At 67.5% G+C, this 57,671-nt stretch carries 50 protein-coding genes and 1 tRNA gene (1 of these 51 running past the window's edge); 26 read left to right on the top strand and 25 right to left on the bottom strand.

The genetic code is table 11. The features are described from left to right. Positions 1–156: 156 nt before the first annotated feature. Positions 157–1,800 (bottom strand): fatty acyl-AMP ligase, encoded by a 1,644-nt coding sequence (locus tag ACFWPX_RS04815; protein ID WP_378919578.1) that lies wholly within the window; start codon positions 1,798–1,800, stop codon positions 157–159. Between the two features lie 121 nt (positions 1,801–1,921). Next, on the bottom strand, positions 1,922–2,578 hold the full coding sequence (locus ACFWPX_RS04820) for a lysophospholipid acyltransferase family protein (RefSeq protein WP_378926203.1): 657 nt from the start codon (positions 2,576–2,578) through the stop codon (positions 1,922–1,924). A gap of 98 nt (positions 2,579–2,676) precedes the next feature. Here ACFWPX_RS04820 and ACFWPX_RS04825 point away from each other — a divergent pair, with 98 nt between their 5' ends. Further along, positions 2,677–3,237: a TetR/AcrR family transcriptional regulator gene (locus ACFWPX_RS04825; protein WP_378926205.1), complete on the top strand. Its 561-nt coding sequence runs from the start codon at positions 2,677–2,679 to the stop codon at positions 3,235–3,237. Here the strand turns inward: ACFWPX_RS04825 and ACFWPX_RS04830 are convergent. Then, entirely contained in the window at positions 3,227–4,405 is a 1,179-nt protein-coding gene (locus ACFWPX_RS04830) for an aminotransferase class V-fold PLP-dependent enzyme (protein ID WP_378926207.1), read from the bottom strand. The two genes, ACFWPX_RS04825 and ACFWPX_RS04830, sit on opposite strands and share 11 nt — an antisense overlap. Before the next feature lie 122 nt (positions 4,406–4,527). Between ACFWPX_RS04830 and egtA the strand changes: the two genes are divergently transcribed. The 4 genes from egtA (at position 4,528) to egtD (ending at position 9,092) form a co-directional block, all read left to right on the top strand. Then, positions 4,528–5,811 carry an ergothioneine biosynthesis glutamate--cysteine ligase EgtA gene (egtA, locus tag ACFWPX_RS04835; protein WP_378926209.1) on the top strand — a complete coding sequence of 428 codons (1,284 nt, stop codon included), beginning with the start codon at positions 4,528–4,530 and terminating at the stop codon, positions 5,809–5,811. 82 nt (positions 5,812–5,893) lie between these two features. Continuing rightward, complete coding sequence (egtB, locus tag ACFWPX_RS04840; RefSeq protein WP_378926211.1) at positions 5,894–7,228, top strand: ergothioneine biosynthesis protein EgtB; 1,335 nt, start codon at positions 5,894–5,896, stop codon at positions 7,226–7,228. Continuing rightward, entirely contained in the window at positions 7,228–8,124 is an 897-nt protein-coding gene (locus tag ACFWPX_RS04845) for a class II glutamine amidotransferase (protein ID WP_378926214.1), read from the top strand. The genes egtB and ACFWPX_RS04845 overlap by 1 nt, the downstream gene beginning before the upstream one ends. Further along, entirely contained in the window at positions 8,121–9,092 is a 972-nt protein-coding gene (egtD, locus tag ACFWPX_RS04850; protein ID WP_378926216.1) for an L-histidine N(alpha)-methyltransferase, read from the top strand. Before ACFWPX_RS04845 ends, egtD begins: the two co-directional genes overlap by 4 nt. Before the next feature lie 38 nt (positions 9,093–9,130). On the opposite strand, the gene ACFWPX_RS04855 is transcribed toward egtD, so the two are convergent. The 6 genes from ACFWPX_RS04855 to ACFWPX_RS04880 form a co-directional block, all read right to left on the bottom strand. Beyond that, a complete protein-coding gene (locus ACFWPX_RS04855) occupies positions 9,131–9,505 on the bottom strand; it encodes a hypothetical protein (RefSeq protein WP_378926218.1) in 375 nt (124 codons plus the stop codon). Between the two features lie 65 nt (positions 9,506–9,570). After that, positions 9,571–10,236: a DUF2461 domain-containing protein gene (locus ACFWPX_RS04860; RefSeq protein WP_378926220.1), complete on the bottom strand. Its 666-nt coding sequence runs from the start codon at positions 10,234–10,236 to the stop codon at positions 9,571–9,573. A 65-nt stretch (positions 10,237–10,301) separates the two neighbouring features. Next, a complete protein-coding gene (locus ACFWPX_RS04865; RefSeq protein WP_378926222.1) occupies positions 10,302–10,859 on the bottom strand; it encodes a hypothetical protein in 558 nt (185 codons plus the stop codon). A 102-nt stretch (positions 10,860–10,961) separates the two neighbouring features. After that, positions 10,962–11,942, bottom strand: coding sequence for a ribose-phosphate diphosphokinase (locus ACFWPX_RS04870; RefSeq protein ID WP_378919556.1), 981 nt, complete (start codon positions 11,940–11,942; stop codon positions 10,962–10,964). Continuing rightward, entirely contained in the window at positions 11,939–13,429 is a 1,491-nt protein-coding gene (glmU, locus tag ACFWPX_RS04875; RefSeq protein ID WP_378919554.1) for a bifunctional UDP-N-acetylglucosamine diphosphorylase/glucosamine-1-phosphate N-acetyltransferase GlmU, read from the bottom strand. The genes ACFWPX_RS04870 and glmU overlap by 4 nt, the downstream gene beginning before the upstream one ends. A 93-nt stretch (positions 13,430–13,522) precedes the next feature. Further along, positions 13,523–13,593 (bottom strand) — tRNA-Gln (locus ACFWPX_RS04880). A 228-nt stretch (positions 13,594–13,821) separates the two neighbouring features. Between ACFWPX_RS04880 and ACFWPX_RS04885 the strand changes: the two genes are divergently transcribed. Both ACFWPX_RS04885 and ACFWPX_RS04890 read left to right on the top strand, forming a co-directional pair. After that, positions 13,822–14,460, top strand: a complete 639-nt coding sequence (locus ACFWPX_RS04885) for a TetR/AcrR family transcriptional regulator (RefSeq protein ID WP_378919552.1) — start codon at positions 13,822–13,824, stop codon at positions 14,458–14,460. Positions 14,461–14,620: 160 nt separating this feature from the next. Continuing rightward, entirely contained in the window at positions 14,621–15,268 is a 648-nt protein-coding gene (locus ACFWPX_RS04890) for a TetR family transcriptional regulator (protein ID WP_378919550.1), read from the top strand. Between the two features lies 1 nt (position 15,269). On the opposite strand, the gene ACFWPX_RS04895 is transcribed toward ACFWPX_RS04890, so the two are convergent. Next, positions 15,270–15,893 (bottom strand): TIGR03085 family metal-binding protein, encoded by a 624-nt coding sequence (locus tag ACFWPX_RS04895; protein WP_378926224.1) that lies wholly within the window; start codon positions 15,891–15,893, stop codon positions 15,270–15,272. A 117-nt stretch (positions 15,894–16,010) separates the two neighbouring features. Between ACFWPX_RS04895 and mfd the strand changes: the two genes are divergently transcribed. The 4 genes from mfd (at position 16,011) to ACFWPX_RS04915 (ending at position 21,652) form a co-directional block, all read left to right on the top strand. Beyond that, on the top strand, positions 16,011–19,625 hold the full coding sequence (gene mfd / locus ACFWPX_RS04900) for a transcription-repair coupling factor (protein WP_378926226.1): 3,615 nt from the start codon (positions 16,011–16,013) through the stop codon (positions 19,623–19,625). Next, a complete protein-coding gene (locus ACFWPX_RS04905; protein ID WP_378919544.1) occupies positions 19,622–20,329 on the top strand; it encodes a MazG family protein in 708 nt (235 codons plus the stop codon). Before mfd ends, ACFWPX_RS04905 begins: the two co-directional genes overlap by 4 nt. A gap of 223 nt (positions 20,330–20,552) precedes the next feature. Next, positions 20,553–21,038 carry a hypothetical protein gene (locus tag ACFWPX_RS04910; RefSeq protein WP_378919542.1) on the top strand — a complete coding sequence of 162 codons (486 nt, stop codon included), beginning with the start codon at positions 20,553–20,555 and terminating at the stop codon, positions 21,036–21,038. Positions 21,039–21,076: 38 nt separating this feature from the next. Continuing rightward, complete coding sequence (locus ACFWPX_RS04915; protein ID WP_378919540.1) at positions 21,077–21,652, top strand: TerD family protein; 576 nt, start codon at positions 21,077–21,079, stop codon at positions 21,650–21,652. A gap of 57 nt (positions 21,653–21,709) precedes the next feature. On the opposite strand, the gene ACFWPX_RS04920 is transcribed toward ACFWPX_RS04915, so the two are convergent. The 5 genes from ACFWPX_RS04920 to ACFWPX_RS04940 all read right to left on the bottom strand — a co-directional run bounded on the left by ACFWPX_RS04920 (position 21,710) and on the right by ACFWPX_RS04940 (position 27,720). Further along, a complete protein-coding gene (locus tag ACFWPX_RS04920; RefSeq protein ID WP_378926228.1) occupies positions 21,710–23,101 on the bottom strand; it encodes an MATE family efflux transporter in 1,392 nt (463 codons plus the stop codon). A gap of 41 nt (positions 23,102–23,142) precedes the next feature. Continuing rightward, positions 23,143–24,174: a PLP-dependent cysteine synthase family protein gene (locus ACFWPX_RS04925; protein WP_378919536.1), complete on the bottom strand. Its 1,032-nt coding sequence runs from the start codon at positions 24,172–24,174 to the stop codon at positions 23,143–23,145. A 36-nt stretch (positions 24,175–24,210) separates the two neighbouring features. Next, the gene (locus ACFWPX_RS04930) at positions 24,211–25,500 is read right to left on the bottom strand and encodes a Y4yA family PLP-dependent enzyme (RefSeq protein WP_378926550.1); all 1,290 of its coding nucleotides are present in this window, start codon (positions 25,498–25,500) and stop codon (positions 24,211–24,213) included. 137 nt (positions 25,501–25,637) lie between these two features. Next, complete coding sequence (locus ACFWPX_RS04935; protein WP_378926230.1) at positions 25,638–26,648, bottom strand: ornithine cyclodeaminase family protein; 1,011 nt, start codon at positions 26,646–26,648, stop codon at positions 25,638–25,640. Then, positions 26,620–27,720 carry a TauD/TfdA family dioxygenase gene (locus ACFWPX_RS04940; protein WP_378926231.1) on the bottom strand — a complete coding sequence of 367 codons (1,101 nt, stop codon included), beginning with the start codon at positions 27,718–27,720 and terminating at the stop codon, positions 26,620–26,622. The genes ACFWPX_RS04935 and ACFWPX_RS04940 overlap by 29 nt, the downstream gene beginning before the upstream one ends. Positions 27,721–28,023: 303 nt before the next feature. On the opposite strand from ACFWPX_RS04940, the gene ACFWPX_RS04945 reads away from it, so the two are divergent. From ACFWPX_RS04945 to ACFWPX_RS04985, 9 genes are all read left to right on the top strand, one after another. Further along, positions 28,024–29,529, top strand: coding sequence for an ABC transporter substrate-binding protein (locus tag ACFWPX_RS04945; RefSeq protein WP_378926233.1), 1,506 nt, complete (start codon positions 28,024–28,026; stop codon positions 29,527–29,529). After that, positions 29,526–30,479, top strand: a complete 954-nt coding sequence (locus tag ACFWPX_RS04950) for an ABC transporter permease (RefSeq protein WP_378926235.1) — start codon at positions 29,526–29,528, stop codon at positions 30,477–30,479. The genes ACFWPX_RS04945 and ACFWPX_RS04950 overlap by 4 nt, the downstream gene beginning before the upstream one ends. A 35-nt stretch (positions 30,480–30,514) precedes the next feature. After that, entirely contained in the window at positions 30,515–33,040 is a 2,526-nt protein-coding gene (locus ACFWPX_RS04955) for an ATP-binding cassette domain-containing protein (protein ID WP_378926237.1), read from the top strand. A gap of 126 nt (positions 33,041–33,166) precedes the next feature. Further along, positions 33,167–34,279: a hypothetical protein gene (locus ACFWPX_RS04960; RefSeq protein WP_378926240.1), complete on the top strand. Its 1,113-nt coding sequence runs from the start codon at positions 33,167–33,169 to the stop codon at positions 34,277–34,279. 52 nt (positions 34,280–34,331) lie between these two features. Then, a complete protein-coding gene (locus ACFWPX_RS04965) occupies positions 34,332–35,048 on the top strand; it encodes a lytic transglycosylase domain-containing protein (protein ID WP_378926242.1) in 717 nt (238 codons plus the stop codon). Between the two features lie 114 nt (positions 35,049–35,162). Beyond that, positions 35,163–36,449, top strand: coding sequence for a phosphopyruvate hydratase (gene eno / locus ACFWPX_RS04970; RefSeq protein ID WP_056813794.1), 1,287 nt, complete (start codon positions 35,163–35,165; stop codon positions 36,447–36,449). Positions 36,450–36,472: 23 nt separating this feature from the next. Then, a complete protein-coding gene (locus tag ACFWPX_RS04975; protein WP_378919518.1) occupies positions 36,473–37,048 on the top strand; it encodes a septum formation initiator family protein in 576 nt (191 codons plus the stop codon). Continuing rightward, positions 37,045–37,560, top strand: a complete 516-nt coding sequence (locus tag ACFWPX_RS04980) for a DUF501 domain-containing protein (protein ID WP_378919516.1) — start codon at positions 37,045–37,047, stop codon at positions 37,558–37,560. Before ACFWPX_RS04975 ends, ACFWPX_RS04980 begins: the two co-directional genes overlap by 4 nt. A 45-nt stretch (positions 37,561–37,605) precedes the next feature. Next, positions 37,606–38,565 carry an exopolyphosphatase gene (locus tag ACFWPX_RS04985; protein WP_378926245.1) on the top strand — a complete coding sequence of 320 codons (960 nt, stop codon included), beginning with the start codon at positions 37,606–37,608 and terminating at the stop codon, positions 38,563–38,565. A gap of 36 nt (positions 38,566–38,601) precedes the next feature. On the opposite strand, the gene ACFWPX_RS04990 is transcribed toward ACFWPX_RS04985, so the two are convergent. The 4 genes from ACFWPX_RS04990 to ACFWPX_RS05005 form a co-directional block, all read right to left on the bottom strand. Further along, on the bottom strand, positions 38,602–39,549 hold the full coding sequence (locus ACFWPX_RS04990; RefSeq protein ID WP_378926248.1) for a TfoX/Sxy family DNA transformation protein: 948 nt from the start codon (positions 39,547–39,549) through the stop codon (positions 38,602–38,604). A 244-nt stretch (positions 39,550–39,793) separates the two neighbouring features. After that, positions 39,794–40,060 carry a YdeI/OmpD-associated family protein gene (locus ACFWPX_RS04995; RefSeq protein WP_378926250.1) on the bottom strand — a complete coding sequence of 89 codons (267 nt, stop codon included), beginning with the start codon at positions 40,058–40,060 and terminating at the stop codon, positions 39,794–39,796. Further along, entirely contained in the window at positions 40,057–40,596 is a 540-nt protein-coding gene (locus ACFWPX_RS05000) for a carboxymuconolactone decarboxylase family protein (RefSeq protein WP_378926252.1), read from the bottom strand. The genes ACFWPX_RS04995 and ACFWPX_RS05000 overlap by 4 nt, the downstream gene beginning before the upstream one ends. Before the next feature lie 100 nt (positions 40,597–40,696). Then, positions 40,697–42,088 (bottom strand): O-antigen ligase family protein, encoded by a 1,392-nt coding sequence (locus ACFWPX_RS05005; RefSeq protein WP_378926255.1) that lies wholly within the window; start codon positions 42,086–42,088, stop codon positions 40,697–40,699. Between the two features lie 179 nt (positions 42,089–42,267). Here ACFWPX_RS05005 and ACFWPX_RS05010 point away from each other — a divergent pair, with 179 nt between their 5' ends. The 5 genes from ACFWPX_RS05010 (at position 42,268) to ACFWPX_RS05030 (ending at position 47,239) form a co-directional block, all read left to right on the top strand. Further along, positions 42,268–43,509, top strand: a complete 1,242-nt coding sequence (locus tag ACFWPX_RS05010; protein ID WP_378926258.1) for a cytochrome P450 — start codon at positions 42,268–42,270, stop codon at positions 43,507–43,509. After that, positions 43,506–44,075 carry a TetR/AcrR family transcriptional regulator gene (locus ACFWPX_RS05015; protein ID WP_378926260.1) on the top strand — a complete coding sequence of 190 codons (570 nt, stop codon included), beginning with the start codon at positions 43,506–43,508 and terminating at the stop codon, positions 44,073–44,075. Before ACFWPX_RS05010 ends, ACFWPX_RS05015 begins: the two co-directional genes overlap by 4 nt. 115 nt (positions 44,076–44,190) lie before the next feature. Continuing rightward, positions 44,191–45,489: an amidohydrolase family protein gene (locus tag ACFWPX_RS05020; RefSeq protein ID WP_378926262.1), complete on the top strand. Its 1,299-nt coding sequence runs from the start codon at positions 44,191–44,193 to the stop codon at positions 45,487–45,489. 53 nt (positions 45,490–45,542) lie between these two features. Further along, positions 45,543–46,769: an acyl-CoA dehydrogenase family protein gene (locus tag ACFWPX_RS05025; RefSeq protein WP_378926264.1), complete on the top strand. Its 1,227-nt coding sequence runs from the start codon at positions 45,543–45,545 to the stop codon at positions 46,767–46,769. A gap of 20 nt (positions 46,770–46,789) precedes the next feature. Next, entirely contained in the window at positions 46,790–47,239 is a 450-nt protein-coding gene (locus ACFWPX_RS05030) for a cupin domain-containing protein (protein WP_378926267.1), read from the top strand. Here the strand turns inward: ACFWPX_RS05030 and ACFWPX_RS05035 are convergent, their stop codons facing one another. The 6 genes from ACFWPX_RS05035 to ACFWPX_RS05060 form a co-directional block, all read right to left on the bottom strand. Next, entirely contained in the window at positions 47,240–48,436 is a 1,197-nt protein-coding gene (locus ACFWPX_RS05035) for a hypothetical protein (protein WP_378926551.1), read from the bottom strand. It abuts the gene before it with no gap. Between the two features lie 285 nt (positions 48,437–48,721). Continuing rightward, positions 48,722–52,327, bottom strand: a complete 3,606-nt coding sequence (locus tag ACFWPX_RS05040; protein ID WP_378926269.1) for a hypothetical protein — start codon at positions 52,325–52,327, stop codon at positions 48,722–48,724. Next, positions 52,324–53,694 (bottom strand): toll/interleukin-1 receptor domain-containing protein, encoded by a 1,371-nt coding sequence (locus tag ACFWPX_RS05045; RefSeq protein WP_378926274.1) that lies wholly within the window; start codon positions 53,692–53,694, stop codon positions 52,324–52,326. The genes ACFWPX_RS05040 and ACFWPX_RS05045 overlap by 4 nt, the downstream gene beginning before the upstream one ends. A gap of 161 nt (positions 53,695–53,855) precedes the next feature. After that, on the bottom strand, positions 53,856–54,833 hold the full coding sequence (locus ACFWPX_RS05050) for a sterol desaturase family protein (protein WP_378926275.1): 978 nt from the start codon (positions 54,831–54,833) through the stop codon (positions 53,856–53,858). Positions 54,834–55,187: 354 nt separating this feature from the next. Then, positions 55,188–55,358, bottom strand: coding sequence for a hypothetical protein (locus ACFWPX_RS05055; RefSeq protein ID WP_378926276.1), 171 nt, complete (start codon positions 55,356–55,358; stop codon positions 55,188–55,190). A 254-nt stretch (positions 55,359–55,612) separates the two neighbouring features. Then, positions 55,613–56,911 (bottom strand): lipase family protein, encoded by a 1,299-nt coding sequence (locus ACFWPX_RS05060; protein WP_378926277.1) that lies wholly within the window; start codon positions 56,909–56,911, stop codon positions 55,613–55,615. A 273-nt stretch (positions 56,912–57,184) separates the two neighbouring features. Between ACFWPX_RS05060 and merB the strand changes: the two genes are divergently transcribed. After that, on the top strand, positions 57,185–57,671 hold the 5' portion of the coding sequence (gene merB, locus ACFWPX_RS05065) for an organomercurial lyase (protein WP_378926278.1). Its footprint extends 191 nt past the window's final position; the window shows 487 of its 678 coding nt (coding positions 1–487); it begins with the start codon at positions 57,185–57,187; the stop codon falls past the right edge of the window.

Genomic DNA, 57,671 nt, shown 5'->3' on the forward strand with positions numbered 1-57,671 from the left:
CCCGCGCGCGGGGGGGCCCCGTGCACCCGGCCCCCCGCCGCCGGGCGCGGCCCGCCCCCGGCCACTTCGTGGCCGTCCCTCCCTAGGGGTCGGGAGTGCGGTGGTTGGGTTGGGCGGGTTGTGGATGACGGGGACAGTCTGGGTGAACGGGGTGGGTTACCGCAGGTGCACCGCGGTCGCGGCGCGGCGGAGTTTGCCAGAGGAGGTCTTCGGGAGGGCTCCCGGTCCGAGGACGGCCACCGTGCGGGGGCGGGCGCCTACTTCGGTGAACACCTCGTGGACGATCTCCCGCTCGATGCGCTTCACCTCGTCGGAGTCCTGGTAGTCGTTGGATTCGACGACCACCGCGAAGCTCTCGCGTTTCTCGCCCGAGTCGAGGCGCACCGCCACCGCGTTGCCGGGGCGGACTCCCGGTACGCGCAGCGCGGCTCGTTCGATGTCGGTGGGGTAGATATTGCGGCCGCCCATGATGATGACGTCCTTCATGCGCCCGCAGACCACCATCAGGCCCGCTTCGGTGAAGTAGCCGATGTCACCGGTGTCGAGCCAGCCCTCGGCATCCTGGGCAGGGCGGAAACCGTCGACGGTGACATAGCCCGAAGTGACCGCGGGACCACGCAATTCGATGACTCCGACGGACCGAACCGGCAGCGGCTGACGTTCGGCGTCGACGACGCGGCCTTCCAGGTCGTCGACGAGGTGCCCCAGCGTCGGCAGCCTGCGTGGGGTGCCGTGGTGGCCGTCCTCGGCGATCGGCACCGCCTTGCCGACGACCTCGAGCAGATCGGCGTCGATCACGTCGAGCACCTGCCCGTGGCCGGCGTCGGGGATCGACACGGCCAGGGTTGTCTCGGCCATGCCGTAGACCGGTGTGAGCGCCATCGGGTTGAGCCCGAACTGTTTTCCCGCCGCCGCGAGGGCGATCATGGTGTCGGGGTCGACCGGTTCGGCGCCGTTCCACATGTAGCGCACGCTCGACAGATCCATGGTGCCCGGCTCGGCCTGGCGCAGCCGCCGCGCCAGCAGGGAGTACGCGAAATTGGGTGCGGCGGTGACCGTTCCTCGGTACTTGTCGATCAGCTCGGCCCACAGCAGTGGGCGTGCCAGGAAGTCCAGCGGCGTTACGCACACCACCTCGGCGCCGAATTGCATAGGTACGCTAAGGAATCCGACCATGCCCATGTCGTGGAACAGTGGCAGCCAGCTGATCATCACGTCGTCGTCGAGCTGGAATTTGACGCGATTGAACATCGCGTACGCGTTGACGTAGAAGTTACCGTGGGTTATCCGCACCGCCTTGGGTGATCCGGTCGACCCAGAGGTCAACTGCTGCAACGCGATATCGTCCTCTGTGGTCGGCACCGGATCGGTATCGGTGCCGCTGTGCAGGTCCTCGATCCGCACCACAGTGATCCCGCGTTCCCGTAGCACCGGTTCGGCGGGCGCGAACGGCGCGCCGAGGACGACGGCTTTCGCGTCGATCATGCGCAGCACCGTTTCGGTGTCGCGCACCCAGACCTCGAGGTCGGTCCGCGGCGTCGGCTGATGCAACATCGTGATCGAAGCGCCACGCATCCAGATGCCCTGGCAGGCGGGCGCGATATCGACGGGCAGACCCGCCAGTACGCCGACAGCGTCTCCGTGCCCGATTCCGGCGGCCGCGAGAGCACCCGCCATCCGCCTCGCCTGAGTGTGAATCTCCCCCCAGGTCTGCCGCAGCGGTGCCTCCGGCTCTCCGGTGACCAGCCCCTTCGAGCTGGTCAACGCTGTGCCAAACATTTCGTCGGTGAACCTGCTCAACGTCGGTCTCCCTTTACGCCAACGATCGGTTACGGCCGTGCTCTGCACTCCCAACAAAGAAATCCCGCCCCGCCCCGCGCGTGTTAACCCGGGCTGACACCAGCACCCCTGCTGTTGCGCCCTAGACAGCGAAGGTGGCTGCGTAGCGGTCTACGTATGGTCTACCCGATAGCAGGGCAATTTCCCGCATCAGCAGGTCCGTTGCCGCTCTGACCTGGGCGTGATGAACAGCGGTGGGATAGTGCCTAGCCGGGTGGACGGTGACGCGTACCTTGGTGAAACGCAACAGTTTCCGACCGCGAGGATTCATGCGATCGGTACCGTCCAGGACCACGGGCACCACCGGTGCCCCGGTGGCCATGGCAACGCGCAGCGCCCCGGTGCGACCACGATAGACCCTGCCATCCCGTGACCGTGTGCCCTCCGGGTGAATTGCCCAGGCGCCGCCGCCGTCGAGGATTCCGGTGGCCGCCGCGAGCGCGTCTGCTGCCGCGTCGCCACCGGTGCGGTCCACCGGCACCTGGCCCGCGGCGGTGAAGAACCAGCGCTTGCATCGCCCGCGGATTCCCGTCCCCGTGAAGTACTCCTGTTTCGCCAGGAAGGTGAGTGGCCGCGGGATCACCAGGGCCAGGTAGAGCGAGTCGATGAAAGCCAGATGATTGGCCGCGATGATCACCGGGCCGGTGCGTGGAATGTGCTCCAGCCCCTCGACGTGCGGGCGCCCGAGCAGGCGAAGCGCCGGGCCGATGAGAACGTATTTGCACAACAGATACCACATGGGCGGCCCTTCCGTAGATAGTGTCTACAGCACCCTAGTAGACACTGTCTACGCAGGCGACGGCGAATGCCGCCGACCCGGTGTGCAGAATTGCCGGTATGCCTGAGTCGTTGCGCGAGCGCCTGATCGACGCCGGTGTCGATCTGCTCGAAACCGAGGGCTTGGGCGCACTCGGGCTGCGTGCGATCGCACGGGCCGCCGGTGTCTCACACGGAGCGCCGCGGCGATGGTTTCCCACGCACGCGGCGCTGCTCGCGGCGATCGCGGCGCGCGGATTCGGGGAGCTGATCGCGCGGTTCGCCGACCTCGCCACGATCGAGGACCCGCGCGAACGGTTGCGCCGGATGGCGGTCGACTATGTGGATTTCGCGGTGTCGCGGCCCGAGATGTTCACGCTGATGTTTCGCCACGATCTGCTGGCCGGTTCCGGCGAGAACCTGCGAGCCACCACGCGGCCGCTGTACGGCCAGGTGGTCGAGCTGGTCGCGGCGGTGGCGCCGGAGTCGGCGCCGCAGCGCGCGCTGGCCCTGTGGACCAATGTGCACGGTCTGGCGACGATCGCCGTCAACCGGACGCTGGAAATCGTTGCCCCCGATCAGGACCCGCGAGTGCTCGCGGACCGGATCGTCGGTGAGCACCTCGCAGGGCTCAGCGGCTGAGCTCGGCCAGCGTCGTGACGAAGCGGTCGAGATCGTCCTGGCTGACGAAGTAGTGCGGGGACGCCCGCAGGACGGCGGGCAGGGTGCGTTCGGACATGTCGAGCAGGGTGGAGCCCGCGTGGCTGACGGTGACGGTGATCGCGTGCTCGGCGAGCCGGTCGCGCAGCTGTTCGGGGTCGTGGCCCTCGACGGTGAACGAGACGATGCCGCTGTGCTCGGTGCCGAGGTCGCGCACGGTCACGCCGGGCAGTTCCGGCAGCGTCTTGCGCAGGTACCCGGCGCGGGTGGCGACGGCGGCGTACACCTCGTCGGCGCCCTGTTCGAGCAGGTAGTCGACGGCGGCGCCGAGGCCGAGGCGGGCGGCGACACCGCACTCCCAGAACTCGAAACGGGACGCGTCGTCGGCGAGGCGGTATTCGCCGGGGCTCACCCACGCGGCACTGTGCAGGTCGAGGCGGGCCGGCTCCATCGTCTGCGCCAATTCGGCACGGACGTAGAGGAATCCGGTGCCTCTGGGTCCGCGCAACCATTTGCGGCCGGTGGTCGACATGGCGTCGACCCCGAGTTCGGTGACGTCGATGGGCAGCTGCCCGGTCGACTGGCAGGCGTCGAGCAGCACCAGCGCACCGGCTTCGTGGGCGATCCTGGTGGCCTCGCCGACCGGGTTCACGAGGCCGCCGTTGGTCGGTGCGTGTTGCAGCGATACCAGCCGAACGCGCTCGTCGAGCATGTCGGCGAGCGCGTCGGTGTCGAGGCGTCCGGTGTCGTCGCTGGGAATGCGCTCGACCACGGCTCCGGTGTGCTTCGCGCGCTGTAGCGCGGCGATCGCGTTGCTGGCGTAGTCGGCGCCGGAGATCAGGATCCGGTCGCCGGGATTCAGCGGCACCGAGTAGGCGAAATCAGCCCATGACCGGGACGCACTGTCGCTGAGCGCGATGGTGTCGGCAGTGGCGCCGATGAGGGTGGCGATCGAGGTCTTCACCTGGGCGAGGTCGGCGAGGCGTTCGTTAGCCGCGCGGTAGCCACCGATCTCGGCTTCGCGGTGTAGGTGGGCGATCATCGTGTCGACGACGACCTTCGGCGGCAGTGACGATCCGGCGCTGTCGAGGAAGACCTGACCGTTGGCAAGTCCTGAGGTGGCGGCTCTGATCGCGGCGAGGTCAAGCATGGTGACGACGATAGCGCCCCGAGCCGTTCCCCTTTTCGTCACTTTTTCTGTCGGTGGTCCTCGCTACTCTGGAATGAGCGAAACGCAGGTTCCCCGGCAGCACGCAGCACGTGGAGGTTGGTATGGCGGTCACCCTGGAACGTTCGTCGTGGCCCGATTATGCCCCCGACCAGGGCGAACTGTCGTCCAGGGCGGCCGCGGAGGCTTATGTCGGCGGCGTCTGTTTCAAGCTCGGTCCACCTGCGCTGATCGGCGCCGAACTGGAGTGGCTCACCGCCGGACCCACCGGTTCGCGCCCCTCGCTCGACCAGCTGGCCGTGGCCCTCGGGCCGCACGCACCGACCTCCATCGCTCCCGCTTCAGCCGCGGTTCCCCTGCCCGGCGGGAGCCTGGTCACCGTCGAACCCGGTGGTCAGATAGAACTTTCCAGCGCACCGTTCGCCGATCCGGCCGCGCTGACGCAGCATCTGCGCGCTGATGCGGCCCGTTTGCGGGACCTGCTCGCCGCCCGGGAGATCAGCATCTTCGCCGCCGCCGCCGATGCGGGCCGTCCCGCCGAGCGCCTGCTCCGGCTGCCGCGCTATACGGCGATGGAACGCCGTTTCGACAGCGTCGGCCCCTTCGGCACCCTGATGATGTGCAATACCGCCGCCACGCAGGTCAGCGTGGACGCGGGCGCCGATCCCGCCGAGATACGGGCGCGCTGGACCGCCCTCTACGCTCTCGGCCCCACCCTGATCGCGGCCTTCGCCTGCTCACCGCGCCTGCACGGCGTGCCACCCGGCGACTGGGCGTCTCAGCGCATGCGCACCTGGTTGCGCCTGGACCACTCCCGCGCCAGACCCCCGGTGGCCGACTGGGCCGACCCGATCGCCTCCTACGCGCACTGGGCGCTGGACGTGCCCCTGCTGTGCGTGCGCTGCACCGACGCGGACCCCGACTGGTCCCCACCCCCCGGCGCCACCTTCGCCGACTGGCTGTCCGGCGCCCTCGACGACGAAGTCGGCCGCCGCCCCACCCGTGCCGACCTGGACTACCACCTCACCACGCTGTTCCCCCCGGTCCGTCCGTCCGGTCACCTCGAGGTCCGCTACCTCGACACCCAGCCAGGCCAATCGTGGACCACCCCGATCCACCTGTTCGACGCCCTGCTGTCGACCCCGGCGGTAGTCGCCGAGGCAACCGCCATCGCCGCGCCCACCGCGGGGGAGTGGTTGACGTCCGCCCGTTGCGGATTACTCGACCCGCAATTGCGCCGCGCGGCCGTGGATGTGCTCGACCTGGCCACCGACCGTGCGCGAACACCCGCTGCGGCTGCGGAATTGGCCGCCGCGGCCCGCCGATGTAGGTCTGGTCGCAGCCCACTCGCTGAGGTCGACTCCGCACGCAGCGGCTCGTCGCGATGATCACGCCGCCGACCGTCCATCGCCGGCAAGCCAACACCTGTCGGTCCGAAGTCATTGTCGACCAGTCTGTTTCGGAGCTCTCGTGACCCTTTCCGCCCCCGCCGACCACAGCGACCGCGACCGGACACGCGCCCGGATCGCCGAGGTTCTCGCGCGTGCTCGCCGCCGCACCGCACTGCTCACCGACGGCGTGGACGAGGCCGATCTCGTCGCGCAGCATTCGCCGCTGATGTCGCCGCTGGTCTGGGATCTGGCGCATATCGGGAACCAGGAAGAGCTGTGGCTGGTGCGCGATGTCGGTGGCCGTGATGCGGTGCGTGCCGATATCGACGAGCTCTACGACGCGTTCAAGCACGCCAGGTCGAACCGGCCCGCGCTGCCGCTGCTCGATCCGGGGCAGGCGCGCGGCTACCTCGGATCGGTGCGCGAAAAGGTCCTCGACGTCCTTGATTCCAGCGATCTGGCCGGTACTCCGCTGGTGGACAACGGTTTTGCCTTCGGCATGATCGCCCAGCACGAACAGCAGCACGACGAGACCATGCTGGCCACCCATCAATTGCGGATCGGCGCGCCGGTGCTCTCGGCCCCGCCCGCCCCTGTCGCGCAGGTTCCGGTCGGCGGCGAAATCGTCCTTCCCGCAGGCGAGTTCCTGATGGGTACCTCGGCCGATCCGTGGGCGCTGGACAACGAACGCCCCGCCCATCCGGTGCACGTCGACGGTTTCGCGATCGATGTCGCGCCGGTGACCAACGGGCAGTTCCTGGCCTTCCTCGACGACGGCGGCTACGACCGGCCCGAGCTGTGGTCGGAGCGCGGCTGGGCGCACCGCAAGGAGGCGGGTTTGGTCGCGCCGCAGTTCTGGCAGCGCGACGCTGACGGGTGGACGCGCACGGCATTCGGCGTCCGCGCCCCGCTGCGGCTCGATCAGCCGGTAGTGCACGTGTGCTGGTTCGAGGCCGAGGCCTTCGCGCGCTGGGCCGGAAAGCGATTGCCGACCGAGGCCGAATGGGAGAAGGCGGCCCGATTCGACCCGAGAACCGGTGCGTCGCGGCGCTATCCGTGGGGCGAGGACCAACCGGACGCACACCTGGCCAATCTCGGCCAGCAGCACCTGGAGCCCGCCGAGGTCGGCGCCTACCCGGCAGGCGCGTCGGCCACCGGCGTGCACCAGCTCATCGGCGATGTCTGGGAATGGTGCTCTTCGGGTTTCGAGGCCTACCCCGGCTTCCGCGCGTTCCCCTACCGCGAGTACTCGGAGGTCTTCTTCGGCGGCGACTACCGCATCCTGCGCGGTGGCTCCTTCGGCACCGACGAGGTCGCCTGCCGCGCCACCTTCCGCAACTGGGACCACCCGATCCGCAGGCAGATCTTCGCCGGCTTCCGCCTCGCCAGGGACCTGCGCGAGGACGAACGCTGATGTGCAGACACCTCGGGTACGTCGGCCCACCGGTAGGGGTCGGCGAGCTGGTGATGCGCGGCCCGCACTCGCTCTACGCCCAGTCCTGGGCGCCTGCCGACATGCGCGCGGGCGGCACGATCAACGCCGACGGCTTCGGCGTCGCCTGGTGGCGGCGAGCCGATATCGGCGTCGACGCTCCCCGCGACACGGTCACCCGCTACCGCAACCAGGCCCCGATCTGGACCGACCCCGCTGTCGCCGAAGTCCTCGGTCAGCTCGAATCCCGCTCGGTGATCGCCGCCGTCCGCTCGGCCACTGTCGGCATGCCGTTGGAGCGGTCCGCCTGCGCCCCCTTCACCGACGAACACTGGGCCTTCAGCCACAACGGCGTCATCCCGAACTGGCGGACGACCCTCGTTTCCGTCCTCGCCGACCTGAACGAAATATTCGCCGCCGCACCGCAGGACGTGGATCCGGCCGCTGTCGCGGCGGCGGAATCCTCTTCACCCGCATCACTGTTCAGCTCGCCCGCGGTGCTGTTGCAGGCTGAGGCACTCACCGACTCCGCCGCACTGTGGGTGTTGTTGCGAGGCCTGCTCCGTGCCATCACTCCCGCGGGTCCGATCACGTCTCCGGCTGATGCCGTCCAACTGCTGGTCGGGCTCGTCCTGCGCCATCAGCCGAACGCACGGCTGAACCTATTGCTCGGCAACGGAGTTCAGCTGTGGGCCACCACCTGCTGGCACGCGCTGTCGGTGCTCGTGGCGGACGACTACACAGTGCTGTCCTCCGAACCCTACGACGCCGACCCACGCTGGCAACCCGTCGGCGACCGCCAGGTGGTCGCCGCTGTACCCGGCCACTGCACCATCACCGATCTCGAACTCCCCGCCACCGAAAGGGTCCGTTCATGACCGCGCCGCTGCTGGACATCCACCTCACCGACGACGATCTCACCGCGGCCTTGCGCACCGACGCCCGCACAGGTCTCACCGCCGAGCCGAAGTCCTTGCCGCCCAAGTGGTTCTACGACGCGCGCGGCAGCGAGCTCTTCGAGCAGATCACCGAACTCCCCGAGTACTACCCGACCCGCACCGAGCGAGCCCTGCTCGAGCGGGTCGTCGGCGAGATCGCCGCGGCGGCCCACGCCGAGGTGCTGGTGGAGCTCGGCTCGGGCTCGGCCGCGAAGACCCGGCTCCTGCTGGACGCCCTCACCGCCGAAGGCTCGCTGAAAACCTATGTTCCGCAGGATGTCTCGGCATCGGCACTGCGCGGTGCGGCCGACGAGATCGCGGCCGAGTACCCGAACCTGTCCGTGCACGGAGTGGTCAGCGACTTCACCGACACCCTGCACAACCTGCCCCGCGGCGGCCGGCGCATGATCGCCTTCCTCGGCGGCACCATCGGCAACCTGGTTCCCGACGAGCGCGCCGAATTCCTGGCAGGGATCAACGAGGTCCTCGAACCCGGCGAACTGCTCCTGCTCGGCGCGGGCCTGGTGATCGACCCCGCGATCCTGGTCCCCGCCTACGACGACGCCGCGGGCGTCACCGCGGAATTCAACCGCAACGTCCTGCACGTCCTCAACAACCGGCTCGACGCCGATTTCGCCCCCGAGAAATTCGAACACGTCGCCATCTGGGACGCCGACAACGAATGGATCGAAATGCGCCTGCGCGCCACGGAAGCGATGACGGCCACCGTCGCCGGGCTGGACCTGACCGTCGACTTCGCGGCGGGCGAGGAAATGCGCACCGAGATCTCCGCCAAATTCCGCCCCGAATCCCTCGCCGCCGAACTCGACGCAGCGGGCTTCACCCCCGCCCACACCTGGACCGACCCCGACAACCGCTTCATCCTGGCCCTGGCCGAACGCCGCTGATCAGGTGATTCGTCGGCGACGGCGTTGCGCGGCGGGGGCTAGAGGTCGAGTTCGTCGGCGAGGTATTCGCCGCTGGTGAGGTTCTCGTCGCCCTCGAGGTCCTTTTCGAGGCCCTCTTCGCCGTTGACGGCGTCGTCGTCGAAGAGGGCGCCGTCGAGATCGTCCTCGCCGCGTACTCGCACCGCGGCCTCCTCGGCGGGGCGTTCGTCTTCTTCGGCCGCCTCGCGGCGGGCGCCGCCCTCGGTGTTCTCCTCGGAGACTTCCTCGGTGATGCCGAGGAAGCCGTCGGCGTCGGCCTCGTGGTTGCGGATCACGTAGTCCGCGGGTGGGTCCTCCACATAGCGCTCGTATTCGACGATATCGTCGGCTTGATCGTCGTCGCCCATGTCCATGTCCAACGGTTCACGGCTCATGGTTTCCAGTATCGGCCTCCGAGGGCCGTGACGTCACGAGCCACGCGCGGGCCGTCGGTTACCGCCTACGGGCGCCTGCCGCTCGTATCCTCCGAGACGCCCTCGAGGACAGCCGCGAACCATTCGACGAGCGGCCGCAGGTCGTTCCAGGCGCGGCGGATCTCGGTGGCCGCGGCCGGGGTGGTGAGCCAGTCCGGGGCGCCGAACTCGCGGTGCACGGTCAGCGACTTGTGGCGCAGCAGGTCGATGCGTGGATGGTCGGCGGCATAGCCTCGCGGCTTGGTTTTGAGCTTGTCGCCGCCGAGGGTGAAACCGGCCGCGGTCGTCGCGGCCAGGATCTTCTCGAGTTCCGCGCCGCGCACCTCGTCGTCGATCGTGGCGCGCAAGACGGCCAAGGCCGTGGGCGAGGGCTGGAAGCAGCCACCCGCGATGAACAACCCCGCCGCCCCGATCTGCACATACCAGCCGACGCCGGGCGACACCCCCGCCACCGCACCCTGGTGCGTCTTGTAGGGCAGCTTGTCGGCCGAGAATCGGACGTCACGGTAGGGCCGAAAGATCTTGGCCTGTCCGAATTCGGCCGCTAGTTCGCCGGCGAGCGCGGTCATCGGAGCCCGCACGGCTTCGTCGTAGATGTGTTTGTGCGCGTTCCAGAAGGCCTTCGAGTTGTCGGCCTCCAGATCTTCGTAGAAGTCGAGGCCGGTGAGCGGGAATCCGGTGAAAGCATCCATCGGTGCTGCGCTTCTCCGTTCTGTTCGGCGGTCGGGCTACCGCTACCAGTATCGCGCGTCGCGGCTCAGAGGCCGCCGAGCAGCGCCACGAACACGATGACCAGCAATGCGGCCAGCGCCGCTATCGCACCGTTGACGATCGCCGCCCACTTGCCCATTTCCTCGCCCTTGGCATGCCCGACCAGCCCGAGCACGATCCCCGTCGGCGCGGTGATCAGCACCGGCAGCCCACACAGCGCCAACCCGCCGAACACCGAAGCGGCGGCACAGCAGAAACTGAAGATCGACCACAGCGGCGTGTTGTCCTGGTACCCATAACCCGGCTGGGGCGGAAACGGCTGATACGGCGCAGCGCCGTACGGTGCCCGGACCGGCGCGGGATAGCCCGGCAACGGATTGCCGGAAACGGGATATCCAGCGGCGGGATAACCAGGAGCGGGATAACCCGGCGCAGGCGGCGGCGGTGGTGGTGGATACGGCGGCATCTCGACAGCCGGACCCGGATTCGCGATCCCACCCCATGGCTCCCCGCCCGACGGATCAGACACCTCCGGCGCGTCCTGCACCCGCGGCACAACCTGATCCTTACCGAGTTCGACCCGTCGCTCCGGCTCAGTCCCCATGCCGCCCCCTCACATCGATCTGCCCCATGCCTACCACGCAATTCCCCCACGCACCACAAACGGCCCCCGGCGAATGCCAGAGGGCCGTAGGTGAACTCGAAACTACGCGTTGCCGTTGAACAGGCCGGTTACGGAGCCGTTCTCGAAGACCTCGCGAATGGTGCGGGCCAGCAGCGGGGCGATCGACAGCACGGTCAGCGTCGGGAACTTCTTCTCCTCGCTGATCGGCAGGGTGTTGGTGATGACGACTTCCCTGGCACCACAGCTGGCGAGGCGCTCGGCGGCCGGATCACTGAGCACACCGTGGGTGGCCGCGATGATGACGTCGCCCGCGCCCGCTTCCTTGAGCACCTTCACCGCACCGGCGATGGTGCCACCGGTGTCGATCATGTCGTCGATCAGCACGCAGGTGCGGCCTTCGACGTCACCGACGACGCGGTTGGACTTCACCTGGTTGGGCACCAGCGGGTCGCGGGTCTTGTGGATGAACGCCAGCGGCGTGCCACCGAGCGCGTCGGCCCACTTCTCGGCGACCTTCACGCGGCCCGCGTCGGGGGAGACGACCGCGAGGTTGTCCGACGGGTAGTTGGTGCGGATGTAGTCCGACAGCTGCACCAGCGCGTGCATGTGATCGACGGGGCCGTCGAAGAAGCCCTGGATCTGGTCGGTGTGTAGGTCGACGCTGATGATGCGGTCGGCGCCCGCGGTCTTGAGCAGGTCGGCGACCAGACGGGCCGAGATCGGCTCGCGGCCGCGGTGCTTCTTGTCCTGGCGCGCGTACGGGTAGAACGGCAGTACCGCGGTGATCCGCTTGGCCGAACCGCGCTTGAGCGCGTCGATCATGATGAGCTGTTCCATCAGCCACTGGTTCAGCGGGGCGGGGAAGCTCTGCAGCACGAAGGCGTCGGAACCGCGGACCGACTCCTCGAAGCGGACGAAGATCTCACCGTTGGCGAAGTCGCGCGCGGTCTGCGGGGTGATGTCGACGTCGAGTTCCTTGGCGACCTGCTCGGCCAGCTCAGGATGTGACCGGCCGGCGAAGAGCATCAAGTTCTTCTGGTTGTCGATCGAGAACGCGGTCACTGCTGGTTGCCATCCTTTTGCTCGATTGTCTTCGAAGACGTCTCGTCTGCCGCGATGGCTTCCGCCGCCGCGCGCGCCGCAGCGGTTCCTGGACGGTAGCGCTGCACCCAGTTTTCAATAGTGCGCTGTGGCCCACCCGACACAGCAAGTGCACCCGGTGGAACGCTTCTGCGCAGTACAGTACCCGCACCCGTATAGGCCCCGTCACCCACCGTTACCGGTGCGATAAACATGGTGTCGCTCCCTGTTCGCACATGGGAACCAACCACGGTGTGGTGCTTGTTCACTCCGTCATAGTTCACAAAAACACTGGAAGCGCCGATGTTGCTGTACTCGCCGATCGTCGCGTCGCCGACGTAGGTCAGGTGCGGCACCTTCGAGTGCGCGCCGATCGAGGCGTTCTTGGTCTCGACGAACGCGCCGAGCTTGCCTTCCTCGCCGACGACCGTGCCCGGCCGCAGATAACTGAACGGCCCGATGGACGCGCCGTCGCCGATCTGGGCGTGTGTCCCGTGCGTTCGGACCACACTCGCGCCGACCCCGACGAGCACGTCGGTGAGCGTGGTGTCGGGTCCGATCTCGGCGTCCTCGCCGATGTCGGTGCTGCCGAAGAGCTGGGTGCCCGGCCGCAGCACGGCGTCGCGGCCGATGCGCACGCTCGCGTCGATCCACGTCGTCGCGGGGTCGATGATGGTGACGCCCGCGCGCATGTGGCGCTCGAGAATGTAGCGATTGAGGGTGGCGCCCGCCTGGGACAGCTGTACCCGGTCGTTCACGCCGGTGACCTTGTTCGAGTCGATCAGCCGCGCGCCGTGCACGGGATGACCGGCCTCGCGGGCCAGCCGCAGCACATCGGTGAGGTAGAGCTCGTGCTGGGCGTTGGCGGTGGACAGCCGCCCGATCATGGTGCGCAGCACGGACGCGTCGAACGCGTAGACGCCGGAGTTGACCTCTTTGATCTTGGCCTGCGTCGGCGTGGCGTCGGCGTGCTCCACGATCTCGGCGACCTGACCGTCGTCGTCGCGCACGATCCGGCCGTAGCCGTTGGCGTCGTCGGGCACGAAGGTCAGGACCGTCACGGCGGGCCGCTCGGCGTAGCTGCGGTGCTCGTCGAGCAGCGCGGAGAGAGTGTGCCCGTCGAGCAGCGGCACATCGGCCGAAGTGACGAGAAGGTCGCCGTCGAAGTCCGCCGGGATCGAACCCAGTGCGCACTGCACCGCGTGACCGGTTCCGAGTTGCTGCTCCTGCACGGCGCACACGATCTCGCGGCCGAGTTCCTTACCCACGTCCGCGACGGCGGCTCCGACCTTCTCGCGGTCGTGTCCGACAACGGTGATCAGGTGGGTCGGATCGATCTCGACGGCGGCGTGCAGCGCGTGCGAGAGCATCGATCGGCCCGCCAACGGGTGCAGCACTTTCGGAGTCTTCGACCGCATTCGCGTCCCAGCACCTGCTGCGAGAACGACGACGGCGGTCTGCGGTGGCATGGATCTCCCTCGGCTGCCTGTCAGCGAGTGTGCTGTGGCGGGTTCGGTCGGTAGATGGTGCGGGCCGACGATACGTCACTGTGTGTCCGTGTGCTCCGCCGCCAGGACTCGAACCTGAACTATCTGAACCAAAATCAGAGGTGCTGCCATTACACTACGGCGGATCGCCACACCAGTGGGCCGTGCGGGCCCACCACTGTGCTACGGCACGGCATGATCCTCGCACACGATCCCGTCCTCGAGCGAATCTTGTCCACGCCTGTCGTGCCCGAGGTCGGATGGCGTTGTTAGCCTTCTGGAACGCACGTACTGATTTCTCGTGAGTCGAAAAACGCGGAGAGGCGGGGGCACGCATGTCTTCCAGTGAGCCGGGTCGCACCAGCAGGCCGAGGATGACCGGTACGCAGCGCAGGCAGCAGTTGATCGAGATCGGTCGCGCGTTGTTCGCGGAGCGGGGGTACGACGCGACATCGATCGAGGAGATCGCGCAGCGCGCGCAGGTGTCCAAGCCGGTCGTCTACGAGCACTTCGGCGGCAAGGAAGGCCTCTACGCGGTGGTCGTCGATCGCGAGATGTCGATGCTGCTGGAGATGGTCACCTCCTCGCTCACCCGCAATCGCTCGCGGGTGCGATTAGAGCAGGTCGCGCTGGCCTTGCTCACCTACATCGAGGAACGGACCGACGGATTCCGGATCCTGGTCCGCGACCAGCCTGCGGCCAGCTCCGACGGTCGCTACTCGAGCCTGCTCAACGAGGCCGTCAACCAGGTCGCGCATCTGCTCGCCGGTGATTTCGGCCGTCGTGATCTCGATACCAGCCTCGCCCCGCTCTACGCCCAAGCCCTGGTCGGCATGGTGTCGACCACCGCCACCTGGTGGCTCGACGAGCGCACTCCGCCCAAAGAGGTGGTGGCCGCGCACCTGGTCAACCTGTGCTGGAACGGTTTGAGTCATTTGGAAGCCGAACCGGGGCTCAGCTCCGAATGGAATACGGGGACTACGCCGACAATCGGTGGGGTAACCGGACGTTAGCGCACGCAGGGTGGACCGAATCCATGATTCGGCTGCCACTTTGCCGCCTGGTGGTACGGTTCACCCATCCTTTTGGGTGCTGCCGGGCGGTATGTCGATCAAATTTCGGGATGTCGGTCTACTTCAGGATGGCTGGATTATTGGATGACAGGCGGATCTGATGGCTAGGCAAGCACGCGCGGAGATCACCCGCGACTCCGTCCTTGCTGGCGCTGCCGATGTCTTTCTCCGTTTGGGCTACGCCAACGCGAGCCTCAGCGAAATCATCGCGCAGTCCAATGTGACCAAGGGCGCCTTGTACTTTCACTTCGGCTCCAAGGAGGAGCTGGCCAGGGCGGTGGTCGATCAGGGCAACGAGCGCCTGATCGGATCCTGCCAGGGCTTCTTCGATTCCCGGGTGCCCGCATTGGAAGCCGGCATCGGGATCACCTACGTGGTGGCCGATCTATCGATGAACGATCCGATGGTGGGGGCGATGCTCAAGCTCACCCATCAGATCGGTGACTATCGCGGCGCGCAGGGTGACAACATCGCCAAGACCTGGGGTGAGACCTACCGGCTGCTGTCGGAGCGGGCCATCGCCCAGGGTGATCTGATCGCTGATCTCGATCCCGATGTGGTCGGCGTGCTGCTGCAGGAACTGACCGCGGGCGTGCACATCGTCGCGGTCGGCACCGAGTCGATGGATCAGATGGCGGCGCGGATGGAGCGGGCCTGGTACTTCCTGCTGCCCTCGCTGGTGCCGCCGGAGAAGCTCTCGTACTTCCGGGAGTTCGCCGCGCGCAGGCTGCGTCGCTACGTCGTCTAGTTCACACGCTGCGGTCGGTGGCGAGTACTGCCCGCACATCGGCGTCGGCCCCGGTCGGCGTGATCCGGACTTCGTTGCGGCCGAACGCGTGCAGTAGCAGCTCCGACGGCGTGCCGGTGAGTACCACCTCGACGCCTTCGCCACGACGCGCCGTGATCGTGGCCCCCTGTGGCGTCGCGAGGACGACCGGGACCGGCGACTTGCGGTAGGCCGCACGGGCGACGGTGCGCAGGGTGGACCACAGCCGGTCTTCGTCGCGCGCCGCCAATTGCCTTGGCTCCCAGCCCGGTTCGGACCTGCGGACGTCTTCGTGGTGGACGAACATCTCGCTGAGATTGGCCACCGCGTCGACCGGGCGCAGCGGCGACCACCACGGCGGGCCGGTGCGGACCAGCTCGAGCAGCTCGGCGAACGGGCGCTGCGCGATCTGCGCCTGCTTCGCGTCGAGGTATCCGGCCATCGGACGGAAGACGATGCCGATCGACGCGTCGGGCCTGCGTTCCCGGACCACCAGGTGGGCCGCGAGGTCGTGCACCGTCCAGGTGCCGCACAAGGTAGGCGCGGCAGGGCCCGCCTCGGTCATCGTTTCCACGAGGGCGTGGCGTTCACGTCGAGCCAGACTCACGCCTCGACCCTACGCGGGTCCGGACGTCAACCGGGCTGCACGGGGCCTGTCGGACCCGATGACTAGACTTCGAGACGGCCACCTCGCCCATCCGAACTGCGCAATCAGGAGCGAACAATGTCCTCCCTTCGTCCTCCGCTCGCCGGTCTGGCCGAGGCGGTCGCGGGTGACGCCGCGCTGCGAACGGTCACCGACCTGGTCGGCAAATCCGGGGTGGAATTGGTCGCACCATCGGCCGTACGGCCGTTCGTCGCCGCGACGATCGCCGACCAGCGCCCCCTGGTGGTGGTGACCGCGACCGGTCGGGAAGCCGACGATCTGACCGTGGAACTCACCGAGATGCTCGGCCCCTCGGTAGCCATGTTCCCGTCCTGGGAGACCCTGCCGCACGAACGGCTCTCGCCCGGCCCCGACACCGTGGGCCGCAGGCTCGAGGTGCTGCGCAGGCTGGCCCACCCCGAAGATCCGGTGTACCCCGATCCGCTCCGGGTCGTGGTCACCACGGTGCGTTCGCTGATGCAGCCGATGACCGCGGGCCTCGGCGATATCGAACCGGTGGTGCTGCGCGTCGGCAGTGAGTTCGATTTCGACGAATTGCTCGCTCGCCTGGTCGAATTCGCGTACACCCGCGTCGACATGGTCGGCAAGCGCGGCGAGTTCGCGGTGCGCGGCGGCATCCTCGATCTGTTCGCGCCGACCGCGGATCATCCGGTGCGCGTGGAGTTCTGGGGCGACGAGGTCACCGAGATCCGGCCGTTCTCGGTCGCCGATCAGCGCTCGATCGGCGAGAGCACCGTCGAGCTGGCGGTCGCGCCGCCGTGCCGTGAGCTGCTGCTCACCACGCCGGTGCGCGAACGCGCCGCCGCGGTCGCCGCCGACAACGAGGCCGACGCCTCCCTGGTCGAGATGCTGGACAAGATCGCCGAGGGCATCCCCGTCGACGGCATGGAGGCCCTGCTGCCGGTCCTCGCGCCGGGCAAGCTCAGCCTGCTCACCGAGGCACTGCCCGCGGGCACCCAATTGCTGCTGTGCGACCCGGAGAAGATCCGCACCCGGGCGGCCGATCTCGTGCGTACCGGCGAGGAATTCCTCGAAGCGTCATGGACCGCTGCCTCTTTCGGTAGCGACGCCCCGCTCGGCGCCAACGGCCTCGACCTGGCCGCCTCCGGTTACCGCGGCCTGCCCGAATTGCACACCAGCGCAGACGAACTCGGCCTGCCGTGGTGGACGCTGAGCCCGCTCAGCTCCGGCGACCCGATCGAGGTGAACCTGCCGGTGGCCCCCGGGCCCACCGCCCGCGGGTCCGAGGAACTGGTCGCCACCATCTTCGCGTCGCTGCGCGCGCACGTCGCCACCGGCGGCCGCGCGGTGGTCGTGGTCACCGGCCACGGCACCGCGCAACGAGTGCTGGAACGGCTCGGTGAGGCCGACGTGCCCGCGGCGCTGCTGCCCGCCGGTGCGGTTCCGGAGCCGGGTGTGGTCGGTGTGCTGTGTGGTTCGCTGCACGACGGCCTGATCTTCGACGACGCCGGTCTGGTGGTCGTCGCCGAATCCGATCTCACCGGCAACCGGGTCACCGCGCCCACCGAGGGCAAGCGGCTGCCCGCCAAGCGCCGCAACCAGGTCGACCCGCTCGCCCTCACCTCGGGCGACATGGTGGTGCACGACCAGCACGGCATCGGCCGGTTCGTCGAGATGATCGAGCGCACCATCGGCGGCGCGCGGCGCGAGTACCTGGTCATCGAATACGCGCCGAGCAAGCGCGGCCAGCCCGGCGACCGGCTGTTCGTGCCCATGGAATCCCTCGACCAGCTCTCCCGCTACGTCGGTGGCGAACTGCCGAGCCTGTCCAAGCTCGGCGGCTCCGACTGGGCCAACACGAAACGTAAGGCGCGCAAGGCCGTTCGCGAGATCGCGGGCGAGCTGGTGCAGCTCTACGCCGCGCGTCAGGCCGCGCCCGGCCACGCCTTCGCCCCGGATACGCCGTGGCAGCAGGAGATGGAGGACGCGTTCGCGTTCACCGAGACCGTCGACCAGATGACCGCCATCACCGACGTGAAGTCGGACATGGAGAAGGCGGTGCCGATGGACCGTGTGGTCTGCGGCGATGTGGGCTACGGCAAGACCGAGATCGCCGTGCGCGCCGCGTTCAAGGCGGTGCAGGACGGCAAGCAGGTCGCCGTGCTCGTGCCGACCACACTGCTCGCCCAGCAGCATCTGCAGACCTTCACCGAACGCGTCGCGGGTTTCCCGGTGACGGTGAAGGGCCTGTCCCGGTTCACCGATGCCTCCGATTCCAAGGAGATCATGGCCGGGCTGGCCGACGGCTCGGTCGACATCGTGGTGGGCACCCACCGGTTGCTGCAGACCGGCGTGCGCTGGAAGGACCTCGGCCTGGTGGTGGTCGACGAGGAGCAGCGTTTCGGCGTGGAGCACAAGGAACACATCAAGGCGCTGCGCACCCACGTCGACGTGCTCACCATGTCGGCCACCCCGATCCCGCGCACCCTGGAGATGAGCCTGGCGGGCATTCGCGAGATGTCGACCATTCTCACCCCGCCCGAGGAGCGGCACCCGGTGCTCACCTATGTGGGCGCCTACAACGACAAACAGGTCACCGCAGCCATCCGCCGTGAGCTGATGCGCGACGGTCAGGTCTTCTACGTGCACAACCGGGTGTCCTCGATCGACAAGGCCGCCAAGAAGATCCGTGATCTGGTGCCAGAGGCGCGGGTGGTGGTGGCGCACGGTCAGATGAACGAGGATCAGCTCGAGAAGACCGTGCAGGGATTCTGGGAGCGCGAATACGACGTGCTCGTCTGCACCACGATCATCGAGACCGGTCTCGACATCTCCAACGCGAACACCTTGCTCGTGGAACGTGCCGACTCGCTCGGTCTCTCGCAGCTGCACCAGTTGCGTGGGCGCGTCGGTCGTTCCCGTGAGCGCGGCTACGCGTACTTCCTGTATCCGCCGGAGAAACCGCTCACCGAGACCGCCTACGACCGCCTGGCCACCATCGCGCAGAACTCCGATCTCGGTGCGGGTATGGCCGTGGCGATGAAGGACCTCGAGATCCGTGGCGCCGGCAATGTGCTCGGCGCCGAGCAGTCCGGTCACGTCGCAGGCGTCGGCTTCGATCTGTATGTGCGGCTGGTCGGTGAGGCGGTGGAGGCCTACCGGGCGGCCGCCGACGGCAAGCCGATCGTCACCGAGGAGAACAAGGAGGTGCGCATCGACCTGCCCGTCGACGCGCACATCCCGCCCGACTACATCGCCAGCGACCGCCTGCGGCTCGAGGCGTACCGCAAACTCGCCTCCGCCCAGGACGATATGGCCCTGGCGGCGGTCATCGAAGAGCTCGTCGACCGCTACGGCCCGCTGCCGGTGGAGGTCGGGCGACTGGTGGCGGTGGCCAAGCTCCGCCTGCTCGCGCGCGAGTACGACGTGTCCGAGATCGTGGTCACCGGTGCCTCGCTCAAGATCGCCCCGCTGAATCTCCCCGACTCCAAACAACTTCGGCTCAAGCGGATCTACCCCTCGGCCAACTATCGCCCGGCGAGCGGTCTGATCACCCTGCCGCTGCCGCGGATCACCGACAGCGTCGGCGCCGACCGGGTGCGTGACGTGGCAGTGCTGCAGTTCGTCGCCGATCTGCTGCTGGTGCTCGACGGCAAACCCCAGGGAATGGTGGATCTTTCGGTACCGGCGGAAGCCGCGGCGGCCCGATGAGCCAGGAGACCTCACAGGAGCAAGCCGACACCGCGGTCGTGGCCGCGGGACTGTCCGACGCCGTCGACGTGATGGACCGCCTCTGGCATTTCGGCGGCTGGGAACGCACCCAGACCCACGACTCGCTGCGCCCCTACCTGCTCGAGGAGACCTACGAACTCCTCGACGCCATCCAGGCAGGCGATGCCGAAACCATCAAGGAAGAACTCGGCGACCTCCTGCTGCAAGTCCTCTTCCACTCCCGAATCGCCGAGCACGCGGGCGAATTCACCGTCGAAGACGTCGCGGCGACGCTGGTCGACAAGCTTGTCCACCGCAGCCCCTATCTCACCGACGCCGACTTCTCGTCGGGGACCTCGGTAGCCGACAAGATCGCGGCGCAGGAAAAGGCTTGGGAGGAGCGCAAATCCGCGGAGAAGTCCCGCCGCTCCTGCCTCGACGGCATCGCGATGGCCCAACCCGCCCTCGCCCTCGCCGAGAAGATCCGCACCCGCAGCGCCACCGCGGGCCTGCCCGCCGACCTCGTCCCGGACACCCTGCGCGTGGTCGAGCTCGGCGGCCCCGACTCGGCGGAGGAACGCCTCCGCAAGGCTTCCGTCGACTTCGCCACCGCGATCCGGGCCGCCGAGGACGCCGCCGAGGCCGAACGAGGCACCCGGTCGCCGCTCACCGCGCACGACTGGCGCACCTTCTGGCAGCGCTGAGCATCACCTGCCGATGCGTGGTCACCCGCGGTCCAAGCCGTCAGTTACCGTTGAGCTAACGGCGTTTCGTGGGTCCGGTGCACGGCGCCGGCATCTGAGACGTTGCTGAGATCTTGTGGACAATCATGCGCGCGCCAGCGAGCAAGGGCCACACCGCTTTAGAATCGAAGCAGCTCGTCGTTCGCGGCGGGGCAGGGGACCGGCGATCGTCGAGGTGAGGTTGATGGGTACAGAGGTAGATCCGGCAAGTCAGGACGTGATGAACGACCACCCTGAGCTGGACGTGTTGCCGGTATGGCCGCAGGAGACCATCGCGGTGCTCGTGACCACCGATCCGTCGCCGCACGCGATCCCCGTCTCCTGGCCGGTGCGCGCGGGTGACCGGCGGATTCTCATCAGTTTGAAGTCCGATCGTGGGTCGCTGGCGCGGTTGCGGGAGCAGCCGGAGGTGGCGTTGCTGATTCTGGGCGGCGGCAATGTGGCGTTGTGTGCGCGAGGACGGGCGAAGGTCATCGCCGAGCAGATGCCGTCGGCGCAGGACTACACCGCGGTGCAGCTGGACGTCGACGTGATCGACGACCACCGACAGTCCGCGTTCGCCGTCGACCGTGGCATCCAGCGCACCGTGCTCGACGCCACCGAATTGCGGGCGCTCGAGGGCCGGGTCGAGACCCTGCGAACCTGGGCCGACGCCGGGTCCGCGACGTAAGTTCTTCTACGGCACACCATCTGGACAGAAGGGTTTTCATGAGCGTCACACTCGCCAAGGGCGGCAATGTCTCGCTGTCGAAGCAGACCGACAACCTCACCAAGGTGGCGGTCGGTCTCGGCTGGGACGTGCGCACCACCACCGGTGCCGACCACGACCTGGACGCCAGCGCGCTGGCCACCGGTACGAACTTGAAGGTGCTCTCGGACCAGCACTTCATCTTCTACAACAACCTGCGCTCGCCGGAAGGCACCATCGAGCACACCGGTGACAACCTGACCGGCGAGGGCGACGGCGACGACGAGGTCATCAATGTCGACCTGGCCGCCACGCCGCCGACGATCACCAACATCTTCTTCCCGGTCTCGATCCACGACGCCCAGGCCCGCGGCCAGTCGTTCGGCCAGATCCGCAACGCCTACATCCGCGTCACCGACGCGAACACCGGCGTGGAGCTGGCCCGCTACGACCTGTCCGAGGACGCGTCCACCGAGACCGCGATGGTGTTCGGCGAGCTCTACCGCCACAACAACGAGTGGAAGTTCCGCGCTGTCGGCCAGGGTTACGCCTCCGGCCTGGCGGGCATCGCTCGCGACTACGGCGTGAATCTCTGACGAACCACGACATGAAGGCGGGCGACTATGTGTCGCCCGCCTTTGTTGTGCTCGCTGTCATCGTGATTGGGTGACCGGCACCCGTCGTGGCGGGACCACGCTGGCCTGATCGAGCAGCGCGAAGTACTTGCGCAGCATCAGTACGGCGGTGGCGGCCAGGCCGGCCGTCAAGCCCCACCAGACCCCCGCCGCGCCGAGGTGCAGCGGGAAGGCGAGCAGGAGCGCTGAGGGCAGCCCCACGCCCCAGTAGCCGACCAGCGACAGCCGGAAGCCCGCGGAGGTCTCCTTCAGGCCGCGCAGCAGCCCGGTGCCGATGTTCTGGGCGGCGTCGAAGAACTGCAGCACGATGCCGATGAGCAGCAGGGTGTGTGCGATGGCGACCGTGTCGGTGTCGGTGGCATCGAGGAACGGCGCCAGCACGATGTCCGGGGCGAGCACGTAGACGACCCCGGTGACGATCGCGATCACCGCGGCCATCCGCAACGCCAACCAGGCCAGCGCTCGCGCGTGGCCGAACTCCTCGCGCGCGACATCATGGCTGACCAGGATCGACGCACCGTGGGACAGCCCGATCGCCGTCTGGAACACGATGTAGATGATCTGGTAGACGACACTGTGCGCGGCCAGCGCGGCGGGCCCGAAACTGCCCATCACCAGCGCGAGCACCGAGAACATGCCCGCTTCCGAACCGTAGGTGAGCGCGATCGGCGTGCCGAGGCGCAGTTCCTCGCGCACGGTCGCCCAGCGCACCGGCCACGGTGTCGACGGCAGCGTGCGACCGAGTTGTTCGTCGTGGCGCACCATCGCCCAGAACACCCCGAAGGTGATCAGGAAGACCAGCGAGGTCGCGATGCCCACACCCGTCAGACCCATGGCAGGCATGCCTGCCCAGCCGTGGATGAAGGCCAGCGCGAGCACCAGGTTCAAGGCCACCGAACCGAGCGTGACGAGCAGCAACGCCTGTGGACGCTGCATGCCCACGGTGTACTGCCGCAGCACCTGGAACCACAGGCACGGCAGTAACCCGGGCGCGAGCGCGATCATCATCGGCCGGGCCAGCTCGAGCACCGCCGCGTCCTGACCGAGCCACGGCAACACCCAGCCGAGCCCGATCAACAGCGCCCCACCGAGGAGTCCGGCGAGAGTCGCGATGACGAACGCGGCCCGCACCACCGCACGTACTTCGCCGTCGGCCGAATCGCCACGCTTACCGGCCGCGCCGAGCGCACCGGCGATCTGATTCCCGGTGCCGGTGATCAGCCCGACGCACATGGTGCGGATCTGGTTGAACAGCACCAGCGCCAGCCCGCCCGCGGCGACCTCGCGCACGCCGAGCGTGCCCATCAGCGCGAGATTGGTCGTCGAGACCGCGATCTGCGCGAGCTGGGTGAGCGCGATCGGCGTCGCCAGCCTGGCCAGCGCGCTGCTATCGGTCGCCGTGCCGTTCACCCACCCGCTCCGGGGTTCGTCTCGCGCGCGATCGCGCTCACCTAGACCTCCATCAATTCGTCCTGGTGCCGCAGCGGTGAATAGCGGCGCAGCAGCGTGGTCACTTCCGCTTCGGCGGCGGGATCGAGCAGCTCTCGGGCGCTCATCCAGTCGTCGTCGAACACGGTATCGAGATATTTCTCGCCACCGTCACACACGATCGTTACCACGGTGGACCCGGCCGGAAACTCCTCCAGCCGTGCCAAGGCATTGTGCACCGAGCCGCCCGCCGAGCCGCCGATCAACAGCCCGTGTGTCCTGGCGACGGCACGAGTGGTGGCGAAGGCATCGACATCGCTCACCTTCACGCCCTCGTCGAGCAGTGCGTAGTCGACGGCGGTGCCGATGGTCGCGCCGGGCGGGGTGCCGGTGCCCGACTGCCAATACGGTCCGCCCTCGCCGCCGAAGGCGATGGATCCGACCGGCTCGATCCCGATCACCCGGGCGGGCAGACCGAGGTCGCGCAGGCGGGTGGCGGTGCCGAACAGTGAGCCGCCGGTGCCGACCGCCGAGATCAGGATGTCGACCCGCTCGACGTCGGCCAGCAATTCCTCGGCGACGGCGTAGTAGCCGACGGCGTTGGCGTCGTTGTTGTGCTGCTCGGTGAAGTACGCGTCGTCGCGGGCGGCCGCCATCGCCTCGGCGAGGTCTTCGCGGGCCGAGGTGGCCAGCTCGTCGTCACCGTCGTCGGCGACGAACACCAGGTCGGTGCCCATGGCTCGCATCGCGCGCAATTTGTCCTTACAGGCGTGGTTGTCGACCACGGCGGTGAATCGATAGCCACGTTCGGCCGCGACCACCGCCAAGCCGAGTCCGGTGTTACCTGACGTCGACTCGATGATATGCCCGCCATCGCGCAGCAAACCCCGCTGCTCCGCGTCGAGCACCATCGAACGGGCCATTCTGATCTTGGCGGCGCCGGTCGGATTGAACTGTTCGAGCTTGAGCAGCAGCCGGGTGCCGGTGTCGGTGACGGCGAGTTCGAACAGGGGGGTGCGGCCGATCAGGTCCGTCACGCGCGTGACGAGAGCCATGGGGTGTTCCTCCATCGGATCGATATCTCGGGTGGATCAGCGGGCTGTGCTGTCCAGACTCCAGCGCGGTCGGTCGGCGCCTGCGCGCAGCACCACCTTGGGCGGGAGGGGGAGTTCGTGGAAGGGGGATTCGTTGGAATCCATCTGATACCCGGCGGTGTTCGGGTAGACGAGCAGGTCGCCGGTTCGTGCGCGGCGGGGGAGCGGGATGCGCCGTCTGCTCAGCAGGTCGGACTCCAGACAGGTGGTGGCGCCGACGCAGGTGGGGGTGAGATGGCCGGGGCGTTGCGGCCACAGCACGGGATCGGGGAGGTATTCGCTGTCGAACCACTGTTCGGACAGGCTGAGGCTGGTGCCGTCGACGGTGAGGATGTCATACGGGTTGCCCTGTGCGGTCCGGGTTTTCACCCCTTGAACTCGAAAAACGGAGCTGCCCGCGCGGTCGAGTAGCGCCCGTCCCGGCTCGACAGCGAGCCGTATTCCGTTGTCGCGCAGCAGTCCGGCGAGATCGTTGTGGGCGAGGATGGCCCCGAGCATCGCCGCGCCGGGAACCGGGAAGTGGTACGGGTAGTAGTCGCCGGGTGGACGCGAGTGGAACCAGTTGTCGCTGAGGGTGTTCCGGAACTCGGCCCACGGCGCCGCATCGAGATAGTCGACGCCGAAGCCGCCGCCGATCGAGATCGTGTCCGCGAGATGACCGTTCGCCCTGGCACGTCTGCAGTGCCCGACCAGCGCGGACGCTTGCTCGGCGCGGGCGACGGCGTCATACCCGGACAGGTGGAAACTGAAGCCCGACAGCGTGATCGGGGCGCCGATGGCTTGGATCGCCTGCTCGAGTTCCATGCGATCGAGCCCGAACCGGCTGGTCGAGCCTTCGGGCAGTACCCGAAGCAGCACCCGCACCGGCGTATCCAGCGCGGCGAGCCGGTCGAGTTCATCGAGGGCATCGATGGCGATGAGCGCTCGATGCCGAGCGGCCAGCCACAGCAACTCATCGGATTTCGCGGGCCCGGTGACCATCAGGTCCTCGCCCCGCACCCCTTGCCCCAGCGCCGCGATCAGCTCGCCGGTGCTGGCGACATCGATCCCCGCGTCGTTGTCCGCGCAGGCCCGAGCCACACACGCCGCCTTGTTCGCCTTCTTCCCGAAGTAGACGAACCCGTCGACACCCGCCTCGGCGAAACCCGATTGAAAAGCCTTGATATTCACCGAAACCCGCTCGGGGAACAGCACATGAAACGGTCCACCGACCGCATCGGCGATATCCCCGAGCAGGACGGGATCGGCGAGTAACCGCTGTTCTGCCGCATCGGTGTAGGCGGGCATCGGCGGTGCGCAGTGACCCGGTCCAGCGGCGGTCGATGAACGGTCGACGCAGTCCGCGATGTGCGGCGGGCCCGGCGGTAGCCGCTCGTCCGGCCGCCGCGCGGGCACTGGGGTGCTGACCCCGGACTGCTCGCCCGTCAGTCCCACAACGGCACCTCCGTGCCGCGCCCTTCGGCGATCGCCCTGGCGGCCAGCGCGTGCGCGACCGCGATATCGGTGAGCACCAGCCCGCTGTTGTAGACGAAGATCTTCTCGTTCTCGTTGCGGCGGGCCACGGCGCTGCGGGTGAGTACCTGCGGCAGTTCGGCGTCCACCGAACGCAGCGTTCCGTCCGGTCCGACCATGTCGGTGCCCGTGAGCGCCATCTGCGCAGCACTGGTGGCGACCACCCGATCGGCGTCGACCAGCGTCGACGGTGCCAGCCCGTAGCCGACCAGTACCACCACCGAACCCGGTGCCAGATGCGAGGATTCGAGCGCTACCTCGGTGCCGGGTCCGGCCGTGGCCAGAACCACATCGGCGGACGCGGCCGCCGCGTACGGGTCGTCGACCACGTCGAGCAGCGCGTGTGGCGCCGCGTCGGCCAGGTGCGAATGCACGGCGGCCAGTCCCTCGGGATGCGTGCCGTACACCATCAGCTTGCGCAGCTGCGGATTCGCGGCGAGCAAGTGCGGCAACGCATTACGTCCCTGCGTGCCGGTGCCGATGAGCAGCACACTCTCCGCCCCGCGCCGCGCCGTCTCGCGCACCAGCAGTGCCGACACGGCGGGCGTGCGTAACGCGCCGACCCGCGCGCAGTCCATCATCGCGATGGGGGCGCCGGTGGTGTCGTCGTAGAGGGTGATGGTCGTGTAGTACCGCTTGGTGCTGCGATCGTGACCTGGATCGAATTTGTAGGAGGTCTTCATGGCCACCACGCGCCGCCGCCCGTCGCGGCCGAGCATGGCGTAGGACACCGAGGAGCCGCCGGGGTCGGCGACGCTCAGTTTGCGCGGATTGTCGGATTCGCCCGCCGCGAAGGCGAGATAGGCCTCCTCGACGGCACGCACCACTTCGGCGGGGCTGATCGGCACGTCGGCCAGGTCGCTGCGGGAAAGTACCCGCAGCCCGATGCCACGGTCACGGTTGTTCAACGGATCCTCGTTCATCTGCAATGCCCCGCTCTGCTGTCCGATCAGCGGCCGCCCGGAACGGCGCGACCACTTGCTGGCCATACCCATTCTCGGACGACTCCTGCGCGCGCCGAGCGCGTTCGGGCAGCCGGATGTTGATGCGCTTGAGCCAGCGGTCGGTGCCGTCGTAGCGCGCGCGGAACGGAACGCGCCCGTGCACGGCGACATCGTTGTCCACCAGCAGGATCTCACCGGGGGCCAGCGCGGGGGCGTGACTGACCCTGGCGAGTTCGGCGGTGAGCCTGGCGTAGGCGGCGCGGAAGACCGCGTCCGCATCATCGATCGGGGTGTAGGCGGGATCGTAACGTGCTGTGACAGAGCCGGTTTCGTCGAGCCACAGCGTCGGCAACGGCGCGAGCTGATCGAAACCGGTGCCGTAGGAGACGTCGGGCAGGATCGGCAGCGTCGGGGTGGTGAGCGTGCGCAGATCGTCGTCGGACAGGTGTACCTCGCGCACCGAGGAGACCGTGGTGGCGACCCGGTCGGGGTTGCGCAGGCAGGTCAGCATGAGCAGGTTCGCGCGCTGAGCATGGAAGGCGTCCTCGGTATGCGGGCTGAGCAGGGTGGAACTGCTCGCGCCCGACTGTTCGTCCTCGTGGCCCGCGGCGGGCACGATGTTGTTGACCAGTCTGCCGTTCTGCTGCCCCTGCCAGCCGAAAGGCTCGCCGACGCAACGCCCGAGCAGCAACATCGTGATATCCAGTTCGAGTGAACCGCTGTCCGCGTGCTCGGCCGCGGCCTGCCAATGCGCAGGCGTCGGACCGAAATCGGCGTCGTCGACGGGCAGCCCGCGCACCACGGTCGCACCGGCCGCGGTGGCGGGCGGTCGAACAGCGTGGCGCACGCTGTCGGGCAGTTCGCCGGCGCGCTCGGTGATCTGGGCGATCAGCGCGGGGTCGTGCAGGGTAGCGGTGTGTGATGCGTCACCTAATCGGTGGCGGATCTCGGCCGCGAGCGATCGCAGCGCCGTCGCGGCGCCGGGATCGAGCTCGCGATATTCGATGTCGTGCTGGTGAATCGTCAGACGTTCGGGGAGAACGCTTTTCACCGGTTTCCCTTCTTCGCATCGGTCGAAAGCGGGTGATCTTCGGGCACGATGTGCGAAGGTAGTGCCTAGTATCTGATTAGGCAAGACTTACCTAACGTGTCGGCGAGGGAAATAGCCGATCCATATAACGTAGCTTTCTACCCGAGTTGCCGAAGTGAGCGCTGACCGGGGTGTCGCGGGTCGCTGCGGTTCGGTGACGGTGGATGTGAAGCTCCCCACGTCGGGCAGCTTTTAGGCTAGCCTCGCCTAGTTTGCGGTGTCGGAAAAGGGGTTTCGGCGCACGCGGTTCGAGGAGGCAACACGATGAGTTTCACTCGCAGGCAGCTCTTCCAGTCCGGCATCGGCGTCACCGCACTACTACTGGCGGCAGCGTGCACCAGCGATGATCGGTCCGCCACCGCGCAACGCGGTGGCACCCTGCGGGTCGGGGCGCTCGGCACCCCCGCCCGCAGCGAACGCGACCCGCACGCCAACCTCAGCAATGACAGCGACTTCCTCATCGCCTCGCTCGTCTACGACGCGCTCACCGTTCCCGGCGCGGACCCGACCGTCGCCCCGCGCCTGGCCTCGCGCTGGGAGCCGAGCGACGACAACCGCCGCTGGACGTTCACCATCGCCGACGGCGCGACCTTCCATAATGGTGCGCCGGTGACCGCCGACGACGTGGTGTGGTCGATGCGGCGCCTGCGCTCGGTCGGTGGTGCCTCGAAGATGCCGGTGGCCGAGAACGACATCGTCGCCGACGGACCGAACCGCGTCGTGTTCACGGTGCCCGCACCCAATACCCAACTGCCACTGCTGCTTCGGCTGATGACGTTCACTGTGCCGAAGGACACAGCCGACTTCACCGCCGCGATCGGCACCGGCCCGTTCCGGCTCGAGTCCTATCAGGGCGGCAACGCCAGGCTGGTGCGCAACGAGCGCTGGCACGGCACACCGCCGCTGCTCGACGCCATCGAGGTGACGATGTTCGACAGCGTCACCGCGCTGGGTAACGCGGCGCTGGGTGGGCAGATCGACCTCGCCTCCAACGTGGGCGCGATCGCCGGGCGCACCGCCGCGGGGCGCGGTGATCTGCAGGTCATCCGGCGTGCCAACGACACCATGCTCGGTGTGGCCATGCGGGCCGCCGACGGCCCGTTCGCTGATGCCAGGGTGCGCGCGGCGCTGCGTCTCGGCGTCGACCGGACCGCACTGGTCAACCAGGTGCACTCCGGCTACGGCACCGTCGCCGCCGACGTTCTCGGCACCGCCGACCCGCTCTACGACACCGCGCTGCGTCGTGACCGCGATGTCGAGCGTGCGAAAACCCTCCTGCGCGAGGCCGGTTTCGACACCGGACGTAGCTACCCGTTCGTGACCAAGGCCGAAGTGCCCGGCGAGGTCGAATCGGCGAAGGTGATCGCCACCCAGCTCGCCGAGATCGGCGTCCGGCTCGACGTGCAGGTGGCGGAATCGGCCGCGTTCTACGACCGGACCTGGCTCAACGCACCGCTGTACACGGTGTCGTGGGGGACCAACGACTCGGTGGTGTTCCTGGCCGACAAGCTGATGACCTCCGGCTCCAACCGCAACGAAACCGCTTTCCGCGACCCGGAATTCGACGCCGCCGATGCCAAGGCGCTGGCCGCGTCCGGTGACGACTACACGCGCGCCGTGCGTGAACTACAGCGCATCGAGTTCGAGCGCGGCGGCTATCTGGTGTGGGGCATGGCCGATGGTGTCGACATCGCCGCTGCGACGGTGCGTGACCTGCCGACGCTCGGCGGGTTCGCGCGCGTGCAGCTGGAACGCGCCTGGTTGGCGTGAACGCACTGAAGGCCGGTGCCGTGAAAACCTTTGCCCTGCCGATGTTGCGGCGGATCGCGCTCCTGATGACATTGCTGGCCGTCGTGTTCGTCGCGGTGGATCTGCTGCCGGGGAACGCGGCACGTTCGGCGCTCGGCAGGGAGGCGGACCCGGCCGAGCTCGCGGCGAAAGAGCACGAACTCGGTCTGGATCGTGCGCTGCCGGTGCAGTTCCTCGACTGGATCTCCGGGGTGCTCACCGGGGATTTCGGGCAGACCGCGCGGGGGAACTCGATCGGCGCGCTGCTCGCCGACAAGTTCCCGCAGACCCTGTTGCTCGGTGGGATCGCCTTACTGCTGACCATCGCGTTGTCCCTGGGGCTCGGCTGCTGGTGGGCAATGCGCCCGACCGCGCTCGGATCGCGAATTCTGCAGCCTGTCAGCACCGTTGCGGTGGCGGTACCCGAATTCGTCGGCGGCACCTTGCTGATCCTGGTGTTCTCCCTGGCCACCGGGTGGCTCCCGGCCGTGACCATCACCGGCCGTTCCGGGTTTCCCCTCGGTCCCGAGATGCTGGTGCTGCCGGTGCTGGCGTTGGCGATTCCGCAGATCGGCTGGAACGCCCGCGTCGTGCGCTCGGCCCTGCTCGATGTGGCTACCGCGCCACACGTGGAAAGTGCTGTGCTGGAAGGACTCCAGACCCGCACGATTCTGCTCCGCCACATGTTGCCGTTCGCCGCGCCGACCATTGTTGCCGGATACGCGACCTCGGTCGGCATGCTCTTCGGCGGCGCGCTGGTGGTCGAGACGCTCTTCAACTACCCCGGTATCGGTGCTGTTCTCGCCGGGTCCGTCGCCGACCGGGACGCCACCATGGTCGCCGCGGTGGTCGCCCTGACGGCGATCGTCATCATGGTCCTGCTCGCCGTCGCCGACGTCGTCCGGGCATGGGCGTCGCGGAGTGCGCGATGAATATGTCCGACTCGGGAGGTCGAGGAGTGCCGCGGATGTCCGGCTGGGGCGCGGCGTGGTGGCGGTACTCGGTGGCGGCCGGTGTGGGGCTGGTTGTGCTGCTCGCGGTGGCGGGTCCGCTCTTCGCGCCCTATCCGGGCGAGAAGGCGGTGGGGATGCCGTTCGCGCAGCCGGGTGGCGGAGCGCTGCTCGGGACCGATCGGCTGGGCCGGGATGTGCTCAGCCATCTGCTCACCGGCGGCACCCACCTGCTGGCGGTTTCCGCGGTGATCGCGGTGGCGGTGACAGTGCTGTCGGCCGTCCTCGGCGCCGTCGCCGCCGTGCGCCCGCGGGCGGGCAAGGTCATCGAACTCTGCGGCGATCTGGTCATCCTGCTCCCCGCGGTCCTCGGCATCCTGCTCGTGCTCACCGCATGGCCCCAGGGTGGGGTCACCGCGCTGATCGCGGTATCGCTGCTCTTCGGAGTTCCCTACTGCGCCAGGATCTTCGCCGCCTCCGCCGCGACCATCGCTGCCTCCGGCTACGTCGAAGCCGCCGTCGCCAGCGGAGAATCCCTGTCCCATCTCGTCTTCCGTGAGATCCTCCCCAACCTCCGCGCCGTCTTCACCACCCAACTCGGCCTGCGCTTCGTCGTCGCCATCTACCTCGTCAGCACCATCGCCTTCCTCGGCGTCTCGGCACTCGGCCCCGACAACTGGGCGATCATGGTCCGCGACAACGCGTCCGGGCTTCTGCTGAACCCCTGGGCCGTCCTGGCGCCGAGTGCTGCTATCGCCATCGTGGCGGTCGGTGTGAACCTGGTGGTGACCAGTGGTCCCAGGAATCGCCGAACCCCGAAAACCGCATCGGACGCTGTCCACGCGGTCGGGGTCGCGGAGGCCGTAGCCGAGATGGGCTCGGGGAGCGCACTCGACGCCGGGAGCGTGGCAGGTTCCGGGCGGTCGGGGGGATGTGGGATTTCGGTGGTGGATTCCGGGGACGCGGCGGTAATCGCCGGGTTGAGCGTTGTCGCCGACAGTGGGGCGGTGTTGTTGGCGCCGTTGTCATTCCGGCTGGCAGCGGGCACGGTCACCGCGTTCACAGGTGCGTCGGGCGCGGGTAAGTCGACGGCGATGCGTGCGCTGCTCGGGCATCTACCTCCCGGCGCCCGCGGGCAGGGCGCGGTGCATGTCGGGGGACATGACGTGTTCGCGCTGGACGCCGCCGGACTGCGCAGATTTCGCCGCGAGCACATCGCCTATGTCGGCCAGGATCCCGGCTCCGAACTCAACCCACTACTGCGCGTCCGAGCGGTCCTGGCCGACGCGGCACCCGGCAGCTCCGACGCCGATCGCCTGGCCGTCCTCGAACGAGTGGGTCTCGACCCCACCCACCTCCGCCGCCGCTGCGCCCGCCTTTCCGGCGGCCAGCAACGCCGGGTAGCCCTGGCCCGAGCCATCCTCCGCCGCCCCCGAATCCTCGTCCTCGACGAACCACTCGCAGGCCTGCACGGCACCCTCCGCACCGAAATTGCCCAGCTGATATCCGCCCTCGCCACCGAGAACTCCACTACCGTCCTGCTCTCAGGCCACGACACCGAGGCGATCAACGCCATCGCCGACACCGTGATCGAACTCCGCCCACCGGGTGCGGGGCCGGTAGATATCACTGCCGTAGAGGCCGATTCAGCGGGAGAAGTACAGCTGCCCAAGGGGCGCTCGGGGCGGACCGGCCGCCAACAGGTCGATCCGTCGGGCGAGGGTCCGGCAGGTCGCAATGGGCGTCGGGTGCTGAATCCTGACCCCGCCGGGACCGCAGCTCCGGCAGATCTGTCGGGTAACGGCGAGATAATCGCCGTGCGCGCCGAGGGAATCAACGCGGTCGCGGGCGGCCACACGGTGCTCGAGAACATCGGTTTCAGCGTGTCCGAAGGTGCTGCCCTCGCTGTCGTGGGGCCTTCCGGAGCTGGGAAGACCACACTCGCGCGGGTGATCGCGGGTTTGCACGCCGATGCTGTCGGATCGCTGGATGTAGGTGGTGTGCGGGTTCCGGTGGGGAGCAGGCGTCGAATCAAGTTCGGTGCCAACGGTATTCAGCTCGTCACCCAGAACCCTCGCGCGGCGTTGAACCCACGACGCACCGTCGAGCAGACCCTGACACGCCCTTTGCGCCGCATCGCGCGAGTCCCCAGACCCGAACTACGCCCCCGCGTCACCGCCCTACTCGCCGCCGTCGACCTCCCCGTCGACCTCGCCGCCCGCCGCCCCCATCAACTCTCCGGCGGCCAACGTCAACGAGTTGCCCTGGCCCGCGCCCTCGCCGCCGACCCAGCGGTCCTGATCTGCGACGAGATCACCACCGCCCTCGACGCCGACACCGCCGCCGCCATCATGTCCCTGCTCGACCGCCTCCGTACCGACCACGGCACCGCGGTCATCCTGATCAGCCACGACATGACCCTAGTCCGCGGCCACTGCACCGACCTCCTCGTCCTCGATCACGGCCGCATAGTCGAATCAGGAACCCCGGCAACCGTTCTCGCCGCACCAGCCCACCAGGCGACCGCCGATCTTCTCGGCTGATGCCCTGCGCAGCGCAGGCGGCGCCGACCTATTCGGCGCCACAGCTCGACCCGGCCTGTAACGGCCGCAACTCCGTCTCCGAATAAATCGGGTTGTCCTCCAAGCGATTTCAGGAGACGTACCCCGATGATGTACCCCGCGCCGCCTCAGCCCGGTGAGCCGATCCAGGCGCCCGCCGAGCCGCCGTTCGCGCACACCCCGCCGGTCGATTCCCCGCGCAGGCGGTGGGTGCTGTGGCTCGTGCTCGCCGTCGTTGTCGTCGTGGGAACCGCGGCCGGGGCGGCCGGGTACGTGCTCACCCGCACCGAACCGTTGGCAATGGCGGTGGGGGACTGCGTGTCCGGCGCTGAGATACCGGTGGAGTACGGCTGTGACGACGAGCGCGCGACCTACCGGATCGTCGCGAGGGAATCGGCGCAGTGGCCGTTCGGGATCATCTGCATGAAGTACGCCGATGCCACTCGCGCGGTCCTCGACCCGAAGCCGGAAAAGTCGAATCCCGCTGCCGCCCTGTGCTTGTCGCCCACCCGCGCCAACACCACCGATCCGGGAGCGCTGCTCGCCGGGGACTGCATCGACGCGAAGAAGGGCGGTGAGACGATCGTGCGGATGACCTGCGGCACGCCTGCCACCACCCTCGACGTGGTCGGCATCGAAATCCACGCGAGAATTCCTGTCACCGATCAGGCATGCAAAGCCCACGCCGCGACCCGTACCGCCGTTGCCCAGGTTTCGCTCGGCGGCCGCGTGATCGTGGTGTGCGCACGGCCCATCGCGTCCTCGACCTCGATGAGCGGCAGCGAAGTCGGTGACTGCGCCGCCGAAACGACTATGACGGTGGCCCCGTGCGACCAACCGGGCGTGCGCCACCGGATCCTGTCGGTGCGAACCCAGCACGTCGAGCCGGTATCGCCGGAGTGCCCCGATGACGGCAATGTCAACGCGGTATTCGTCGACACCGGCGCGACGACCGATCTGCGCGTGGTGGTCTGCATGGGCCCGGCGAATACCGATCACCTGGGATACGGGCAACCCGGTGATTGCCTGATCGGGTTCGGCGCCGCGGGCAGTGCGCCACCCGCGCTCGTCGACTGCGCCGATCCGGCCGCCAACGCGACGGTGACCGAAGTCCATCGGGGTCCGGGCGCGGAATGTCCACGGCCGGTGGGCGCCTCGGGATCCTTCACCATGAAGCCGGGCGCCACCACAGGTTTGGCGGTCTGCTACGTCCCACTCTGAGAAGTGGCTGTGAGACGTGCATAAGTCTCGCTGGATCTGGATGATTGAACAGATGTCAGTGCAGAAGGTCGGCGTGGCCGCCGCAGTCGCGTTCAGTGCCCTTTTAGCGGGGTGTAGTTCGCTCGCGTCGATCCCCGATGACATGCCGCCGGGGCCGGGAGTCCCGCTGCCCGTGATCGATGTCGACGCACCCGGCCGCGCATCCGAGCAGTTGCGCGCCTGGGCCGACGAACAGTCCGGCGCGATCGGCATCGAACCGGTCGCGCTCGAGGCCTACGGGTACGCCGCCGCCGTGCTGGCGAAGTCGCGGCCCGAATGCGGGATCGCCTGGACCACCATCGCCGGCATCGCCAGCGTGGAGAGCGGGCACGGCACCCACCGCGGTGCGGGCGTCGACGCCGACGGGACGGTGCGCCCGTCGATCATCGGCGTCGCCCTCGACGGCACCAAGGGCAATGCCGACATCCGCGACACCGACGGCGGCAGTCTCGACGGCGACACCACCTACGACCGCGCCGTCGGCCCACTGCAGTTCATCCCCGAGACCTGGAAGCGCTGGGGCGTCGACGCCAACGGTGACGGCGTGGTCGACCCGCAGAACATCGATGACGCCGCGCTCACCGCCGCCCGCTACCTCTGCACCCGCGGCGGCGATCTGACCTCGGCCGACGGCTGGCAGCGCGCCCTGTTCGCCTACAACCAGTCGAACAAGTACATGCATGTGGTGCGCGATCGCGCCGCGATATACAGCATCGGCCGCCGCGTGTAGTTAGCCACGGCCCGGAGTGCCGGTTACTCCACACTCCGCCGAGACGATAGGCTCGGCACCGCACGGCCCTTCCCGTGATACCTACCGTGCCTTCCGTCGTAAGGAGCAGTTTTCGTGGCCATTATCGAACAGGTCGGAGCTCGCGAGATTCTGGATTCGCGCGGCAATCCCACCGTCGAGGTCGAGATCGCCCTCGACGACGGCACCCTGACCAGGGCAGACGTACCTTCGGGTGCGTCCACCGGCGAGCACGAGGCCGTCGAGCTGCGTGACGGCGGCGACCGCTACGGCGGCAAGGGTGTGACCAAGGCTGTCGAGGGCGTCCTCGACGAGATCGCGCCCGCCATCATCGGCCTCGACGCCGTGGAGCAGCGCACCGTCGACCAGGTCCTGCTCGACCTGGACGGCACCCCCGACAAGTCCCGCCTCGGCGCGAACGCCCTGCTGGGTGTGTCGCTGGCCGTGGCCCGCGGTGCCGCCGAGTCCTCGGGTCTCGAGCTGTTCCGCTACCTCGGCGGCCCGAACGCCCACGTGCTGCCGGTGCCCATGATGAACATCCTCAACGGTGGCGCGCACGCCGACACCGGCGTGGACGTGCAGGAATTCATGGTGGCCCCGATCGGCGCCCCCACCTTCCGCGAGGCACTGCGCTGGGGCACCGAGGTGTACCACTCGCTCAAGGCCGTGCTGAAGGAGAAGGGCCTGTCCACCGGTCTCGGTGACGAGGGTGGCTTCGCCCCCGACGTCGCGGGCACCGTGGAAGCGCTCGACCTGATCAGCGTCGCCATCGAGCGCGCGGGCTACAAGCTCGGCACCGATGTGGCGCTGGCGCTCGACGTGGCCGCCACCGAGTTCTACACCGAGGGCGAGGGCTACAAGTTCGAGGGCAAGGTCCGCACGGCCGCCGAGATGGGCGAGTTCTACGCGGACCTGCTCACCCGGTACCCGCTGGTCTCCATCGAGGACCCGCTGTCGGAAGACGACTGGGACGGCTGGGTCGCGCTGACCGACGCCATCGGCGACAAGGTGCAGCTGGTCGGCGACGACCTGTTCGTCACCAACCCCGAGCGCCTCGAAGAGGGCATCGCCAAGGGCGCGGCCAACGCGCTGCTGGTGAAGGTCAACCAGATCGGCACGCTGACCGAGACCCTCGACGCTGTCGAGCTGGCGCACCGCAACGGCTACAAGACCATGATGTCGCACCGTTCGGGCGAGACCGAGGACACCACCATCGCCGACCTCGCGGTCGCCGTCGGCTCGGGCCAGATCAAGACCGGCGCTCCCGCGCGTTCCGAGCGGGTCGCCAAGTACAACCAGCTGCTGCGCATCGAGGACGCCCTCGGTGATTCGGCACGCTACGCGGGTGACGTGGCCTTCCCGCGTTTCACCGGCGAATTCTGAAAGCAGTACAGGGGCGGTAGCGAATGACCGAGCGACGTGCGCGTGGAACCAGTCCTGGTGGACGCGGTGACAAGCGCACGTCGCGGGCCACGCGCTCCCGCCCCCGTCTCGATACGCCGAGCCGCCCCACCACGGCCAAACGCCCCACGCGGCGGCACCCGGAGTCGGCAGGCTCGCGCAAGCCCAGCGGCAAGCTCGAGCGCGGCGAACACACCATCCTCGGTCTCTCGACCGGTAAAGCGGTGATCCTGGCCGCGGTGCTGTGTGGCCTCGCGCTCACGTTGGCCGTGCCGACGCGCACCTACTTCAGTCAGCGCGCCGAGGCCGTTGCCCTGGCCAAGCAGCGGGTGGAACTCGAAGCCGACCTGGCAGGCCTGCGCGATCGTCGTGCGCAACAACAGGATCCGGCCTACATCCGTTCCGAAGCGCGCGACCGCCTCCGCCTGGTGATGCCCGGCGAAACCCCTTACATCGTGCAGATTCCCGGCATCGAAGCACCAGCGCCGCCGCCGATGAGCACCCGAACAGCGGCGCCCGACCCCTGGTACACCGACCTGTGGCGCAGCATCTCCGAACCACCCCCGGAAGGACCACGGTGACGACACCGAACGAGCGCGACCTCGAGATCATCGCGAAGCAGTTGGGCCGCGAGCCTCGCGGTGTGCTCGCCGTCGCCTACCGCACCCCCGACGGCCTGCCCGCCGTGGTGAAGACCGCGCCGCGCCTGCCCGACGGCACCCCGTTCCCCACGCTGTACTACCTGACCGACCCGCGGCTCACCGCCGAGGCGAGCAGGCAGGAATCGGCCGGGGTGATGCGCGAGATGACCGAACGCCTCGCCACCGACCCCGAACTGGCCGCCGCCTACCGTCGCGCGCACGAGAGCTACCTGGCCGAACGCAACGAAATCGAGTCTCTCGGAACCGATTTCACCGGCGGTGGGATGCCCGACCGGGTGAAGTGCCTGCACGTGCTCATCGCGCACTCGCTCGCCAAGGGGCCCGGTGTGAACCCCTTCGGCGACGAGGCCGTCGCGCTGGCCGCCGCTGCCGGATTTCGTGGGACCGCGATCCCTGCCGACTGGCCCGCCGCACCTGACGAACAGGCATAATCGCGGGCAGTGCCCGTGCGCGGGTCGAGACCTCTGGAGGACACCATGAGTGAGCGCATCGCCGCAGTCGACTGCGGCACCAACTCGATCCGCCTGCTGATCGCCGAGGTGGGGGCCGACGGCGGGCTCACCGACGTGCACCGGGAGATGCGCATCGTTCGCCTCGGTCAGGGTGTGGACGCTACCGGCCGCCTCGCCCCCGAAGCCATCGAACGCACGCGCCTGGCGCTGGCCGACTATGTCGATGTGATGGTGGCACAGGGTGTTTCGCGTGTCCGCATGGTCGCCACCTCCGCCACCCGTGATGCTGCCAACCGCGACGACTTCTTCTCGATGACCCGCACCGAACTCGGCCGAGCGGTGCCGGGTGCGGTCGCCGAGGTGATCACCGGCGATGAGGAGGCCCGCCTCTCCTTCGCCGGCGCCGTCGGCGAATTGTCCGCCGACGCAGGACCTTTCGTCGTGGTCGATCTCGGCGGTGGTTCCACCGAGCTGGTGGTAGGCGACGAGAACGGCGTCCAGGCAGCCTATTCCGCCGACATCGGCTGTGTCCGCATCACCGAGCGCTGCCTCGCGGGCAACCCGCCGACCGCCGACCAGGTCGCTGCCGCAAGAGAGTTCGCCCAGGAGAAGCTCGACGAAGCCTTCGTCAAGGTCCCCGTCGACAAGGTGCACACCTGGGTCGGCGTGGCAGGCACGATGACCACGATCACCGCCGTCGCCCTCGACCTGCCCGAATACGACTCCGCGCGAGTGCATCTCACCCGCCTGAGCCTGGCCGAGGTGCACGAGGTCTGCGACCGCCTGATCGGCATGAACCACGACGAACGCGCCGCCCTCGGCCCTATGCACCCCGGCCGCGTCGACGTGATCGGCGGCGGCGCCGTGATCACCGAAGTACTTGCTGACGAATTGGCCAGCCGCGCCGGAGTTTCCGAACTTATCGTCAGCGAACACGACATCCTCGACGGCATCGCCATGTCGATCGTGGACGCTGCGGCCTGAGCCCGCCTGGAGCGTGGCTCGATCATGTCGGCAGGATCAGTGCCTTGCGTTGACCGTGACGGCGTGGGATGACCGCACCGGCGCACGATAACGCCGTCGGCGCCGCATTGGTGTGACGGCGGGTGGTGGGCCGAGTTCGGCGATCAGCTCACCGCGGCGTTCGGCGCTGATCCAGCGTCGATCACGGTAGGTGAGCGCGCCTTCCAGCGCCCACAGCATCTCGAGGTTCAAGCCGTCCACGGCGGCCTCCCGCAACCTCCGGTAGGTCTCGACGGCGCCGACTTCGGCGAGATCATCGAGGGAATGCACGTCGGCACGGGCGAGCATCTCGGCGGCGGCGGCACCGAGGGCAGGAACGTTTCCGGACCAGCCACGAATGCGCAGATGCGCGTCACCCCGCACGCTTTCGGCCTCGTCCCACACCGCGGCCCGCAACGAGCTCGGTGTCGAAGGTGCGTCATCGCGCGAGAGAACTTGCGCCCGAGCCTGTTCGGCGACACTAACCATCGGCCGAAACCGCCGGAAGATCTGGATCTCCCCGTCGTGCCCCTGATCCCACGCGTCGAGATAGACGTGATCGGTGCCGTATCGCGCCGAATCGAGACGGGCGGCGTCGAGCGCCCACTGGCGGCAGTCGTCCGGCGTCCGCGCTGTGAGCACGAGCAACCCGCGCCGCCGCGAGATATGACCCGCGCCGCTGCGATGCCGACGTCCCTCGCACCACTGGTCATATGCCCGCGGCTCGAGCGTTCGCTCCAGTCCGAACGTCTGCCACCGCACCGTGCCCATCGAATTCCGCAGCGGCAAAAGCGCTTTCAACTGGGCCGCGCCACGCTCGTCGAGCCGAGTGCACCACTCCGGTACCAGCACGATGGGATCGGCCGGATCCGCGTCGAACGGCGTCGGCATCAGGAACTCCCGGTCGATCACCAGCACAGTCCCCGGCCGGGCCTGATACGACAGTCCCCACAGCAGCCGACTCAACAACCGAGCCCCATGATCATCACTCAACACATGCCAGGTCTCATGAAATCGATTGGTACTGAACCGGGCATGTGTCCCCGGCCGCAGCGCGATCACTGTCCGCACACCAGTAACCGACCGCACCGCATGCCGGTGCAGCTTCAAACCATCATCTACGGATCGGGCGTTGCCCGGGCGCTGTCTCTTCATCCCCGTAAGCAGGCCACACTCCATCGAACCCAGGCAACAGATTTATGCCGTGACCTCAGCTGCCGGTGCGCTCACGGTGCTTGCATCCAGGCCAGCAGCACGGTCGCCGCTGACCTTCTTCGAGCTCCTCTTGCGTGCGACGAATCCGCCGTTCGCGAGTCGCGTCCTGCTTGGCGTCCTCGACCCAGCAGATGAACTCGTTGCGGGCCAGTGGCGTGATGTCGCGCCAGGCCGCGAGTGCCACGGAGTTGGCGAGCAGGGCCTCGTGCAGGTCATTGGGCATCGCGTGCACCACTCCACCTGGCACTTGTCGGCTACTCATGAGCGTTCCGGCATCGCGCACGCCATCCCATCGGCCATCCCGGTCGGCTGTACCCCCAGGCCCTGGTTGAGGCGGGCGCGCTGGTTCTCCCACGCGATACTCGCGGCCAGCTCGGTCAGCTGTGCCTTCGACAGGTGGGTGAGCAGGGTTTCGCGTAGCTCGTCGATGTCGACCGCCGGGGTGACTGTCATCGCCTCGGCGAACGCGATCACCAGCTTCTCCAGCTCGGTATAGGCGTCGCTGGTCCGGTACCGGGGCAGATCGGTGAGCTGCTGCTCGGTCAGCCCGGCGGTGTGCGCCAGCGCCGACCCGATATCGAGACAGAACTGACAAGCCACCAACCCTGCCGTCTTGAGCTCGGCCAGCTCTTTGAGCCGAGGGTCGAGCTTGTTGCTGAACAACAACGCCGTCTCATAGGTCACGGTCGCCGCCGCGATCTGCGGCCGTCGCCCGAGCCATCCCACCAGATCCCCACGATTACGCCGGGCCTGCCCGATCACCTGGGCGTATCCCCTGATTCGCTTGATCACCCGCATCGATAACACCCCTTCGTGCCGACGATTCGTCCACCCACGAACCTACGCCGGGAGCCCATCGAACCCCAGGGTGATCTGCCTCCCTTTCGTGCCTCGGCCGCTAGGCCCGAGGCCAGGTGGGCGGCGTGTCGCGCGTCGGCCGATCCGGGTTTCGGCGCGGGACGTTCGCGCGTGGACCCGGCTGCGGCGATATCAGGTGTGGGGGCATCGTCGCCAGGATGTTGCGGGGGAGCGGCATTGTCTCGTCGAAGAGGGAGACCGCGCGGAAGGGTTGGGCGTCGATGACGACCTGATCGGGTTCGCGGCGGGATTGGTCGACGATCACGATCGCCAGCATCGCCATCGCCGCGAAGGCGATGCGCTGGTGGTTGGCGGGGTGGTCGGCGAGGCTGATGGCGAGGAAACCGCTCATCCCCGCAGCCGCGGCGGGAGCGGTGAGAGAGCCTGCGGCACTAGCGGTTACCGCGATCCAGATGCCGATGACGGTGAGCGCGACGACCGCGAGCAGACCACCGGCACCGGATTCGACGGCGTAGTTCAACCACATGTTGTGGGTGTGATGGAACTCCTCCGGGCTGTCGATCACCTCGTTGAGCCAGGGTCCAGCACGGCCGGGCCCGACACCGAGGGGATTGCTCGCGGCTATCTCGACCGCCGCCGTCCATACGTCGGCTCGAACCCCGACCTTGCCGCGGATGATGACCACGACGAACGCGACGGCGGCCGCGATCGTCGCCCCGATCGGCAGCAGCCAGGGCACCCAGCGCTCGGCCGTCGCGTGCTTACCCGGCCGCAGTCGTCGCAGGAACGCGAAAACCACCAATCCGGCCAGCGCGGCGACCACACCGCCGCGCGACCCGGTGAGCACGACGGCCAGATATCCGAGTACCACCAATCCGCCACTCACCAACTGTGCGCGCATATTGGCGAGCGACGCCGACGCGGCCGCCGCGACCGGCAACAACAGCACCAGATACGCCGCGAGCAGGTTGGGATTGGAGAAGGTGCCGACGGCGCGAATCATGGTGTCGGCACCGCAGACATCGTGCGAGCCGTCGAGCGAGCCCCGGCAGAACCCGGTCGGGGTTTCCTGCACGACCTGCTGCAACGCGACGATGCTCGCGATCGTGGTGCAGGCCAGCGCGAGCAACGCGATCGCGGGCCATGAGTCGGGCACCACCCGGCGGACACCGACCGCGAGATAGTAGACAGCGACAATCGTGAGCAGGCCACGCCACGTCGACCATGGTTGTCCCGCGAGATAATTGGCCACCGCCGACGAGAACAGCAGCAGTGCGAGCGGGATATCGGCGGGAGTGCGCCACCGCGATTCGCCGGTGCACAGCACAGCGAGCAGCCCGATAACGATGATCGCGCGGGTCGGTGTCACGATCCAGAAGATCGACTCGTCGGGCACGATGTCGGCGACGCATTCCAGCGCGATCGCGCCGAGGCACAGCAGGGCGGTCGCGCGCGCGAAAACGACCCTCACCGGTGCACGCGGTGGTGTCTGCGATGCCGGGCCGGGATAACTCATCCGCAATATGTCCCGCATGAGGATTTCCGGATCGCCACGAGCAGGCGATCTTCTGATGACAAGTCGGAGTGCTTCGCACCGGCAAGCACCTGCTTTCGTTAGACAGTTGGGCACTTTTGTCTTATCTTGGAGGCATGAGTTCAACGACGTCTCATGCGGTCGGCTTCGAGCTTCGCTCCGGAGAAACCTGGCGTGACCCCTGGTCCATGTATTCCGCCCTGCGCGAGCACGACCCTGTGCACCGGGTGATCCCCGCCGAACAGACGGACAACGACTTCTACGTGCTGTCACGGCACGCGGATGTGTGGACGGCGGCACGCGACCCCGCGACCTTCTCCTCCGCGTCGGGGCTGACCGTGGACTACGTCGATCTGGCGGCCGCCGGGTTCGGCGCCGTCAAGCCGTTCGTCTTCATGGACCCGCCCGAGCACACCGATTTCCGGCGCAGGGTGTCACCGGGATTCACGCCGCGCCAAGTGAATTCGGTCGAGCCCGCAGTGCGCAGGTTCGTCGTCGAACGCATCGAGCGGCTGCGCGCCGCGGGCGGGGGCGACATCGTCAAGGAGCTGTTCAAGCCGCTGCCCACCATGGTGGTCGCCCACTATCTCGGTGTGCCGGAACAAGATCACGGCAAGTTCGACGAGTGGACCGAGAACATCGTCGGTGGCGCGGTCGCGGGGGCCGGGCTGGCCGCCGGCGACCAGCACGCCTTCACCGCGGTCGGCGAACTGGTCGGCTACTTCAGCGAACTGATCGCCCGCCGCCGCGTCGAACCGGGCGACGACACCATCTCGCACCTGCTGGCCTCCGGCCTCGGCGCCGACGGCGACAACGAGGGCCTGGTCGCGATTCTCGGCTTCGCGTTCACCATGATCACCGGCGGCAACGACACCACCACCGGCAATCTCGGCGGCGCGGTCCAGCTCCTCACCGCCAACCCGGACCAGCGGCAGCTGCTCATCGACGAACCCGCGCTCATCCCGGACGCCATCGAGGAATTCCTCCGGATGACCTCGCCGGTGCAGGGCCTGGCCCGCACCACCACCCGTGACGTCGAACTGCACGACACCACCATCCCCGAGGGCCGCCGTGTCCTGCTGCTCTACGGCTCGGCCAACCGCGACGAACGCGAATTCGGTCCCACCGCAGCCGAACTCGACATCCGCCGCAACCCCAAGCGCATCCTCACCTTCAGCCACGGGCACCACCACTGCCTCGGCGCGGCCGCCGCCCGCATGCAGGCGCGGGTCGCGCTCGAGGAACTCCTCACCCGCTGTCCCGACTTCACCGTCGACCTCGATGCGGTGCGGTGGGCGCACGGCAACTATGTGCGCTGGCCCATCTCGGTACCGTTCCGCGCGGCGAGCTCGGCGTGAGCGGTGACTGGCTGGCCACCGATCGGGCGGATCTGGCGGCCGAACGCATCCTCGACGCGGCCGCCGAACTGTTCGCCGAACACGGGGTCGCCGCGGTCGGCATGGGCGACATCGCCAAGGCGGCCGGATGTTCCAGGGCCACGCTGTATCGCTACTTCGACAATCGCCAGTCGGTGCGAATCGCGTTCGTGCACCGCGAGACTCGTCGCATCGTGGCGAACCTCGACGAGCAGGTCCGCCACCTCGCCGACCCCGGCGAGCGCGTCATCGCCGCGATGCTCGGCGCGGTCGAGGCGGTCCGCGCCGACCCCCTGCTCATCGCCTGGTTCCGGCCGGGCGATTCCGGCGCGGCGGGCCGAATCAGCCAGGATTCCGATGTCATCGAGTCCCTCGCGGCGGCCATGTTCACCGACACGGACCTGAGCGAACCCGAACGCAGCCGTCTCGCCCGCTGGCTCACCCGCGTCATCGTCTCGTTCCTGGCCACCCCCGGTCGAGACGAAGCCGACGAGCGCGCCATGCTCCAGGATTTCGTCGCCCCGATCATCACCCGCACCTTCGCCTGACCGGCTGATCCAGCTGTGACATCGAACCGTCATGGCATGGATCACATCCGCGCGATGTCACGCCGCGCGGTCCACGCACCTCTTTGTCGGTGACCATCGTGGACAGGAGACAGTGATGACATCACCGACATCGAACCAGCCGAACAGTGGGCGCAACCGGCGCTGGTTTCTCGCGGCGACCGCGGCGGCGGGAGTGGGCGTCGCGGGCATCGCGGCAGGCGCGCGATTTCTCGACGCGAGCGCGGGTGACGCCGCGGCGAACAACGCCCCGCGCACCCGGATTCGCGACGTCCGGGTTTTCGACGGACGTGACGTTCGCGAGCGCGCCGACGTCGTCATCCAGGGCGGGGTGATCGTCGGGTCCGCAGGCCCGATCGACCTCGACATCGACGGATCGGGCAAGACCCTGCTGCCCGGTCTGATCGACGCCCACACCCACGTCTTCGACGGCAGTCTCGCCGAGGCGCTGCGCTACGGCGTCACCACCGAGCTCGACATGTTCTGCCCGCCGCAGGTGCTGGCCGCGCAACGCCGACTCGCCGCCGAGCGTGACGACGTCGCCGACCTGCGCAGTCCCGGTACCCTCGCGACGGCGCCCGGTGGTCACCCGAGCCAATTGCTCGCCGTACTGGCGGGCACCGGCCGCCCCGACCTGGTGGCGGCCGCGAAACCGTTCGACACGGTCATGGGTCCGGCCGCCGCCGCGGCCTTCGTCGAGGCACGGGTGGCCGAGGGCGCCGACTACTTCAAGATCGTCATCGACGACGGCGCCATGCACGGCACGACGCTGCCCGCGCTGACCCCGGAAACGGTCACCGCGCTGACCGACGCCGCGCACGCGGCGGGTCTGCGGGTCATCGCGCACGCCATCACCGCACGCGAGGTGGCCATCGCCCTGGACGCGGGCGTCGACGGATTCGGGCACGTCTGGGCCGATATCGACGACGACGCGACGATGCGTCGCCTGGTGGACCGCGTTCGCGCCGACGGCTCCTTCGTGATCAGCACGCTCGCCTATTTCGAAGCGACCGAACAGCAAGCGGGCTCGGCCGACCACACCGGGCACGGCACCTTCGCCAACGCGATGCGCGCGGCGCGAGCCCTGCACGAGGCAGGCGTGCCGCTGCTCGCGGGCACCGACGCCACCCCGTTCGTCCCCGCCCACGGCGTGGGACTACATCACGAGCTCGCCCTGCTCACCCAGGTCGGCCTGACGCCGAGGCAAGCGCTGGCCGCGGCAACCAGCCTGCCCGCCGAGTACTTCGACCTCGCCGACCGCGGCCGGATCGCGGAAGGCCTGCGTGCCGACCTGGTGCTGGTGGCAGGCGACCCGACCCGTGACATCACCGCCACGACCGCGGTGGTCGACGTCTGGCGGCGCGGCGTCCGTGCCACGCCCCGCCCATCGAATTAGAACGTGTTCTATATTCGAGGGAAAGTTCCGGCGACCCCTCGGGAGTTCACGACATGTATCAGTGGTCCGATGAAGACCTGATGTTTCGCGACGCGGTGCGTGGCTTCATCGCCAAGGAGGTCACCCCGCACATCGAGCAGCTGGAAAGCGGCGCGCTGCCGCCGTTCGACATCATCCGCAAGTTGTACGCGGCGTTCGGTCTCGACGAGATGGCGCGGGAAGGGCTCGAAAAGGCCCTCGCCCGTGAAGAAGCCGGCACCGTCGGCTCGGGCAAGTCGAGCGGCGGCTTCAGCGGCGCGGGCAGCATGGGCGTGGTCCTCAACAGTGAACTCGCCGGTGTCAGCCTCGGCCTGGTGGCGTCGATGGGGGTGAGCCTCGGTCTCACCGCGGGCACCATCCGCAGCCGCGGCACGCTCGCCCAGAAGAAGCGCTGGCTGCCTGAGCTGGTCACGATGGCCAAGGTCGGGGCCTGGGCGATCACCGAGCCCGACTCGGGTTCGGACGCTTTCGGCGGCATGAAGTCCTACGTCCGCCGTGATGGCGAGGACTACATCCTCAACGGCCGCAAGACCTTCATCACCAACGGCCCGCACGCCGACGTCACCATCGTCTACGCCAAGCTGGACGAGGAGGACGGCGTCGACCGGCGCGATCGCAAGGTGCTGGCGTTCGTGCTCGACAAGGGCATGCCCGGTTTCACGCAGAGCCCCGCGTTCAAGAAGATGGGGATGAACTCCTCGCCCACCGGCGAGCTGTTCTTCGAGAACGTCCGCATCACCCCGGACCGCCTGCTCGGCGAAACCGAGAACCCGGCGAAGGGCGACGGAAAGGCCAGCGCCAAGGAGTCTTTCGCGGCCGAACGCATCGGCATCGCCTCGTTGGCGCTCGGCATCATCAACGAATGCCATCGCCTGTGCATCGACTACGCCAAGTCCCGCAAGCTGTGGGGCAAGGAGATCGCGCAGTTCCAGCTCATCCAGCTCAAGCTGGCCGAGATGGAGATCGCCCGAATCAACGTGCAGAACATGGTGTTCAACGCCATCGAGCGCACCGCCGCGGGCGACCAGGTGACCCTCGCCGAGGCATCGGCGATGAAGCTCTACTCTTCGCGCGCCGCCACCGAGGTCGCGATGGAAGCCGTGCAGCTGTTCGGCGGCAACGGGTACATGGCCGAGTACAAGGTCGAGCAACTGGCCCGCGACGCCAAGTCGCTGATGATCTACGCGGGCAGCAACGAAGTCCAGGTCACCCACATCGCCAAGGGCCTGACCGCCGGGTAGTCCGCTCGTATACTACGAAGATGGGACTCCAACGGAATGTCCTGGTCAGCGCCGTGGTGGTCGTCGCTGCGAGTGTCGCTCTCGCGCCCTCGACGTCGGCCACCCCGCCCTCGGGTGTGACCGTCGAACCGCTCACACAGGTCGATGTGAGCGGGTTCAGTCCCTTCGCCTCGCTGCCGAGCAAGTTCACCTTCCGGCGCATCACCATCGCGCCGGGAGGAACGCTCGGGTGGCACTATCACGACGGCACCGTTCTCGCCGTCGTGACCACGGGCGCGGTGACGCGATACGAGACGGACTGCGTGCCGATCACGTACTCGGCAGGCCAGGGATTGTCCGAGACTGTCGGCCCCGACCACGTGCACGTCGGCCGCAATCTCGGCACCGGGCCCGCCGAACTGTATGTCGCCTACCTCAATCGCGCGGGTGAACCACTCTTCGTCGACGCCCCCGCTCCGGACTGCCCGTAGTCAGGAGCCGAGGCACGCTCCGGCGCCGCCCGCGGCGAACGTTTCTGCGCTGCAATAGGTGGTCCGCGGGTAGTACGGGCCCATCGTGGTGGCCGGGTCGGCGCCGGAGTCCTGGGAAGCCTGGACCGAGGAGGGATAGAACGCCGCGCTCGGGGTCATGTTCCGCAGGAACAGCACTTTGTCCACATCGGTGCTGCCCCAGGGAATCACCGTCACGCTCGGATCGAGGTTCGCGGGCAGGTCCGCGGGCGCGGCGACCACATAGGTGTAGTTGCCCGACCCGTCGATCGCGGTTTGGAAGTCGGCCGCGCAGGCGACAACCGGATAGGGCGAGCGCAGGTCGTTCTGGCACATCGACCAATACCGCACCTGCTGGCTCGGATCGGTCGGCGATTGCCCCGCCCTGGTATCCGGGAAGGTCGGGGCCTTGCCGCGCACCACCAGCAGGCGCCCCGGCTGATAGCTGATGCGCGTCCCGATGTATTTGTTGTCGCCGTTCGGGAAGAGCCCGGAGGTGCTCGCCGGGTTCCCGAACGTCGCCTCCGGCGCGGTGCCGGGGAACGCGCCCGAGGCCGCCGCGGCGATCGCCCGATCGAAGGCGTCCTTGGCGACGTCGGCGACCGGGCCGGTGTAGGTGGACGGGTCGAATGGCTGCGCGCACGGCTGGCTCGGCACGTCGGCGCCCGCGATCGAGAGCTTCACCTCCGGCAGCGGCACACCGCCACTGAGCGAGGCCGGGTCGGTCGGAACATAGACACGGACGATGATGAACCCGATCGGGGTGCTCTGCCCATTCGCGACAGCCTGCAGCTCGTTGCGGCTGTGGTCGGCCGGGCCGTTGACCAGCTTGGCGTGCCAACGCTGTTGCGACGCGGGCAGTGATGCGGCGCCTGCGTCGACGTAGGGGTTGGCACTGCCCGGGTCGGCGACGATCTGGTTGTCGCGCAACGTGTCCACCGTGTCGAGGTCGGTCCCGTAGGTGTTCAGCGAGAAATACCGGGCAGCCGGATAGCTACCGGACAGCTCGATCGAGTCACCCGGCCCCAGCGCGTAGGGCATCATCCAATACGTCGAGTTCGCGTCGGGGAAAGCCACATTCAGCACGGTGCTGTTCGACATGAACCGCCACGCGCACAGCGCCGAATCCGGCGGGTCCGCGGAGGCCGGTGAGGCAAATCCCACCGCCGCCGAAATCATGGCCAGCACACAACCCATCCGGACGAACAAGGCCACAACCGAATGCATGACGATCCCTTCGCTGCGCTAGAGCTGTCGAAGAATCCGTGCGCCCACGTCATCGCGGCCGCGTCCCGCAGCAACATAGTGCCACTACAAAGAATCGAACCCCGAATCGACGTGGGGCCGTGCGGTGCGAGCTTCAGCTACCACCGAGGAGGCTGCGGTGGAACTCGGCCTGACCCCTCCCATCCGGTTGCCGCCGCAGACCGGGTGCGACACAACGGATCATGGCTGGGGTTTGCCCTAGCACAGTTCGGAGTTCGGAATGTCGTTCGAAACCCAGTTCTTCCATTGCTCGTCGCTTGGATTCGAGGTGAGTTTGTCGCAGAGCTCGTCCCTCCACGCGGCGGGCGCCGGGAGCTGCCAGATCCCGCCGCCCACAAACGGAGGCTTGCCGTCCAAGGAGAGCCCCGTGGCAACAATGAAAACGCGACGTCCGTCCTTGCTGAATTCAATAATTGGGGTCAAGCCGACCGGGGCGGTGTCGATCGGTTGGCCGATCTGAAGTCCGGTGTGGGCGTCCCAGAAACGCAGCGTGTGGTCTGTCGAGGCGGAGACGAGGTACCTGCCGTCGGGGCTGTAGCCGGCGGAATCGACGGACTTGTCGTGACCTTCGAAAGGCTCTCCGACGGCGTCGCCGCTTTCGGCGTCCCATTGGCGGATCGCCTCGTCGTCTGCGACCGCGATGCGCCGGCCGTCATGACTGAGTGTCATGGTCGTGAAGGAGCCCTCGATTGTCTTGCCGACCGGTTGCCTCGTTGAGGTATCCCAGATCCGGACGGAGTCGCTGCTGAGGGAATACAGACGACGGCCGTCCTCGCTGAACGCAATTTCCTTCACGCCATATTTGTGACCTGTCAACGGTTCGCCGACCTTCCGCCCCTCTGTCCAGTCCCAGAGCCGGATCGTGTTGTCACTGCTTCCAGTTGCGAGTGTCTTCCCATCCGGACTGAACTTCACCGCATTCAGTGTGTCGTTGTGCCCTTTGATCGGCGCGCCGCGCTGCCGCCCATTTGCTGCATCCAGGACACGGATATCGTTGTCTCGGCCCACAACCGCGAGCCAGCGTTCATCCGGGCTGAAAGAGATCTGCATGCCTCCTCGGAGTGCCTCGGAAACGATCACGGCCCCAACCTGTTCACCGGTGTCGGCGTCCAACCGTCGCAGCGCACCGTCACGAAGGACCACGATTCGCGGGCGATCCGTTCGGTTGTCCACCCCGTGCCTGGTTTCCATCGTCGTCAGCTCAACCGCTTTGCTGCCGCCTACCTCGGTGGTCAACGCGGCATCGGGATCGGCGTGGAATACCTGGGCGGTATCGTCGGCTACCGCAACGATTCGATTGCCGTCAGGAGTGAAGGCGACGGACTGGACGACTGCATTGAGACCGAGCGGATTGCCGACCGGCTGACCGGTGTTCGGGTCCCACAGCCGTACGGTTTTGTCGCTGCCGCCTGTGACGATCCGGCCCCCGTCCGGGCTGAATGCCACCGATACGATGTCGCCGAAATTGCCGGTTACCGGGTTTTCGACTTTGGCGCCGGTATCGGCGTTCCAGATCCGCAACGGTGTGCCTTCGCTCAACAATGTACCGAGGCCGAAGGTGTTGCCGCCGGCGGCGATGAAGTGTCCGTCGGGACTGAAGCTCAGACTCGATATCGCTTCGCTGCCGGCGAGGCGCGGGCCGTCGGTAGGTGCTGTTTCGCCGAGTGTCGCGCCGCTTTGGGCATCCCAGAGCTTTACAGACCCCTTGAAACCTGCTGAAGCCAGGCGGTTCCCATCCGGGCTGAACGCCAGAGCCCGCACCTGTGTGTCGGACCCACCCAGCGAGGGCGCTATCTGCTGCCCGGTCCGGGCGTCCCACAAACTTGCGTGATCCGCGTAGCTTGCGGCGACCCGGTTACCATCCGGGCTGATGACAGCGGCTTGCAGCCGGCCTTTGCCGCCCGTCACAGGCGGCCCGATCGGCTTACCCGTGGCCGAGTCCCAGACCCGAATGACGGCGTCCCGGTCACTCAATGCGAGATACCGCCCGTCCGGGCTTACCGCCTCGAGTGTGCCGTCGGCAGCGAACGGCTCTCCGATCGGCTTCGCCGTATCCGTGTCAACCAGCTTGATTCCGGACGGTGTGCGCGTGGCAATCCGCCGACCGTCGGCGCTGAGCACACCATCGCCCATCCCCAGGTCGATGATCTTGTGCAAGCGCGCCTCGTTCCGCAACGTCGTCACCAGTGCGCCGAGGTCAGGATTCTTCGAGATATGTTGCGCTGCAAGCAGTTTATCGAGTGCCTCCAACTTACCGCCAGCCCGGTCGCCTGCCAACATCGCCTGCGCCTGCGAGGTCAGACGCCCGACGAAAACCTCTCTGCTGTGGGCATCGGCCTCATTGCGGGCGTCGGCGGCCGACCGCCAATAGATCGCGGCCACTACAGCCAGCACGACCGACACGACGCACACCACTGCCAGCACAGCCGATAGCCGCCTGAGCCGCCGTCCCGCCCGCCGCTCACCATCGAGTTCGGCCTCACGCTGGGCAGCAGCGTCCAGCAGGGCTTGCTTCTCCCGTTCGGCACGGGCCGCATGCGCCGCGCGTTTCTCGTCCGAGCGTCGCCGGTCGCGGTGTTCGCGCACGACGCCCGTGAGCACATCGTGCGTCAGTTCGATCCGTTGCGCGCCGCGGTATTCCTCGAGCCGCACCAGGCGCGAGCCGATCAGCCGAGCGAGTTCGTCGTCGGTCAGCCGTGATGGCACCGCGTCCTCACGGGCGTAGCTGTCGCGAAACCCCTTCTCGGTGATCAGCTCGGACTCGATGAACTCCGCGACTCGCGGCGACAGATCACGCACGCACGACACGTAGTAGTTCGACAGAATGTCGCGCTTGGCGTCCTCGACCAGCTGCTGGTCGAAGTGCGCCTGACCGCGTCGCTTCCGCTCTTGGTTGAGCTCGCGGCAGAACAGGCTCAGCAGCGCGGGCTCCACCTCCGATGCCGCGAGGTCGTCATCGACGTCGACCCACGAGGCATCTCGGCCGAGGTGGAGGTCCTCGCCGGCGATGATGCTCACCACCCGGCGCGCGAGAGCATCGGTGATCATGTGCTCGGCCGGCTTGTGGACCGCATCGAACGCCGCGTCGGCTCTAAAGGGAAGCAGCCGCATCCGCGAACGTCCCAGCGCGGGAATGAGCGGGCACCATTCCTCGAGGTTGGGAAGAAAGTCCTCCCGCAACGTGATCAGCAACTTGAAATTCTGCGACCGCAGCTGGAACCGACCGGCCTCGGCCTCATCGTTGTCGATCCGTGCCGCCACATCGTCGGAAATCCGGTTCTCGGCAAGGTCGCCGAGGTCATGCATGAATTCCCGGACGAGATCTGGAACGCGCTCACCGAGGGTGAAGAGCTCCTCGAACTGGTCGAGAACGATCACCGGCGTGAGCGGGTAGTTCTGTGCACTCCAGAGTTCGAAGTCCTTGCGATGCAGGTACTCCCAGAGCGATTCGTCGTCGGCGGGCAATATCGCATCGGGTGCGGCAGCCCGGATCGAGTGGTGCACCGAACGGTGTAGCTGGCGAGACAGCGCCGTCGCATCCAGTGCGAGATCCAAGCGTATGTAGATCGGCAGGAAGTTCTCGTCGCGAAGTGCGGGAAAAAGGCCGGCCCGCAGCAGCGACGTCTTCCCGAGGCCGGACCGCCCGTACAAGATCGTGACCGGAGCATCGCGCACGTGGTTCAGCAACGACTCTGCTTCACGGTCGCGCCCGAAGAAGAACGCCTGCCCGTTTTCGTCGAACGACTCCAGCCCCGGCCACGGATTCTCGCTGTCGAGTTGCCTGGCTTTCGTTACGAGAGTCATGCCGCTGCCCGCCGCATCGCACGGATTTCATCCTGCAGCATGGCGATGAGCCCCGCGTCCGGCTCGCCTCCGGGTGCTCTACCGAAGTGCAAGCGCCCGAAGCAATCTGGCATCTGCCGGTATCGGCTCGGGTTCTGATCGTAGTTGTCGTCGATAACCACGGGCACGATGAAGCGGCGGCTCGGGATTGAGCGTGCACGATCTGCCGCCTCGTACCATTCTTTGAAAACGTAGCCTTCTTCCGCATGCTCGGTGTTCGCGGAGATGATCGGGACGAACAGACGGACAGTTCGGCGGATACTGCTCAGGATCTCGTGTTCCCAGGCATCTCCTGGGCTGAGTCGCCGCTCGTCGAGCCACACGTCCCCACCTAGATTCGAGATGGCATCGCACACCCGTCGGGCCGCGTCCGCGTCCTCCCGCATGTAGCTGATGAAGATCGTCGGTGCGTCAGGACGCGAAAGATCGGCGGCGCCAACCACATCGTGCCGCCTCGGAGCAGTCTGCTGCTGCCAGCGCGCTCGCAATTCCGCGACAAACGCCGCTGGTTCGATGTCCAGTTGCTGGACCAGAGTCTTCCGGCAGTACGTTGCGAAAAAACTCGAAAGGGAAGGTTCTCGTGACGTCGAGCAGCCGGCGAGGAAGAACGGAATACGTTCCAGCGACAACCGAGTACTGCTGGACATACGCAAGAGGAACCGTCCGAGCCAGTCGGGGATCTCGCAGCCGATGAAGAGTAGCGGATGTTCTTTCAGCTGATAGCTGACCCAGTCGGGAAGGCTCGCCTTTTCGCTGAGTAATGCGTGCAGCCACTCCAGCCGGTCTTCCTCATGGATCGCATACTGAGGCGTGGAAGCGGCTTGACCGTACAAATTCAGCACGACGGTATCGGCGGCCGTGGCCGGTTGGGCATTTCGCGACTGTTCACTGGTGGATTGGTTGGGCGAGAATGAAATCTCTCTTGCGCCCGGCCGTCCCTGGAAACGGACCGTGTTCACTGCCTTCGCAAGCACCCGGTCGGGCGTCGTGCTCACGAACAAGCGCAGGTCATCGATCGCGGCGAGGTTGCGAAGCGCATCACCGGGCTCTGGATCGACCTCCACGATGATGTCGTTGATGACGCGATACAACCGCTCTATCTCGTCTTGACCGCGCTCGCGCACAAACGCCGCCACCGCTTCATCCATGGTGGTCATTCCGGGCGGCACGGAGAGGTTCCAGCGTTCAGCAAGGCGTTGACCGATGAGCGTGGTGAACGTCTGATCGGCATTCCCGATATCGACCCTGGTCACGCCGGGCCCCACAACCGGCACCAGAACCCGCTGCCGGATATGCGCGAGAAGATCGTCCCAGAAATCGTCGTTCATGCCCAAACACTCGTTCCGGATTGCGCCACAAAACACCCGTTCACGCTGGGGTAGCGCAGCACCAGCGTGAATCGCCTGCGAATGCGTCTAGAACCGAGTTCAGAATAGAATCCGACGTAGCCGCGCCGTAGAGTAGTCGACTACTCGAACTTCGCCGGGCATCAGTTCGGCTGTGGCTGCCAACCGGGACCTCGGAACAGGAAGCCGAGCTTGTGCGAGAATTTCGCAGCGTTCTTGACGTCCTGCCAGATCGCGACTATCTCGCGGGCATTGATCTTTGCGATGTTGTAGGTGTTGACGTTCTTGGTGAGGCCGTAGATCGCCCGCTCGCCCTCCCGCTCGAAGGAGCCGAAGATGCGGTCCCAGATGATGAGCACACCACCGTAGTTGCGGTCGAGGTATTCAGTGTTTGAGCCGTGGTGCACGCGGTGGTGGCTCGGCGTGTTGAACACGAATTCGATAGGCGCCCAGAGTTTGTCGATGGCCTCGGTGTGGATGCCGAACTGGTACAGCAGGTTGATCGCGTAGGCGGCGGCGATGATCTTGCCATCGATTCCCGACAGTGCCAGTGGTGCGAGGAACGGCAGGGACGTGACAACCAGCCAAGGCGTACGTAGTGCCGTGGTGAGGTTGAAGCTCTCGCTCGAGTGGTGCACGACGTGGACCGACCAGAACACCCGGATTTCGTGGTGCGCGCGGTGAAACCAGTAGTAGGCGAAGTCGACCCCGATAAGTGCGACGGCCCACGCAACCCAACCCTCGAGGTGCCACGGCACCAGCGAAGAAACAGACGCGAAGATCGCGAGTTCCGCCAGCGCCCATGGAATGTTGAGGAGTTGGTACCCCAGACCGGCGGCGATGGAGGTAGCTGAGTCACGGTAGTCGTACGGTTTGCCGTGACGCTCGAGATACACGAACTCCGCCGCAACGGCGACGATGAAGACCGGAATTGCCAGCCAGATCAGCACGGTCGAGACATCCATGCCGGACATCGCAGACGCAAGTCGGGGAATGACGATGACTACGGCAGCCGTGCTCAGTCCCGCGAGGAGCACTCCGCAAGCCAAGATGACTCTGGTCCGGCTGCGGGCCCGGAACTTCTCCCGCCACGCCTCGGCGATCGATTTCATGCCACTCATAGGTAAACCATCGTCCGGAGCGGCGCTCCACACCAGAAACCCAAGGTGTGGCTGATCGCCACCTTGTCGCCGGCGCGACCGAACCAGCGGGGTCAGGTCAGGCCGTCGCCTGCCAGAGGCCCATCAAGCCATGATTTCGAGTGCACTGACCAGGTGCGGCGGGGCAGCATCGGTCCGGCAGGAAGCTGGTCCCGAATTCTCGGCGGATTTTTGGTCACAGCCCGCAGTTGACGACAGTTCAGGCCCAGTGACCGGCTGACACCGTGCGGTCGGGCGGGATGCGCTCAGGCCACAGCACGACCCCGACCAGTACGGCCAACGGCAGGCCAGTTGCGACGGCGAACCCGAGCGTGATCACCCGTCCGCCCGCCCGCTGGTCTCGGCCACGGTCAGAGGCCGTCCGTCGCGCTGTTCGGCTGCGGTAAGCCATGCGGCTACGTTGTCGAGCGACCCGTGGCAGACGACCCGGAACGGGCTGTAGAGCTCCCACCCATACGGCGGTTCGGGCGCGCGGCGGAATGCCATTGACCGGCTCGCTCGGTTAGCGCGTCGAGCTGAGGTTTGATCGCGTCGAAAATGAGCTCGGAGCGCCCTGGCATGTAGACGACCCCTCGGACCTTCATGGTCCGAGGGGTCGTGTTGTCCAACCTTCTCGGCGCTATGACTTCGGCGTGTTGTATTCGGCTGCAGGCAGGTCGAATTCCTGGTTTTCATATGTCAACGGCGTCCGGGACCACCCCGGTCGAAAACATGGAGCCTCCGACCCTGGTGGCAGCGGCTTATGCCTCGCAAGTGTTGCGAGCTGGGGCGCCGTTGAACATCTGGTCGAGTAGGGGCTGGGTCCACAGGAAGTTGGCGGCGTATTCGTTGATGTTGTGGCCGGGGCCCAAGCCGGGCAGGAAGTCCGGGACCGGGGAATTGACGAGGTCGACGGTGGCGCCGCGTGAACACCAGCTCTGGGCCACCTCGCGGGCCTGGTCGGCGGGCACGATGTCGTCGTTGTCGCCGGTGACGATCAGGACGGGTGCGCTCGGCGTGCCGTTACCGACGCGGTGCTCGTCGAGAATCGCGCTCAGCACGGGGTTTTCGATCAGCAGCTCGGCGATCGGACGTCCGCTGGTGGTCCACTGCTTCGATTGCTGCAGACCGTAGGTGAACGTGGTCTCGAACAGGCACTGGTTGCGGACAGTGTTCAGCATGGCTATGCCGGCCGGGTTCAGAATCGCCTCGATCTCGGGCACGGCTTCGGGATAGACGGCCATCACACTGTTGAGGTAGTAGCCGACGGCGCCGGCTATCGCGGTGCCGTCGAAGTAGCTGAGCACGTCATCGAGGTGCGAGACGGGCGCACCGGCGAAGGTGCCGCGCAGGTCGAGTTCGGGCGCGTAGGTGCCGGCGGATTCAGCGGCCGCCGCCGCCGCGCCGCCACCTTGGGAGTAGCCCCAGATTCCGACCGGACCGTTCGAGGGGATGCTGGTACCCGGCAGACGCTGTGCGGCACGGGCGGCATCGAGTACCGCGTGCGCTTCGGCGGCACGATTGAAATAGGTGTGGGTGCCCGGGGTGCCCAAGCCCTGGTAGTCGGTTACCACCACGGCGATGCCGCGCGCGAGCAGCAGATCGATGAACGCGGTCTCGTATTCGAGCATCACGTCCAGCAACGGGCTGTAGTGGATCAATCCGGTGAGCAGCCTGGAAGGCGCGCACTGATCGCCTTGACCGTGGGTGCCGACCGTGAAGGTGACCAGTGGACGCTCGCCCGGGCCGTGCCACGGCATGAACGGATCAAGAACCGTCGCCGAGACGGCCATCGGGGCGCCGAGCGCGTCCACGCTCTGGTAGCTGATGAGGGTGGACCGGGCCGGCGCTGTCAGGATCGTCACCGGTTGGCTGGCGATGATGTCGCCAGGAGCGGCCGACGGCAGCGGATTCGCCGAATAGGGGTCGGCGACGGCGATCGGGTCAACCGCTGGTTGCGCGTGCGCGGATGCTCCACACAGCAAAGCGATGGTGGTGGCGACACAGCCGACCATCACGGTCGGCCGCTTCGGCACGGAGAGTCTGAAGGCGAAATTCATCGCAGGGCTCCACAATCGAGGGAAGGGCAGGTGCGCGTCGATGTCTGATCACACGCGCTGCCCCGCATCCCTGATCATCTCTGCACCCGCACCTAGTTGGGCATCGACAATTGTCAGATTTACAACATAAACCAGCCGATGGCCAAATATCGTTGATCTGGAACATCGGCAAGCAGTGGCAGGTCAGTGCGGCCTGATCTGCGGGTGAACCGCTCTTCGTCGATGCCCCCGCTCCAGACGGAGTGCAGGTTGCCTCGGCCCGGAAGGATCGACGTGAGCACACCGCAACGCAGAATTCGCGATCTGGTCTACGACATCTTCGCCACCCAGGGCCGCGCGCCATCGATCGCCGAGCTGGCGCGATTGACACAGAGCACCAGCGAAGCAGTCCAGCGGCTTCTCCACGAGCTGGCCGACGCGCATGCGCTGGTGCTGGCGCCCGATGGCGATGCGGTGCGCATGGCACACCCGTTCACCGCCGCGCCGATGGCGTTCGTGGTGACGCCGGCCGAGGGGTACGACGACCGCCGGTGGTGGGGCGGATGCGCGTGGGACTCCTTCGGCATCAGCGCGGCGCTGCATCTCGACGTCCGCATCGATACCGCCTGCCCCCACTGCGGCACCGGGATCAGTTTCCGCTCGGGACCGGATACCGAACCGCCGGCCGAGCTCGTGGTCCGATTCCCGCGCCCGGCAGCACAGTGGTGGGACGACGTCGTCGCCACCTGCACGATGATCCGCATGTTCTGCGATCGCGAAC

The organism is Nocardia sp. NPDC058518 (genome assembly GCF_042719655.1).
In the GTDB taxonomy this organism is placed as follows: Bacteria; Actinomycetota; Actinomycetes; order Mycobacteriales; family Mycobacteriaceae; genus Nocardia.

Bases quoted from the DNA above. Each gene is read 5' to 3' on its own strand.
- ACFWPX_RS04910 (WP_378919542.1), top strand. From the start codon at position 20,553: ATGGGTACAGAGGTAGATCCGGCAAGTCAGGACGTGATGAACGACCAC.
- ACFWPX_RS04925 (WP_378919536.1), bottom strand. From the start codon at position 24,174: ATGGCTCTCGTCACGCGCGTGACGGACCTGATCGGCCGCACCCCCCTG.
- ACFWPX_RS04830 (WP_378926207.1), bottom strand. From the start codon at position 4,405: ATGCTTGACCTCGCCGCGATCAGAGCCGCCACCTCAGGACTTGCCAAC.
- ACFWPX_RS04985 (WP_378926245.1), top strand. From the start codon at position 37,606: ATGAGTGAGCGCATCGCCGCAGTCGACTGCGGCACCAACTCGATCCGC.
- mfd (WP_378926226.1), top strand. From the start codon at position 16,011: ATGTCCTCCCTTCGTCCTCCGCTCGCCGGTCTGGCCGAGGCGGTCGCG.
- ACFWPX_RS04905 (WP_378919544.1), top strand. From the start codon at position 19,622: ATGAGCCAGGAGACCTCACAGGAGCAAGCCGACACCGCGGTCGTGGCC.
- egtA (WP_378926209.1), top strand. From the start codon at position 4,528: ATGGCGGTCACCCTGGAACGTTCGTCGTGGCCCGATTATGCCCCCGAC.
- ACFWPX_RS04995 (WP_378926250.1), bottom strand. From the start codon at position 40,060: ATGAGTAGCCGACAAGTGCCAGGTGGAGTGGTGCACGCGATGCCCAAT.
- ACFWPX_RS04930 (WP_378926550.1), bottom strand. From the start codon at position 25,500: ATGCCCGCCTACACCGATGCGGCAGAACAGCGGTTACTCGCCGATCCC.
- ACFWPX_RS05030 (WP_378926267.1), top strand. From the start codon at position 46,790: ATGGGACTCCAACGGAATGTCCTGGTCAGCGCCGTGGTGGTCGTCGCT.
- ACFWPX_RS05020 (WP_378926262.1), top strand. From the start codon at position 44,191: ATGACATCACCGACATCGAACCAGCCGAACAGTGGGCGCAACCGGCGC.
- ACFWPX_RS05000 (WP_378926252.1), bottom strand. From the start codon at position 40,596: ATGCGGGTGATCAAGCGAATCAGGGGATACGCCCAGGTGATCGGGCAG.
- ACFWPX_RS04945 (WP_378926233.1), top strand. From the start codon at position 28,024: ATGAGTTTCACTCGCAGGCAGCTCTTCCAGTCCGGCATCGGCGTCACC.
- ACFWPX_RS04965 (WP_378926242.1), top strand. From the start codon at position 34,332: ATGTCAGTGCAGAAGGTCGGCGTGGCCGCCGCAGTCGCGTTCAGTGCC.
- ACFWPX_RS04935 (WP_378926230.1), bottom strand. From the start codon at position 26,648: ATGAACGAGGATCCGTTGAACAACCGTGACCGTGGCATCGGGCTGCGG.
- ACFWPX_RS05055 (WP_378926276.1), bottom strand. From the start codon at position 55,358: ATGGCATTCCGCCGCGCGCCCGAACCGCCGTATGGGTGGGAGCTCTAC.
- ACFWPX_RS05060 (WP_378926277.1), bottom strand. From the start codon at position 56,911: ATGAATTTCGCCTTCAGACTCTCCGTGCCGAAGCGGCCGACCGTGATG.
- ACFWPX_RS04825 (WP_378926205.1), top strand. From the start codon at position 2,677: ATGCCTGAGTCGTTGCGCGAGCGCCTGATCGACGCCGGTGTCGATCTG.
- ACFWPX_RS04960 (WP_378926240.1), top strand. From the start codon at position 33,167: ATGATGTACCCCGCGCCGCCTCAGCCCGGTGAGCCGATCCAGGCGCCC.
- ACFWPX_RS04975 (WP_378919518.1), top strand. From the start codon at position 36,473: ATGACCGAGCGACGTGCGCGTGGAACCAGTCCTGGTGGACGCGGTGAC.
- ACFWPX_RS05010 (WP_378926258.1), top strand. From the start codon at position 42,268: ATGAGTTCAACGACGTCTCATGCGGTCGGCTTCGAGCTTCGCTCCGGA.
- ACFWPX_RS05025 (WP_378926264.1), top strand. From the start codon at position 45,543: ATGTATCAGTGGTCCGATGAAGACCTGATGTTTCGCGACGCGGTGCGT.
- ACFWPX_RS05050 (WP_378926275.1), bottom strand. From the start codon at position 54,833: ATGAGTGGCATGAAATCGATCGCCGAGGCGTGGCGGGAGAAGTTCCGG.
- ACFWPX_RS04860 (WP_378926220.1), bottom strand. From the start codon at position 10,236: ATGGATGCTTTCACCGGATTCCCGCTCACCGGCCTCGACTTCTACGAA.
- ACFWPX_RS04885 (WP_378919552.1), top strand. From the start codon at position 13,822: ATGACCGGTACGCAGCGCAGGCAGCAGTTGATCGAGATCGGTCGCGCG.
- ACFWPX_RS04915 (WP_378919540.1), top strand. From the start codon at position 21,077: ATGAGCGTCACACTCGCCAAGGGCGGCAATGTCTCGCTGTCGAAGCAG.
- glmU (WP_378919554.1), bottom strand. From the start codon at position 13,429: ATGCCACCGCAGACCGCCGTCGTCGTTCTCGCAGCAGGTGCTGGGACG.
- ACFWPX_RS04955 (WP_378926237.1), top strand. From the start codon at position 30,515: ATGTCCGGCTGGGGCGCGGCGTGGTGGCGGTACTCGGTGGCGGCCGGT.
- ACFWPX_RS04890 (WP_378919550.1), top strand. From the start codon at position 14,621: ATGGCTAGGCAAGCACGCGCGGAGATCACCCGCGACTCCGTCCTTGCT.
- ACFWPX_RS05040 (WP_378926269.1), bottom strand. From the start codon at position 52,327: ATGACTCTCGTAACGAAAGCCAGGCAACTCGACAGCGAGAATCCGTGG.
- ACFWPX_RS05035 (WP_378926551.1), bottom strand. From the start codon at position 48,436: ATGATTTCGGCGGCGGTGGGATTTGCCTCACCGGCCTCCGCGGACCCG.
- ACFWPX_RS04820 (WP_378926203.1), bottom strand. From the start codon at position 2,578: ATGTGGTATCTGTTGTGCAAATACGTTCTCATCGGCCCGGCGCTTCGC.
- ACFWPX_RS04865 (WP_378926222.1), bottom strand. From the start codon at position 10,859: ATGGGGACTGAGCCGGAGCGACGGGTCGAACTCGGTAAGGATCAGGTT.
- egtD (WP_378926216.1), top strand. From the start codon at position 8,121: ATGACCGCGCCGCTGCTGGACATCCACCTCACCGACGACGATCTCACC.
- ACFWPX_RS04855 (WP_378926218.1), bottom strand. From the start codon at position 9,505: ATGAGCCGTGAACCGTTGGACATGGACATGGGCGACGACGATCAAGCC.
- ACFWPX_RS04845 (WP_378926214.1), top strand. From the start codon at position 7,228: ATGTGCAGACACCTCGGGTACGTCGGCCCACCGGTAGGGGTCGGCGAG.
- ACFWPX_RS05045 (WP_378926274.1), bottom strand. From the start codon at position 53,694: ATGAACGACGATTTCTGGGACGATCTTCTCGCGCATATCCGGCAGCGG.